This window comes from Micromonospora chokoriensis, from assembly GCF_900091505.1.
Classification (GTDB): domain Bacteria; phylum Actinomycetota; class Actinomycetes; order Mycobacteriales; family Micromonosporaceae; genus Micromonospora; species Micromonospora chokoriensis.
The window spans coordinates 1,539,554-1,595,309 of the sequence record NZ_LT607409.1; the positions used below are offsets into that span (position 1 = coordinate 1,539,554).

Consider the following 55,756-nt stretch of genomic DNA (forward strand, 5'->3'; position numbering starts at 1 on the left):
CGTAGATGGAGGCCGACGGCATGCCCATGCCGGAGCCCTGGACGGAAACCTCGACGCCGTTCCAGCGGCCGGTGAAACCCAGCATGCCCCGAACCGTCGAGTAGCAGGTGGCGCCCTCGAGGTAGGTCTCCGCGATCCACTTGGCCCGCAGGGGGTCACCCGGCATCAGGACCCGCTCGGCGATCTCGCCCGGCTTCGCGCCGATGTGCGTACTCATGGCAAAGATCCTGCCAGGCCGGCCGGGGCGATACCGGTTCGGCGTCCGAACCAACGGTCCTGTACCCTCGTCGGCGGTGGCGTGTCCGAGCGGCCTAAGGAGCACGCCTCGAAAGCGTGTGAGGGTTAACGCCCTCCGAGGGTTCAAATCCCTCCGCCACCGCTCTGTAGTGCGGGAAAGCCCGGTCGATCCGCGAGGATCGGCCGGGCTTTCCCGTTTCGGAGTTACGCCACACGCCCGGCGAAACGGGATACGGGGTACGCAAGGCGTTATTTCCCCCAACCGGCCCAGGTGTGAGGTGGTCGTCGGTGCCGGCGGGTGCGACTGCCCGCCGACCTCACGTCGGGCTGATCGATCCGGGCCGCTCAGCAGGGGCCGGTGCCTTCGTCGAAGAGGCGGCGGGCCCAGTCCGCGTACCCGGCGATGGTTTTTCGGACCGTGCGCCCGTCGTGCAGGAACAGGTACGCGCGGTCGCCGCTGCGGGCGAGCAGCCCGTCCAGGCGATGTGTCCCCTGTGGAGCAGCGAGCCGGGTCACCTCCGGGTAGCGCGCCCAGACCTGGTCGACGGGCGAGCCCGCGGTGATGCCCTCGGGTGTCCGCATTGGATCCCCGACCCAGAGCAGCACCAGTCTGTCCTCCATGAAGACCGGGCTGACCGTGTCGTGGCCGACGAGCATCGGCCCGCAGGAATCCAGGCTGGTACGCAGGATGCCGCGTCGGGTCAGCTCGTCCTCGGTGTCGCCGAACTCGATGTTGCGCAGGCCGTTCAGGTCGATGATCTCCACGCTGCCGGCGGGCCGACCGTCCGGGATGGACCCGGTCGGCGGTACGCCACTGCCTGCGATCGAGGCAGCCGTCATCAGCGTGGCGATAAAGGCAAATTGTCGCAATTTCATGGAATCCCCCAGTCCCCAACGGAACGGGGGCGCTCAGGTTGCTGGCGGCAGCCGGATTACTGGTTTTCCCACTGTTCGACCAGCTCATCCCAGTAGTCGGCGCTGAGCCGACGACGCCCGTGCGCCAGCCAACCCTCGGTGTTGCGCTCCACGTGCAACCCCAGTTCGGCGAACGGGTCGATCCAATCGCCGGGCTCGGCGCCGAGGCGGGCCAGCGCGCCGTTGATCGGCCACTGTTCGCGCGACGTGTCCAACTCGTCGTCGAAGCGTGGCCCCCAGGTCAGCGCCCCGCCCAGCCACACCGCCGCCGACTGGTAACCGGCGCCACCGCCGAACTCCGCCTCCAGGTAGGCCACCGGCCCCGACTCCGACCACCGGGCCAGCGACTCGACGAGCGCCGGCGACAACACCAGGCCGAACGGATGCTCGGCGCTGCGGTCGTCCGTCGCGAAATCCGGCAGCGACCCGGTCAGCTCCACCACCAACTGCGGGGTGACCGGCAGCAGCCCGAAATCCTGGCGCAGCTCCCCGAGGACCGCGTGATCCAGCTCGGCGGTCTGCTCGCGGAGCAGTTCGACGTCCGCGACCACCGCGCTGAGCTGGTATGCCATCGAGTCCCTCCGCCGTCCACAGCCTGTGGATAGAACATGTGTACGACGGGTTCCGGGCTGGACCGGCGTCGATCCCCGGACCGTACCCGCCCGGCGGCGGCAGATTTCCTGCCGGGACCCGTTGTACGGTCCTGGTCATGGCTGACCAGTTGATCGTCCCCGGTATGCCGTCCCCGCTCGTGCCGTCGCCCGAAGGGCTCTGGCGGGTGGACGAGGCGGCCGGTGCGGTGACGGTGTCGGCGCAGCCGCGCACTGACATCTTCATCGACCCGAGTGGCGGCGCGGGCCAGGATGCCCCGGCGCCCGTCCTCAACGCGGCGACGCTGCTCGGCGACCTGCCGCCAGAGGGGGACTTCCAGTTCAGTGCCCGGGTCACCGTGGCCTTCGCCGCGACCTTCGACGCCGGGGTGCTCCTGATCTGGCGGGACGAGCGGTGCTGGGGCAAGTTGTGCTTCGAGTTCTCACCCGAGGCCGAGCCCATGATCGTGTCCGTCATCTGCCGGGGTGTCGCCGACGACGCGAACGCCTTCGTCGTGGCCGACCGGTCGGTGTGGTTGCGGGTCTCGCGAATCGGCCGCGTCTACGCCTACCACGCCTCGCTCGACGGCAGGACCTGGCAGTTGATCCGCGTGTTCAGCTTCGACGGCGACACGGCACACGACCGGATCGGCTTCGCCGGTCAGTCACCGACCGGCGAGGGGTGCGACGTGAGCTTCGACGACATCAGCTTCCGGCCCGGGCGCCTGGCCGACCTCCGCGACGGCTCCTGAGGATCGAGCCGCCGTCCACGGCCTGTGGATAGAACATGTGTACGACCGCCGGGTGTCGGCGTCTCAGTTGGCGTGGGTCACACGGTCGGCGATGTCCGCGTGCGTCTCGGTGTCACGATGCTCGAATCGCAGGCGCAAGGCCCCTCCACCGCGTGCCAGTGGGCTCCCGAGCGTGTCCTGGTCAGGCGCGCGGAGCCAGCCCGGTGACGAACGCGCGCCACGCCGTCGGCGTGAAGGTGAGCGCCGGGCCGGCCGGGTCCTTGGAATCGCGTACGCCGACGACGCCGGGCAGGTTGTCGGCGACCTCGACGCATGCGCCGCCGTTGCCGCTGCTGCGGCTGCTCTTGCGCCATCGGGCGCCGCCCAGCTCCATGACGCCGTTGAACCCCATGACTCCGCTCAGCTCCATGACTCCGCCACCTCCGAGATGAGATCGACCGACTGCCGGTGGGACAGCGCCTCCCCGCGCACGTTCTCCCACGCCGCCATCATGGCCGCGATGTCGTCCGGGTCGCTAGCCACTTGCCCCTGGAGTTGGTTGTCCAGGTAACCGGCGACCCGGTGGTCGTCGCTGTGCGCGATCACGAACGGCCCGTTCAGCCCGGCGTACGCGCCGACCGTGCTGGGCACGACGTGCACCCGGATGTGCGGCTCGGCACACGCCGCCGCCACTGCCAACAACTGCTCGCGCATCGTCGACCCGCCGCCCACCGGGCGACGGATGACCGCCTCGTCGACGACCGCCGTGAACTGCGGTGGGTCGTCCCGCCTGAGGACACCCTGGCGACCGAGTCGGACGGCGAGGTGCCGCTCGACGTCACCCCGGGGGATCAGGCCCGCGCCGACCAACACCGCACGGGCGTACGCCTCGGTCTGGAGCAAGCCCGGCAGGACCGTCGACTCGAACCAGCGAAGCGACACCGCCTCGCGCTCGATCTCCTGCCACGGACGAAACCAAATGGGGTCACGACGTCTTGAAGTGTCCGGCCAGATGTCCGACACGTCCTTGTGGAGGGCTTCCGCTGCCGCCAAGCGGTGCCGAGGATGCGGGATGCGGCCCTCGGTCAACCAACGCCCCACGGTCTTCGGGTCGACGCCGACGGTCTCGGCGAGGGATTCGATGCTGTACCCGGTGTCGCTGAGCGCCACCCGAAGTGCGTCGTTCACGGTCCCTCCATCGGATGTCTCGAATATCTGAAAACCATATCGTTACGGGGTGTGCTTGTCCGGTGACGCGCCAGAGGGTGGTTCGCAGAAGACGGCGTGGCCGGTGGAGGCGCAGGAGCCCGGCGGTCGGCGTCAGTCCGGGTGCCGCCCCACCTCCCGGTCAGGGCGACGGGGCGGCACCTGTCCAGCGCCGAAGGAGGCCCCGCCCATGCCCCGCCGCCGGTACCGCAACCACCTACCGACCCGCCCCACCTGGCGCTGCGCGGCGTGCGGCATCGCCTGGCCCTGCTCGGCGGCGAAGCTCCGACTGCTCGGCGAGTACCGGCGTGACCGACTCGCGTTGACCATCTACCTTGCGACGCTCCAGGCCGAGGCCAGCGCGCAGCTCGCCGAGGTCGACCCGGCCCGCCTGACCGAACGCTTCCTCTCCTGGACGCGCGCCCGCGGCTGAAGGCTGTCGGGGGCCCGGGCGCGCTGGAGCGATTCGGGCGCCTGGGCGCGCTGGAGGGGTGTCGGGGGCCGGGGCGCGCCGCGGCCGAAAGGGGTGTCGGGGTGCCCGCTCCCGGTGTCTCACCTGGACTGTCGTGAGGGTGGCTCGTGTTAATCTCCCACGCTGAACATGATCACCTTGAGCGACCGAGGGGACACATGATGGCCGAGGTTCCCAACACGGCGGGGCTGCTGGACCCGGACGGCGCGATGGACCGGCTCGCGGAGTGGAAAGGTCGCCTCGACCAGCTCGCGACCGCCACCGACGCGATGAGTGACCGCATCCAGGCGTTACGGGTGACGGTTGCCGACGGCAACGGGCTGGTGGAGGTCACCGTCGACTCGGTGGGCGCGTTGGTCGACCTGCAACTGGGTCAGCGGATCCAGCGGGTCGCACCGGACGTCGTCGCCAGGACGATCATGAACACGATCGGTGTGGCCAAGCGGCAGCTGGCCGACCGGGCGCAGGAGATCATCGGCGAAACCCTGGGCACCGATTCACCCGCCGCACGGGCGATCGCCGAACGTGTCGGGCAGCAACTGCGCGCCGCCGACCCCGCCGTGGACGGGGCGGACGACCAGCACGGCCGGTGAGCAGATATCGACGGACCAGCGACGACGTGATCCGCTGGCCGGACAGCCCGGACGCTCGGGCCGCACTTGAGGAGTGGCTCGCGGCGTCGTCCGCGTACCTCTCTGGTGATTTTCTCGATTTTCTTGGGGCGGACACCTGCGCGACGCCGACCTGGAGTTGGCCAGCATGCGGTGGTGCACGCTGGGCAGTACGAGCATGCCGACGGTGTTGAGCGGCGCGCGGATGTTCGGCTGCCAACTCGACGGCGCGAAGGGTGCTGTCGTCGGCCCGGTCCTCGTCGACGAGGGGACGTCGCGGTCACTCGGCGGTGTCGAGCTCGCGGCGTGGTTCTCCGGGCAGGGCGCGGAGGGCGTCCAGGTGGTGGGCTGACGCCCGTGCAGACGACTCAGGGCCGGTCCCCGTTTTGGGGCCGGCCCTGACGTTGGTGCTGCTCAGGCGAGCGGAGGATACGAGATTCGAACTCGTGAGGGTGTTAACCCAACACGCTTTCCAAGCGTGCGCCCTAGGCCTCTAGGCGAATCCTCCGCGAGCCAGGATACAGGCCCCCGTCGGGCGGGCCACCCCACCACCCCCTGAAGATCGACGGGCGGTCGGGTAGGCTGGGCGGCACCTCCCGTGCGGCGGTATCTCGTGAACCTCCCCAGGGCCGGAAGGCAGCAAGGATAAGCGAGCTCTGCCGGGTGCACGGGAGGCCTTTTCGTCTGTGGATCGGTTGATCCACACGCGTTTCGTGAAGTCGGGGCATCCCAGGCACGCGGACACCGCGGTTTCCAGGAAACCGAGTCGATCAAGCCCTGGCCGGGTCGATCGGGCGCTGGCCGAGTCGATCAAGCCCTGGCCGGGTCGATCAAGCCCTGGCCGGGTCGATCAAGCCCTGGCCGGGTCGATCGGGTGCTGGCCGGGTCGATCGGGTGCGGCGCGACCCGCGGCAGCCTCGGGCGTTCGGCGGGGTGGGTGGTCGTCCGCGCCCGACCGGCGCAGAATGGCTCGGTCGAGAGGAGGCGGGACGAGTGACGCTGGCGCTCTACCGCAAGTACCGGCCGCGGACCTTCGCTGAGGTCATCGGCCAGGAGCACGTGACCGAGCCGTTGTCGCAGGCGCTGCGGAGCGGCCGGCTCAACCACGCCTACCTCTTCTCCGGCCCTCGTGGCTGCGGCAAGACCACCAGCGCCCGGATCATGGCCCGCTCGCTCAACTGTGAGCAGGGCCCCACTCCCGAACCGTGCGGCAAGTGCGCGTCCTGCCGCTCGTTGGCCGCCGACGGTGCCGGCTCGATTGACGTGATCGAGATCGACGCGGCCAGCCACGGTGGTGTCGACGACGCCCGTGAGCTGCGTGAGCGTGCCTTCTTCGCACCGGCCAGCAGCCGCTTCAAGATCTACATCATCGACGAGGCGCACATGGTCTCGACCCAGGGCTTCAACGCCCTGCTCAAGCTGGTCGAGGAGCCCCCGGAGTACGTCAAGTTCATCTTCGCCACCACCGAGCCGGAGAAGGTCCTCGGCACGATCCGGTCGCGGACCCACCACTACCCGTTCCGGCTCTTCCCGCCGAAGGTGGTCCGCCCGTACCTGGAGCAGCTCACCCAGGCCGAGGGCGTCGCCGTCGAGCCGGCGGTCTTCCCGCTCGTGGTGCGCGCCGGTGGCGGCAGCATGCGGGACAGCCTCTCCGTACTCGACCAGCTCATCGCCGGCGCTGGCCCGGAGGGGGTCAGCTACGCCCGGGCCGTGTCGCTGCTCGGGGTCACCGACTCCGCGCTGATCGACGAGATGTGCGACGCGCTGGCCGCCGGTGACGGCGCGGCCGCGTACGCCACCGTCGACCGGGTCGCCGAGGCCGGGCACGACATGCGCCGGTTCGCCGCCGACCTGCTGGAGCGGCTCCGCGACCTGATCGTCATCCAGCAGGTGCCGGACGCCGCCGCGAAGGGCCTCATCGACGGTCCCGCCGACCAGATCGAGCGGATGGCCGCCCAGGCCTCGCAACTCGGCACGGCCACGCTCTCCCGCTGCGCCGACATCGTGCACGACGGCCTGGTGGAGATGCGTGGCACCACAGCGCCCCGCCTGCTGCTGGAGTTGATCTGCGCCCGGATGCTGCTCCCCGGCGTGGACGACTCCACCGGCGGCCTGCTCCAGCGCCTGGAGCGGATGGAACGTCGGCTCACCCTGAGCGGCACCGACGCGCCGTCGGCCGCCGCCGGCTTCGCGCCGGCCACCACCCCAGGGGTACGCCCACAGCAGGCCCCTCCGGTTCCGGCTGCCGCCAACCCCGTACCCGCCAACGCCCCGACCTCCGCACCGCCGTGGGATGTCGACCCGGCCGCGTCCCCGACCCGGAGCGCCGCTGCCCAGGGCGCTCCGGTCTCGGGCGCCCCGACCACGGGCGCTCCGGTCTCGGGCGCTCCGACCGCCGATTCGCCGAACCCGGCGTCGCCCGGTGCGTCGGCGGCGACCGCCGGTCTCGGGCCGGTCTCCCCGGCCGGCCACGGCTCTGCTGCCCACGGTCCAGCCGGCTCTGGTTCGGCTGGCCACGGCTCTGCTGCCCACGGTCCAGCCGGCTCCGGTCCAGCCGGCTCCGGTGCGGCGGGCACCGGTGCGGCGGGCTCTGGTTCGGCTGGCTCTGCCTCCGGTGGGGGCTCGTCGGCACCGCGCCGTGTGGTGCCGCCGTCGGCGGTGCTACCCGACCCGGCCACCCCCGTGCCGCCCCGTCCGGGTGCGCCGGCTGCCGCACTGGACGCGGTCGCGGTCCGCCGGGCCTGGCCTGACGTGGTCGGCAAGGTCAACCGGACCAACAAGCGGATCGCCGCCCTGATGCGCGACGCTGTGGTCCGCGAACTCGACGGCGACATGCTGGTACTGACGGTGAAGTCCACAGTGCTGGCCAAGATGATGGCCGACCACTCGGCGGTGCTGACCGACGCGCTCTACGAGGAGTTGGGCGGGCGCTGGCAGATCCGGTGCGAGGTGGCCGGTGAGCGCGGCGGCGTGTCGTTGTCCAGCCCGCAGCGCTCACAGCCTGCCGCTCCGGCCCGACCCGCCGCGCCGAACGCGACCGCTGCCGCCGGCCCGCCGAGCATGCCACCCGCCGCGCCGAACGCGACCGCTGCCGCCGGCCCGACGAGTGCACCGCCTGCCGGGCTCAACCCGTCCGCCGCGCCGAATCCGAGCACCGGGCCGAACCTGAATACCGGACCGCACTCGACCGCCGCGTCTGGTCCGACCGGCACGCCTGGTCTGAGCGCCGCAGCTGGTCCGACCGGCGCGTCTGGTCCGAGCGGCGCGTCTGGTCCGACCGGCACGCCTGGTCCGAGCGGCGCGTCTGGTCCGAGCGGCGCGTCTGGTCCGAATGCCGCGTCGAGCCCGAGCGCCGCGCCGAACCGTGAGGCTGCTGGCCGACCGGCGAGTGCGCCGACGTCGCCGGTTTCCACCGGCCCGACCGGCGCGCCGCCCGGCGCAACGAGTTCGGCCGTTACCGGTGGTCAGCCCGCAGGCGCGGTTGTGCGTGGCGGGCAGGGCGGCCACGGCGCGGGCCAGCAGGGTGGCGCGCAGGCCACGGCGGCGGTCGACGACGAGGACGACTGGCCGGAGGCGGCGCTCCCCGGCGGCGGTGCCCCCGTCGCCGAGGCGAAGGACGACGAGGACTGGCCGGAAGCCGCCCGCCCCGGCGGCGCGTCGGCCGGAAACGCCTCCGGACTCGATGCTGGGTCCACCGCAGCGAGCAGCGGTAGCGCTCATGGCATCGGGGCGAACGGCTCCGGCGGGGCCACCGGTGGTGGTCCGGCGGGCGGGCGGGGCAACCCGACGCCGGCGGCCCGGCAGCCGGCGTCAGCCGGTGCCGCACCGGTGAGCAGCGCCATCGCCGCAGCGCGCGCGGCGGCGGCGGGGCGCGGTACGCGTACCCCCGCGGTGTCCCGGCCCATCGCGGACGCCGAATGGGCGGGCGAGCCGCCCTACGACCCGGACTTCGACGGTCCGGCGGCGCGCGGTGGTCGGCCAGGTGGGGCGGCCCCGGCGGCGACCCCGGTCTACGAGGGCTTCGACCCGGGCGACGAGCCGTTGGACGAGGTCATCGACGAGAAGACCGCGCGGGAGTCCAGTGAAGAGCAGGCGGTACGGCTGCTCCGCGAGACCTTCGGCGCCGAGAAGATCGACGAGGTCGACGCCCGCTAACCCCCGTCGATCATGGAGTTGTGGTGGGGACAAACCACCATGCTGCCCTCTATTCGGGCACCACAACTCCATGATCGACGCGAGTGAGGGCCGGGGCCGGGGCTGGGGTGCGGGTTGGGGTTTCGGCTAGGAGGACTCCCAGGCAGCAGGTCCAGAGGGGGAGGGGCAGGACGGCTGCTCGTTCCATGCCGCCCACGCCGATCCCGGCGCCCTGCTGGGCGAAGAACAGCACCGTTGCGGCCAGGGCGATGATCCCGGCGGCGAGGGTGAGGCGTCGCCACCGGCCGAGCGTCGTGGTGCCCGGAGCGAAGCCGGCGAGGAGCAGACCGACGTTGCCCAGGCCCATGATCAGGAATGCGCCGAGGACGTGCAGGTTCTCGTCGACGTCGGCCGGGTGGAGGGCGGCCAGGGCATACCCGCCGGCGGCCAGCAGCAGGAGCGTCTGGGCCGCGCGCACCACGCCACCGCGGCCGAGGAGCCGCCAGGTCAGCAGGATTCCGACGGCGAGCAGCGCGGCGGTGGTGAGTGTCGCGGCGTTCATGAGCGGATGCCAGGGGGAGCACACGTAGCGGGGTCGGCTGGTGTCCCAGATGCCGCAGTGCGCGTTGCCGAGGTCGCTGATGTTGTGGGTGGCCCAGCTGTAGGTCGGGTCGCGCCACCGCAGACCGGTGACCAGATTGGCGACGAGGAAGAGCGGGGCGGCCGCGACCCAGCACAGCGCGCCGATCCGGCCGGAGCGACTGAGATTCATACCTGTGAGCAGACCAGGTGGGTGGTTCGCGGCGCACTACGGGCAGATGGCCGGTTCGGGGTAGTGCCAGCCGTACCCCCGGCGAAGGCCCGGCGTGGGCGGACGCACCGGGCGGGGAAGGGTCGGTCCCAGCGGATAGGCTGGGCGGCGGCCGAGCAGACGAGTGCGAGAAGGAGCCATCCGTGCGCCCAGGTGGACAGCCGAACATGCAGCAGATGCTGAAGCAGGCGCAGAAGATGCAGCAGCAGATCGCCGCCGCCCAGGCCGAGCTGGCCGAGGCCGAGCTGACCGGCACCGCCGGTGGTGGGCTGGTCACGGCGACCGTCTCCGGCTCCGGTGAGCTGAAGGCCATCAAGATCGACCCGAAGGCTGTCGACGCGGACGACGTGGAGACCCTTGAGGACCTGGTCGTCGCCGCTGTGCACAACGCCGCCGAGGCGGCCCGCGAGCTGACCGAGCGCAAGATGGGCCCGGTCGCCGGTGGCATGGGCGGCCTCGGCCTGCCCGGTTTCTGAGCCGGCAGATGTACGAAGGTGCCATCCAGGACCTGATCGACGAGCTGGGTCGGTTGCCGGGCGTGGGCCCGAAGAGCGCTCAGCGGATCGCGTTCCACGTCCTGTCGGCGGACCCTGCCGACGTCAACCGGCTGGCCGGCGCCCTGCGCAAGGTCAAGGAGCTGGTGCGGTTCTGCACGATCTGCTACAACGTGGCCGAGTCCGAGCAGTGCCGGATCTGCCGCGACCCGCGCCGCACCGACGAGGTGCTGTGCGTGGTGGAGGAGCCCAAGGACGTGGTGGCCATCGAGCGGACCGGTGAGTTTCGCGGTCGCTACCACGTGTTGGGCGGTGCGATCAATCCGCTGGAGGGGATCGGTCCGGACAATCTGCGCATCCGGGAGCTGCTGATCCGGCTCGGCGGAGGCGCGGTGCGGGAGTTGATCCTGGCCACCGACCCGAACACCGAGGGCGAGGCGACCGCCACCTACCTGGCGCTGATGGTGAAGCCGATGGGCATCTCGGTGACCCGGCTGGCCAGTGGGCTGCCGGTCGGCGGCGACCTGGAGTACGCCGACGAGATCACCCTCGGTCGGGCCTTCGAGGGCCGCCGCGCGGTCTGAATCCCTTACTCACCGCCGATGGCCGGCACCCTTCGGGGTGTCGGCCATCGCTTCGTCACTGCCCGGAATTGATCTGACACTTGATCCCTCATCGGGGCTGTTCGACGTAACAGTTTGGCATCGCGGGTGCGGATTGATCGGTTTGAAGGGCTGTTTACCTTCGAATCGAAAGTCAACCGGCGTTTGAGGCACGATCCGATACCAACCGTCCACCCGGCAGTTTCCGGGTGGACGTAACGAGAGCTATGGTCACCGCCATCGGTGACCCCTGTCACCACGTTGTCCGTACCCCCAAGGACGAGGTGAAGCACACATGCGTGCACCCAGGCCGAAGGTCGCGATCGCGGCCGTCGCGGTCGCGGCCCTCGCGGTAGCAGGCTGCGCCGAGAGCAACCGCGACGACAAATCCGGCGGTAGCAAGAAGGACACCCTCGTCTTCGGCGTCGCCGGAGACCCGAAGGTGCTCGACCCGAGCTTCGCCAGCGACGGTGAGTCGCTGCGCGTGGCGCGTCAGGTCTTCGAGACCCTGGTCCGGCCGGAGGAGGGTGGCACGAAGGTCACCCCCGGTCTGGCCGAGTCCTGGACCCCGGACGCCGCGGGCACCACCTGGACCTTCAAGCTCCGCTCGGGCGTGAAGTTCCACGACGGCACCGACTTCAACGCCGAGGCCGTCTGCGTCAACTTCAACCGCTGGTACAACGCCAAGGGCCTCATGCAGAGCCCGGACGTGACCGCGTACTGGCAGGACGTCATGGGCGGCTTCGCCAAGAACGAGGACGCGGAGCTGCCGCCGAGCCTCTTCAAGTCCTGCGCCGCCAAGGACGCCACCACTGTGGACCTGTCCTTCACGCGGGTCTCCAGCAAGATCCCGGCCGCGCTGATGCTCCCCTCGTTCTCCATCCACAGCCCGAAGGCGCTGCAGGAGTTCGACGCCAGCAACGTGGGCGGCACCGCCGAGGACATCAAGTACCCGGCGTACGCGACGGCGCACCCGACCGGCACCGGCCCGTTCAAGTTCAAGGCCTGGGACGTCGCCAACAAGACGCTCACCCTGGAGCGCAACGACGACTACGCCGGCCCGAAGGCCAAGCTGAAGAGCCTCATCTTCAAGACGATCTCGGACGAGAACGCCCGCAAGCAGGCGCTGCGCTCCGGTGACATCCAGGGCTACGACCTGGTCGGCCCGGCCGACGTCGAGCCGCTGAAGTCCGAGGGCTTCAACATGCTCACCCGGCCGGCGTTCAACGTGCTCTACCTGGCGATGAACCAGAAGGGCAACCCGAAGCTCGCCGACATCCGCGTCCGGCAGGCCATCGCGTACGCCCTGAACCGTCAGCAGCTGGTCACCTCCAAGCTGCCGCCGGGCGCCAAGGTCGCCGACAACTTCATGCCGGACACCGTCGAGGGTTGGAACGGCGACGTCACGAAGTACACCTACGACCCGGCCAAGGCGAAGGCGCTGCTGGCCGAGGCGGGCGCGTCGAACCTGACGCTGAAGTTCCACTACCCCACCGAGGTCACCCGGCCGTACATGCCGAACCCGAAGGACATCTTCGAGCTGCTCTCGGCGGACCTGAAGGCCGTCGGCATCACCATCGAGGCGATCCCGCTCAAGTGGAGCCCGGACTACCTCAACGCCACCACCTCGGGCAACAAGCACGACATCCACTTCCTGGGCTGGACCGGTGACTACGGCGACGCCTACAACTTCATCGGCACCTTCTTCGACCGGCCGAAGGACGAGTGGGGCTTCAACAACAAGGCCCTGTTCGACCAGTTCAAGGACGCGGACACCACCGCTGACATCGCGGCCCGGACCGAGAAGTACAAGGCCCTGAACAAGTCCGTCATGGACTTCCTGCCCGGTGTGCCGATCTCGCACTCGCCGCCGGCGATCGTGTTCGGCAAGGACGTGACCGGCGTCAAGGCCAGCCCGCTCACCGACGAGCGGTTCTCGACCGCCGAGTACAAGTAAGTCCTGATCTGACGCAGCAAGGAACGCGGGCGGGCGCTGTCCACAGCGCCCGCCCGTAACCCTCCGCACCCCTTCGAGGCCGCCGTGTTCCGGTTCATCGTCAGACGCCTGCTCCAGCTGATACCCACGCTGTTCGGGCTCTCCCTCCTGCTCTTCATCTGGCTCCGCCGGCTCCCCGGCGGTCCCGAGACCGCCATCCTCGGCGAGCGCGGTACGCCCGAGATGCGTGCCGCCATCCGGCGCAACATGGGGCTCGACGAGCCCATCCTGGTGCAGTACGGCCGCTTCGTACGGCGGATGATCAAGCTCGACCTGGGCACCTCGACCTCCACCAAGCGGGCGGTCACCACGGAGTTCATCGAGCGCTTCCCCGGCACCGTCGAGCTGACCATCACCGCGATGATCATCGCGATCGGTGTCGGCATCCCGCTGGGTTACCTGGCCGCCCGTCGTCGCGGCCGCTTCCTGGACCACGCGTCCGTGGGCGGCTCGCTGATCGGCATCTGCATCCCGGTCTTCTTCCTGGGCTACGTGCTCAAGGCGATCTTCTCGGAGAACCTGCACTGGTTCCCGTCCAGCGGCCGGCAGGACCCGACGCTCGGGGCGACCCGGATCACCAACTTCTTCGTCCTCGACGGCTTGATGACCCGTGAGTGGGACGCCGCGGCCGACGCCCTGTGGCATCTGGTGCTGCCGGCCATCGCGCTGGCCAGCATCCCGCTGGCGATCATCGTCCGGATCACCCGGGCCAGTGTGCTGGAGGTCCTCAACGAGGACTTCGTCCGCACCGCCGAGGCGAAGGGCCTGACCGAGCAGACGGTCCGTCGCCGGCACGTCCTGCGCAACGCGATGCTGCCGGTGGCCACCTCGATCGGTCTGCTCGCGGGCGGCCTGCTCTCCGGTGCCGTGCTGACCGAGACCGTCTTCGCCTTCAGTGGCATCGGAGCGTTCGTCGCCGAGGCCATCGGCCAGCGCGACTATCCGGTGCTGATGGGCTTCATTCTGATCATCGCGGTGGTGTACGTGCTGGTGAACCTGCTGGTCGACCTCTCCTACAGCTTCATCGACCCGAGGGTGAGGGTGCGATGACCCTCAGCCCGGGCAAGAAGCGCGAAAAGATCGACCGGCTCTCCGAGCTGGCCGCCCGTGACGACGAGCGCGGCGTCAGCCTGTGGCAGGAGGCGTTCCGACGACTCCGGAGCAACCCGGCCGCGATCGTCGGCGCGGTCATCCTGGCGATCTTCGTGTTGGTAGCGGTGCTCGGCCCGTTCCTCGTGCCGTACGCGCCGACCGACACGATCGGCATCCGGGAAGGGCTGATCAAGCCGGGTGTCATCCCCGGCCCGGACGGTGACCACTGGTTCGGGTACGACCACCAGGGCCGCGACGAGTTCAGCCGGATGATCGTGGGGGCCCGGCAGACCCTGCTGGTCGGTGTGGTGTCCACCCTCATCGGTCTAGCTATCGGCGCGTTGATCGGTGGCATCTCGGGTGCGGCGGCCGGCCTCGGTGGTCGGTGGGGGCGGTGGGTCGACACCACCCTGATGCGGTTCATCGACATGCTGCTGGCGATGCCGAGCCTGCTGCTGGCGGTGAGCATCGCCGCCCTGCTCGGTGCCAGCCTGACCACCGTGATGATCGCGGTCGGCGTGGTCTCGGTGCCGGTGTTCGCCCGGCTGCTGCGCGGCTCGATGATCTCCCAGGCCAACAGCGACTACGTGCTGGCGGCCACCTCGCTCGGCGTGAAGAAGTCGAAGATCGCGCTGACCCACGTGGTGCCGAACTCGCTCGCGCCGGTGATCGTGCAGGCCACGCTGACCCTGGCCACCGCGATCATCGAGGCCGCGGCGCTGTCCTTCCTCGGCCTGGGCAACCCGGACACCGCCGTACCGGAGTGGGGCGTCATGCTCGCCGACGCGCAGCAGTACCTCGGCATCCGGCCGTCGTTGGCGATCTACCCGGCCGTCGCGATCATCATCACCGCGCTCGGCTTCACCCTGCTCGGTGAGGCGATGCGTGAGGCCCTCGACCCGAAGCTGCGGAAGTAGGCCCGTCATGTGTGAAGCGCGAGGAGTGAGCTTGCGAGCCCCGCAGTCGCGAACAGCCGACTGCATGTGTGAAGCGCGAGGAGTGAGCTTGCGAGCCCCGCAGTCGCGAACGGAGGGCCGGTAATGGCACTGCTCGAAGTTGATGATCTCTCCGTCACGTTCGCGCGGCGCGGCCAGCGGGCCGTGCACGCCGTCGACGGGGTGTCCTTCTCGGTCGACGCCGGTGAGGTGGTCGGCCTGGTCGGCGAGTCCGGCTGTGGCAAGAGCGTCACCTCGCTCGCGATCATGGGGTTGCTGCCGAAGCAGCCGGGCCTGCGCGTCGGCGGCAAGGCCGTCTTCGACGGCACCGACCTGCTCCAGCTCGACGACCGGTCGCGGCGGGACATCCGTGGCCGGGACATCGCGATGATCTTCCAGGACCCGCTGTCCTCGCTGAACCCGGTGATCCCGATCGGGCTGCAGGTGACCGAGGTGCTGACCCGGCACCGGGGGATGAAGGGCGCTGCCGCGTCCAAGGAGGCGGCGGAGCTGCTGGACCGGGTCGGCATCCCCGACCCGAAGCGGCGGCTGAAGGAGTACCCGCACCAGCTCTCCGGTGGGATGCGGCAGCGTGCGCTCATCGCGATGGCGGTGGCCTGTCAGCCTCGGCTGCTGATCGCCGACGAGCCGACCACCGCGCTGGACGTCACCATCCAGGCCCAGATCCTGGAACTGCTCAAGGAACTGGTCCGGGACTCCGGCACCGCCCTGCTGATGATCACCCACGACCTTGGTGTGGTGGCCGGCATGTGCGACACCGTCAACGTGCTCTACGGCGGTCGGGTGGTGGAGACGGCCCGCCGCCGTCCACTGTTCCGTCAGCCGCGGCACCCGTACACGGTGGGTCTGCTCGGCTCGGTGCCCCGCCTGGACGCCGGGCGGGGCGAGAAGCTCAGCCCGATCCCCGGCTCGGTCCGCGACCTGCTGCCCTGGCCGGAAGGCTGTGCCTTCGCCCCGCGCTGCGCCCGGCGGACCGACGAGTGCGTGGGTGAGCCGCCGGAGTTGGTGCAGGCACACGACGGACGTAGCTACCGGTGCGTGAACCCGGAACCGGTGCCCGGCACGGTGCCCGCCCCGCGCGAGGAGGAACAAGCGTGAGTGACAACGACACTCTCGTCGAGGTACGCGACCTGAAGGTGCACTTCCCGATCAAGCGGGGTGTGCTGTTCGACCGCGTGGTCGGCCACGTGAAGGCCGTCGACGGGGTGGACCTCAGCATTCCTCGGAGCAAGACGTACGGCCTGGTCGGCGAGTCCGGCTGTGGCAAGTCCACGCTGGGTCGGGCGCTGCTCCAGCTCACCCCGCCGACGGCCGGCGAGGTGGAGTTCGACGGCGTCGAGCTGACCACGTTGCCGCCGGGGAAACTGCGCAGCATGCGTCGCCGGATGCAGATGATCTTCCAGGACCCGATGTCCAGCCTCGACCCCCGGCAGAACGTCGAGTCGATCCTGACCGAGGGCATGCAGACCCACGGGATCGGTGCCGACCGCACCGACCGTCGCCGGATCATCGGCGAGACCCTGGACGCGGTGGGGTTGCCCCGGTGGGCGCTGTCCCGCTACCCGCACGAGTTCTCCGGCGGCCAGCGGCAGCGCATCGGCATCGCCCGCGCGTTGGTGCTCGGGCCGGAGCTGATCGTCGCCGACGAGCCGGTCTCGGCGCTCGACGTCTCGATCCAGGCCCAGGTGGTCAACCTGCTCGACGAACTCCAGGACAGCCTCGGGCTGACCTACCTGGTGATCGCGCACGACCTCGCCGTGGTCCGGCACATCTCCGACACCGTCGGCGTCATGTACCTGGGCGCGCTGGTCGAGGAGGCGCCGAGCGACCGGCTCTACACCGAGCCGCTGCACCCGTACACCCGGGCGTTGATGTCCGCGGTGCCGGTGCCGGACCCGGACGTGGAGGACCGTCGGGAGCGGATCCTTCTCGCCGGTGACCTGCCGTCGCCGGCCAACCCCCCGTCCGGCTGCCGTTTCCACACGCGCTGCCCCTGGGCGCAGCCCACCCGCTGCTCGGACGAGCGACCCGTGCTGCGGGAGATCGGCGTCAGTCGGGTGGCCTGCCACTGGGCCGAGCAGATCGCCAGCGGTGAGCTACGCCCGCACCAGGTCAGCGCGCAGATCGTCCGCCCCGCGGACGAGGGGGAAGCCCCGGCGGTGGTCTCCGCGCCCACCGAGCCCGGCTCGTACGTCTGACGAGGCCCGCTCGCCCCGATCAACGGTCGGGGCGAGCGCGGCTCAGCCCTCGGGTCGGTGCAGCAGGCCCACGGCGACGCCGTGCACCGCGTCCAGCCCCGCCGGGTCGGCGAGCGCCACCGACGTGCCGGTGACGCCGTACCACTCGTCCGCGTCCTTGTACTGCACCCGCAGGGTGACCTTGCCGTCGGCGTACTCGGTGCGCAGGGTCAGGTCGCCGGTGACGACGCCGACCTCGTCGGTCATCACCCCGCCCGGGCCGGGCACGATGTCCGAGGTGCGGCTCTGCGGGCCGACCGCGCCACCGGAATCGGCCACCATGCCGGCACCCGGCACGGCGGCCGAGGTCTCGGCGGTGCCGTCCGCGGTCATGCCGGCGGCGGCCGGACCGCTCTCCTCGTTGGCCGGGCCGCTCGACTCGGCGGCCGTCACGACGCGTTCCCCACTGTGCAGCCCTCCAGCATGTCGGTCAGGGCGGTCTTCTCGGCGCTGGTCACCGTCAACCGCCAGTGGTGCTTGACCGTCACCCAGCTTTCGGCGTACTTGCACCAGTACTCGCGGTTCGCCGGCTTCCACTGGGACGGGTCCTGGTCACCCTTTGCCCGGTTGGAGGACGCGGAAACCGCGAGGAGCTGCGGACGTGTGGTGTCGTTCGCGAAGTCGCCGCGCTTCTGGTCGTCCCACTCGTCGGCGCCCGAACGCCACGCGTTGGCCAGCGGCACCATGTGGTCGATGTCCACGTCGGAAGGGTCGGCGGCGCTACGGCCGTCGTACACGCTCTCCCAACGACCGCCGACCACGTTGCAGCCGGAGAGTTTCACGTCCTTACCGTCGCGCTGGAGAATCGTGTCCCGCACGTCGCAGTTCTTGCCGGTGTTGCGCCAGTGCGGGAAGTGGTCTCTGCTGTAGCCCTTCATCGAGCCGGCAGTGGCCACGGTGAGCTGGCCGAGCTGCTGAACGGCGTTGCCGCCGCCGCTCGGCGACTCGGTGCCCGGCTCGTCGGGCGGGACGCAACCGGCAACGCCGAACGCCAGCGCCGCGGCGAGCGCGACCACCGCCGCTCGCGGTCCTGATGTGGTACGCACAGACGACACCTCTCCAGCTTGCGGTCTCCCGGCGACTGCGCACAGTACCCGGGCCAGGTTTTGGCAATTCGTGGCGTCTCCCACTTGTTACAAGGCACATTGGTGGGATGACCGAACCCGTACCGGCGCCTGCCCTCCGGATGGGCACCGCCGCCGGCCGGGGCACGCTGCTCGCCGCCGTACTCGCCTCTGGCATGGTCTTCCTCGACACGACGGTCGTCAACGTGGCGCTGCCGAAGCTCGGGCAGGACCTCGGCGCGAGCGTGTCCGATCTCCAGTGGACCGTCAACGGCTATCTGCTGATGCTGGCGGCGTTCGTGCTGCTCGGCGGTGCACTCGGGGACCGCTTCGGCCGACGACGCGTCTTCCTGATCGGCGTCCTCTGGTTCACCGTCGCATCCGTACTCTGCGGGCTGGCCCAGGGCACCGGCTGGCTGATCGCGGCCCGTTTCCTCCAGGGCGCCGGCGGCGCGCTCCTCACGCCCGGATCGCTGTCGGTGCTCCAGGCGAGCTTCCACCCGGACGACCGGGGTCGGGCGATCGGCGCCTGGGCCGGACTCTCCGGGGTGTCCACCGCGCTCGGCCCGTTCATCGGGGGCTGGCTGATCGACGCGCTCTCCTGGCGGTGGATCTTCTTCCTCAACCTGCCGATCGCCGTCCTGGTGGTGCTGGCCACGACGCGCTGGGTGCCGGAGAGCCGCGACGAGAGCGCCTCCCGCACCGCCGGGCCCGGGCGGACCCGACGCCGGTTCGACGTCGCCGGAGCCCTGCTCGGAGCACTGGCGCTCGCCGGTGTCACGTACGCCCTGATCGACGTGCCGGCACGCGGCTACGACTCGGCGCCGGTGCTGATCGCGGCGCTGGTCGGGGTGCTGTCGGCGGTGGTCTTCGTGGTGCTCGAACGGCGGCGCGGCGACGCCGCGATGCTGCCCACCGGCCTGTTCTCCAGCCGGCTCTTCTCGGTGCTGAACATCTTCACCGTCGTCGTCTACGCGGCGCTCACCGGCTTCACCTTCTTCTTCGCCGTCTACCTGCAGAACGTGGTGGAGTGGTCGGCCTTCCGCACCGGCATCGCGCTACTGCCGATGACAGTGCTGCTGTTGGTCGGGTCGGCCCGCTCGGGAGCGTTGTCGGCGCGGATCGGCCCCCGACTCCAGTTGACCGTCGGGCCGGTGGTGGCCGCGGTCGGTCTGCTGTTGCTGCGCGGCGTCGGACCGGGCGCGTCGTACTGGACGGACGTGCTGCCCGGGGTGCTGCTCTTCGGGATCGGGCTGACCCTGGTCGTGGCACCGCTGACCGCATCGGTGCTGGCCGCCGTGCAGGACCGCTTCTCCGGCGTGGCCAGCGGCTTCAACAACGCCGCGTCCCGGGCCGGTGGGTTGCTCGCGGTGGCGGCGCTGCCGCTGCTGGTCGGTCTGTCCGGCGGCGGGTACGAGCAGAAGGACGAGTTGACCGACGCGTTCCGCGGCGCGATGGAGTGGTGCGCCGGCCTACTCGTGGCCGGCGCGGTGCTGGCCCTCGTGCTGGTTCACCGACCGCCCCGGGCGGCCCCGCCGTCGCAGCCCTGCCACTCGTTGCCCGCCGCCACACCCCCGAAGTAGGCAGAACCTCCGGGGGCGCGGCGCGTGGGTCAGCGGCGGGCGCGGTTGACGGCGCTGGTGACCGCCTTGATCGAGGCGGTGACGATGTTGGCGTCGGTGCCGACACCCCAGACCGTCCGGCCGTCGACCTCGCACTCCACGTACGCGGCGGCCTGCGCGTCCCCACCGGAGGAGAGCGCGTGCTCGTGGTAGTCGAGCACCCGCACACCCACTCCGACCGTGTGCAGCGCGTTGACGTACGCGTCGATCGGACCGTTGCCGACGGCGGCGAGTGAGCGCTGCTCGGCGCCCACACCGACCTGGGCCTCGATCTCGACCTTGCCGTCGATGGTGCCGATCGTGTAGCCGGCCAACCGGATGGCCGGGTCGGGCTGGTGGTCGAGCAGGTAGTGCGTCGCGAAGATCTCCCACATGGCGGCCGGGTCGACCTCGCCACCGTCGTGGTCGGTGACCTGCTGCACCACCCCGGAGAACTCGATCTGGAGCCGCCGGGGCAGGTCCAGCTGGTGCTCGCTCTTCATGATGTACGCGACGCCGCCCTTGCCGGACTGCGAGTTGACCCGGATGACCGCCTCGTAGGTGCGGCCCAGGTCCTTCGGGTCGATCGGCAGGTACGGCACCGCCCAGGTGTGCTCGTCCACCGGTACGCCGGCGGCCTTCGCGTCGGCGGCCAGGGCGTCGAAGCCCTTCTTGATCGCGTCCTGGTGGGAGCCGGAGAAGGCGGTGTAGACCAGGTCGCCCGCGTACGGGTGGCGCTCGTGCACCGGCAGCTGGTTGCAGTATTCGACCGCTCGCCGGATCTCGTCGATGTTCGAGAAGTCGATCATCGGGTCGATGCCCTGGGAGAAGAGGTTGAGCCCCAACGTCACCAGGTCCACGTTGCCGGTGCGCTCGCCGTTGCCGAACAGGCAACCCTCGATGCGGTCCGCGCCGGCGAGCAGACCCAGCTCGGCGGCGGCCACTCCGGTGCCCCGGTCGTTGTGCGGGTGCAGGCTCAGCACCACGCTGTCGCGGCGCGGCAGGTGCCGGTGCATCCACTCGATCGAGTCGGCGTACACGTTGGGGGTGGCCATCTCGACGGTGGCCGGCAGGTTGATGATCAGCGGGCGGTCGGGTGTCGGGTCGATCACGTCGATGACCCGGGAGCAGACCTCCAGCGCGTACTCCAGCTCGGTGCCCGTGTACGACTCCGGCGAGTACTCGTAGAAGATGTCGGTGTCCGGGGTGTGGATCTCCGCGTACTTCTGGCAGAGCCGCGCACCGGTCGTGGCGATGTCGGCGATGCCGTCCTTGTCCAGGCCGAAGACCACCCGACGTTGGAGGGTGGAGGTCGAGTTGTAGAAGTGCACGATGGCCCGCTTGGCGCCGCGCAGCGACTCGAACGTCCGCTCGATCAGGTGCTCCCGGCACTGGGTGAGCACCTGGATGGTGACGTCCTCGGGGATCATGTCCTGTTCGATGAGCTGGCGGACGAAGTCGAAGTCGGTCTGACTGGCCGACGGGAAGCCGACCTCGATCTCCTTGTAGCCCATCTGGACCAGCAGTTGGAACATCCGGCGCTTGCGCTCCGGCGACATCGGGTCGATCAGGGCCTGGTTGCCGTCGCGGAGATCGACCGCGCACCACCGTGGGGCCGCGTCGACCTGGCGGGTGGGCCAGGTGCGGTCCGGCAGCTCGACCCGGAACTGCTCCCGGTAGGGCTGGTAGCGGTGGTAGGGCATCCGGCTCGGGCGCTGCCGAGCGAACGGATCGGTCTCGGCGTCGATGACAGGTTGAGCCATTTCAGAGTGCTCCCCGGAACATGTGGCGTCAGCAGATCGGAAGGTGTCGGCGATCGCCGGGCGACGATGCGCGGCGGTGCCGAGAGAAGGTTCGGATGTGCTGGACGGCGCGATGCAACTCCGCGACGAGGTGCCGGCCGGTCAGGCCTCGTCGCGGCGGCTAAGGAGGAGAAGCGCCCGCCACATGACCACGTCACCCTACGTGATGGCAGGGGCGGTGGGAAGGTAGGTCCGGACTATGGGACCAGCGTCATGGTCCGTGCCGGGTCGCCCGGGAGCGGACGGTCAGCGGAGCAGCAGGTCGGCGAGGGGTCGACGGTGGCGCAGGCTGGTCTCCTCGGCGACCAGGTCGGCCGGGAGACTGAGCGGGTCGCCGAGACGCCCGACGGCGACCACCGCGTACGGCCGTACGTCGGCGGGAAGGTGCAGGTCAGCGACGAGTCCGGCGCGGTCGACGGTGAGGACCTGGCGTACGTGCAGTCCGAGCGCGGTGGCCTGCACGGTGAGGTGGGCGACGGCCTGGCCCAGGTCGTAGGCGATCCCGTCGGCCGGCGCGGCGTCCGATGCCGTGTCGGCGTCGACGTGTGCGGCGAGCAGCAGAGCGGCGGCGCGGTGCGCCCACCGCTGCTCACGCTCGGGCAGGTTGACCAGAATCCGCTTCCAGGTCTCGTCGTCGCGGTGGCCGAGGGTGAACCTCCAGGGCTGGCGGTTGCCCAGCGACGGCGCCCATCGGGCCGCCTCGAGCAGGGAGGCCGCGTCCGCCGCACTCAGCTCGTCGGTGGGGTGGAACGCCAGCGGGCTCCAACGGAAGGCGAGCAGCGGGGTCAGGTCAGCCATGCCGGTAATCGTCCTGTATGGGTGATTCGCCGATCAGGCGGGGTCGGCAAAATGTGGGCAAACGCACCCGTAACGGGATGAAGATCAGGACGTTCCCGCGCTCGGGCTGTCCGACGGGTCAGGGGTCGGCGGCGCGGCGGTGTCCAGCGGATCCCGGTCGATCACCACCGGCCCGGCCAACTGCACGGTGGCCGGCGCCGGGCCGGGCGGTGCGGCCAGCCGCAACGTCCCGACCCCGGTCCGGACGCCGGTCGGTGTGCCGTCCCGGTCGTAGCAGTAGAAGCCCACGTCCAGCGGGGCGTTCAGCGACGCCGAGGTGGAGTCCACCGAGTAGCACGTACCGGTCAGGCCCTCGGGCGTGTCGGCCGGGGCCACCGCCAACGGCGCGCGTCGGTCGGTGAGCACGTCCAGCCAGTCGGTCAGCGGATGCTGGACGCGGGGGTCCGATCGGCGCGGGATCGCGTCGTCAGGCTCGCCGAGGCGTACGCAGCTCGCCGGCTCCGGTCGACCGGCTGACGGCAGGGCGCACTGGAACAGCCCGTCGGCCGTGGCCGCCATCGAGACGTCGGCGGTGCCACCCAACGCGCCCCCCGGCACGTCGACCCGCCAACTGCCGTCGTTCGCGCTGGTGAACGCGATCGTGCGGTCCGGCTGACCCGGCCGGCTGTAGACGTACTGCGCCACCATGTGGCGGTCCTGCGCGGCTGCCGCCAGGGCGGCCAGCTCGTCCCGTGCGGCGTCCACGGCTACCGGCCCGGGATCGGTCGGCGTCGGGGCGGGCGGCTGTGTGCTGGTGCAGGCGACCAGGAGCGCGGGCAGAGCGAACACGAGCGGCCCGAGCACACGGCCGGTCGAGCGGATGAGGACGGGCACCGGCCCATTCTGGTGGCTGCGGGCGGTCCGCGGGTGCCGGCGCGTACCGGGCTCGTTCCGGCGTGTCGGACGCGCTCGTGGTCGCGTAGCTCCCGCCCTGGTGGGAGCGGCCCGGCGGCACCCGGGCGGGCCGGATGGTGGGATCACCTGACCCGCCGTCGTTACCCGCCGGATACCCTCAAGGGGTTTGACACGCGCCGCCGGCCCCGGTTCCGGCGGCGTCGGCACGCTCAGGGTCACTGGGAGGGAGTGCACGTCGTGGCACTCGTGGTGCAGAAGTACGGCGGGTCGTCCGTCGCCAACGCCGAGCGGATCAAGCGGGTGGCCGAGCGCATCGTCGCAGCCCGCAAGGCCGGCGACGACGTGGTGGTGGTGGTCTCCGCGATGGGAGACACCACCGACGAGCTGCTCGACTTGGCCAACCAGGTCAGCCCGCTGCCGCCGGGCCGCGAGCTGGACATGCTGCTCACCGCAGGCGAGCGGATCTCCATGGCGCTGCTCGCCATGGCGATCCACAACCTGGGGTACGAAGCGCGCTCGTTCACCGGCTCGCAGGCTGGCGTGATCACCACCTCGGTGCACGGCCGCGCGCGGATCATCGACGTCACCCCCGGGCGGCTCAAGGGCGCGCTCGACGAGGGATCGGTGGTCATCGTGGCCGGCTTCCAGGGCGTCTCGCAGGACACCAAGGACGTCACCACCCTGGGCCGGGGCGGGTCGGACACCACCGCCGTGGCGCTCGCCGCCGCCCTGCACGCCGACGTCTGCGAGATCTACACCGACGTGGACGGCATCTTCACCGCCGACCCCCGGATCGTGCCCAACGCCCGGCACATCCAGCACATCACCTACGAGGAGACGCTGGAGCTGGCCGCCTGCGGCGCGAAGGTTCTGCACCTACGCAGCGTGGAATACGCCCGCCGGGCGGGGTTGCCGATCCACGTCCGTTCGTCATACTCGACCAACACCGGCACGATGGTCACCGGATCGATGGAGGACCTTTCCGTGGAGCAGGCACTGATCACCGGGGTCGCGCACGACCGCAGCGAAGCCAAGATCACGATCGTCGGGGTGCCCGACGAGCCGGGTGCCGCCGCGCGGATCTTCGACACCGTCGCCGGCGCTGAGATCAACATCGACATGATCGTGCAGAACGTCTCCACCGAGGGCACCGGTCGGACGGACATCTCGTTCACCCTGCCCAAGGCCGACGGCCCGACCGCGATGGCAGCGCTCAGCAAGATCCAGGAGCCGGTCAAGTTCAAGGGCCTGCTCTACGACGACCACGTCGGCAAGGTCTCGCTGATCGGTGCCGGCATGCGCTCGCACCCCGGTGTGGCAGCCGGCTTCTTCGCCGCGCTCGGCGCAGCCGGCGTCAACATCGAGATGATCTCCACCTCCGAGATCCGGGTCTCCGTGGTCTGCCGGGACACCGACCTCGACGCCGCCGTCCGCGCCATCCACGACGCGTTCGAGTTGGGCGGCGACACCGAAGCCGTGGTCTACGCGGGGACGGGTAGGTAGCGCCCGATGACGGCGCTGCCCACCCTCGCCGTGGTCGGAGCGACAGGTGCCGTCGGCACCGTGATGTGCGAGCTGCTCACCGGGCGACGCAACGTCTGGGGTGAGATCCGGCTGATCGCCTCCGAGCGTTCGGTCGGCCGTCGGGTGCGCTGCCGAGGCGAGGAGATGATCGTCCAGGCGCTGACCCCCGAGGCGTTCGACGGGGTCGACGTGGCGATGTTCGACGTCCCCGACGAGGTCTCCGCCGAGTGGGCACCGATCGCCGTCTCCCGGGGCGCGATCGCTGTCGACAACTCCGGCGCGTTCCGGATGGACCGGGACGTCCCGCTGGTCGTTCCGGAGATCAACCCCGAGCAGGTCCGCAACCGGCCCCGGGGCATCATCGCCAACGCGAACTGCACCACCCTCGCGATGATCGTCGCGGTCGCGCCACTGCACCGCGAGTACGGCCTGCGGGAGCTGGTCCTCGCCTCCTACCAGGCGGTCTCCGGGGCGGGGAAGTCCGGCGTCGACATTCTGCACGACCAGCTCACCAAGGTCGCCGGTGATCGGGCACTCGGTTCCCGCACCGGTGACGTCCGGCAGGCGGTCGGCGACGACCTCGGCCCGTTCCCGGCACCCCTCGCGCTCAACGTGGTGCCCTGGGCCGGCTCCCTGGCCGACGCCGGCTGGTCGTCGGAGGAAATGAAGATCCGCAACGAGTCGCGGAAGATCCTCGGCCTGCCCGACCTCAAGGTGTCCGCCACCTGCGTCCGGGTGCCGGTGGTCACCGCGCACTCGGTGGCCGTGCACGCGGTCTTCGCCAGCGAGGTGGACGCCGAGGGCGCCCGCGAGGCGCTGCGCAACGCGCCCGGCGTGATCCTGGTCGACGACCCCGCCGCCGGAGAGTTCCCCATGCCGATCGACGCGGTCGGCACCGACCCGTCCTGGGTCGGCCGGATCCGCCGCGCCCTGGACGACCCCCGCGCCCTCGACTTCTTCGTCACCGGCGACAACCTCCGCAAGGGGGCGGCCCTCAACACGGCCCAGATCGCCGAACTCCTCGCCAAGGAGCTCCGCGCCTGATCGCGGTCGATCATGGACTTGTGGTGGGTGTTTTCGCCCCGGAAGGGGTGAACGTTCCCGCCACAACTCCATGATCGACGGTGGTTGTGGGCGGGGCGGGGCGGGGCGGGGCGGCGGGTGGGGGTGGTGGTGGTGGCTAGGCGGCGGACAGGTGGACGCCGTCGCGGCCCTGGCGCTTCACCGCGTACAGCGCCTGGTCGGCCCTGCGCAGGGTGCGGTCGGGGGTCTCGCCGGGGCGGGGCAGGGCCACGCCCACACTGATCGTGCGGCCCACGCGTCGGGCCGCCTCGGTCAATCGTTCGGCGATCCGGACCGCCTCCTCGGGGCGGCTCACCTCGATCACCGCGACGAACTCGTCGCCGCCGATCCGGTACAGCTCGTCGCCGTGACGTAACGCCCCCTCCAGCGCCCGGGCCAACCCGACCAGCACCCGGTCACCGGCCTGGTGGCCGTACGTGTCGTTGACGGTCTTGAAGCCGTCCACGTCGATCGCCAGCAGGGCCGTACGCCCCGGGGTGGCCGTCGCGATCCGCTGCCCGAACGGGCCGGTGTGCCGCAGCCCGGTCAGCGGGTCGGAGCTGGCCTGTTCCCGCAGTCGGGCCAGCGTGCGCAGCCGGTCCACGCTCGTCCAGGCCTGCCCGGCGAGCAGTTCCATCAGGCTGACGGTGGTCGGGTCCGGGCGCAGCGCGCGTTCGTCAGCGACCAGCAGCACCCCGCCGACCTCGGGTGGCCCCACCGGCACGGCGACCAGCGTGCGTACCCCGGCCCGGATCAACGGCCGGTAGTCCTCGGTCGGGAGATGCCCCGTCTCGCCCAGCGTGTAGCCAGCCCCGTACCGGTGTGCCCGGTCGACCATCCGGTCCAGCGCGGCCGGACCCGCCTCGGTCAACTCGGCCCGAATCCGGATCTCCAGGTCGCTCGGCGTCGTCGGCGACGGACCGAGCTGACCCGCCAGCAGCAGCACCGCTGTGGAGAGGGCGGAGACCTCGCGTGCCGCGCACGCAGTCACGCCCGACACGTCTGCCTCGGTGGGCGCGGCGGAGAGCGCGGCCGCGTGCCGGAGCAGTTTCTCGCTGCGGCTCTCCTCCGGCGGACCTCCGAGGGCGGCGATCCGCGCGCCGAGTCGGTCGGCCACCCGCTGCGCGGTCTCCCGCCACGGCTCCAGGGCGACCGGCTCACTCCACTGCAGGTCGAGGACGCCGATCGCCCGACCCGTCGGGTCCAGCACCGGTACGCACAGCTCGGCTGTCACGTCCGGGCGTACCGGAAGGTAGTCCGGATCGACGCTCACGTCCGGGACGGCGGCGGGGGATCCGGTGTCGTACACCCGGCCGACGATGCCGGTGCGTGCGGGCACCGTGGCGAAGACCTGCCAGGCCCCGGTCGCCGCGACGCAGCGCAGACGGTCATGGGCCGCGAGCAGCACGGAGATGGTCGCCGGGGTGTGGCGGGACAGCGCGGTGACCGTCCACCGACAGGCCTCCGGCGTGCTCGACGCCATCGGCAGGTGGACGGTGACGTCACGGATGACTCGCTGATGATCCACTCGCACGTCGTTCCAGGTAGGGGAGGAGCCCGGCCGGCGCCGAGCCGCGCGATCAAGCGTACTCACGACTGTGCGAAACCGACCGTACTCGTACACATGTGCTATCCACAGGCTGTGGACGCAGCCTGTGGGCAGCGGGCACCGCGAACCGGCGACCGGCGATAGCGTGGGAACCCCGGCACCGAGGAGACGATCCATGATCATCGCTCAGCTCAGTGACCCGCACCTGACCACCGGCCTGCTCGCCCCCGCGCCGGCCGCGGGTTTGCACCGCGCGCTCGGCCGGGTGCTCGCGCTGCGCCCCCGCCCCGACTGTGTGGTGATCACCGGCGACCTGGTCGACCACGGGCGACCCGACGAGTACGCGGCGCTGCGCGAACTGATCGGCCGCTTCCCGCTGCCGGTGCACCTGGTCCCCGGCAACCACGACGACCGGGAGTCGCTGCTCGACGCGTTCGGGGGCACCCAGTGGCTCGGCGGCGGCTTCTCCGCCTACTACCACGTCGACCACGAGGCGGCGTCGATCGTGGTGCTCGACTCGCTCGTCCCGGGCAGTGACGGTGGCCGCCTCGGCGAGGAGCAGCTCGGCTGGCTCGACGGGGTGCTGGCCGGGCGGCCCGAGGTGCCCGCGGTGATCTGCCTGCACCATCCGCCGGTGGCGGTCGGCATCCCCGCGGCCGACTCCATCCGGCTCGCCGACGGCGACGCGCTCGCCGAGGTGATCGGCCGGCACCGGCACGTCGTCCGGGTCGCGGCCGGCCACCTGCACCGCCCGGTCACCACGGCGTACGCGGGCACCGTGCTCACCGTGGCACCCAGCACCTGGAAGCAGAGCACCCTCACGATGAGCCCCGACGAGCAGATCGGTTGGGTCGACGAGCCGACCTCGTTCCTGCTGCACCTCGTGGAGGCGGGCGGCTGCGTGACGCACACCGTGCAGGTGAGCCACTCCGCCGGTCAGACCTGCGGCTTCTGAGGGTGCCCGTCGTGCGGGTCTGGTACGTCGCGTACGGCTCGAACATGCACGCGGCCCGGCTGGCCTGGTACATCGGCGGCGGCTGTCCACCCGGCGGAATGCGGACGTACCCGGGGTGCCGGGACCGACGCCCACCGAGCCGGTCGGCACCGGTGTCGCTGCCCGGCGGCATCTACTTCGCCGGCGAGTCCCGCGCCTGGACCGGAGGGATGGCCTTCTACGACCCGCACCTGCCGGGCGAGGCCGCCGCCCGCGCCTACCTGGTGACAGTGGACCAGTTCACCGACATCGCGGCCCAGGAGATGTACCGCCCAGCCGGCGAAACCGCCCACCTCACCGAGACGACAACTGCGGCCGTCGAGGCCGCCATCGCGGGCGGGCGGGCCACACTCGGCCCCGGACGGTACGAGACGCTCGTCTGCCCGGGCAGCCGCAGCGGCGTTCCGATGCTCACCTTCACCGCACCGGAGGGTGCGTCCGCCGTGCGGTGCCGGCCACCCGCGCCGACGTACCTCCGCATGATCGCCCGTGGTTTGCGTGAGTCGCACGGCTGGCCGGCCGAACGCATCGCCAGCTATCTGGACGACCGGCCCGGTGTGGCGGACGCCTGGCTGCCGGACGCCGTCGCCGCCCTGGTCAGCGAGGCGCTGGCCGAGCCCTGACCGCCGCCATCCCACCCGGCGACAGCTGTTCCTTCACGTCGGCCTGGCGGGGGTGCTTGGTCACTGTGGCTCGGCGGGGCCGCTGTGTCCCGTCGGCCCGGCACCGGACCGCTCGAACGCGATCGGTGTGCCGTCCGCCGATCGCACCTGCTCCACCGTCGGTGTGCGGGCCGACCCGCAGCTCCGGCGTGCTGCCTGGGTCGCCCGGTCGCCGTCCGGATGAGAGGCTGTCGGAGCGGGCGGCCGTCCCCAACCGCCGCCAACCACGACCCTTCCGACGGCGTCGGGTCGGCGGCCCGGTCGACCCAGAGGCCGGGCACCGCACAGGCCGATTCTCACGAGGAGATCCATGTCCATAACCAGGACGCGTCGGGCCGCTGTCGGCCTGACCGTGCTCGCGGTGGCCGCGTTCGGTGCGGTCGCCACCAGCCCTGAGGAAGCCGACGCGCGGCCGAAGCCGGTCGACGTCACCCTGCTGGCCCTCAACGACTTCCACGGCAACCTCGAACCGCCGAGCGGGTCCAGCGGCACCATCGCCGGGCAGGCCGCGGGCGGTGTCGAGTACCTGGCCACCCACCTGGCCGAGCTGCGCGCCGCCGCCAAGAAGAAGAACACCATCACCGTCGCCGCCGGTGACCTGATCGGCGCGTCCCCGCTGCTCTCCGCCGCGTTCCACGACGAGCCGACCATCGAAGCGCTCAGCATGGCCGGTCTGGACTACGCGAGCGTCGGCAACCACGAGTTCGACGAGGGCGCGGCCGAGTTGCTGCGAATCCAGAACGGCGGCTGCCATCCGGTCGACGGATGCGCCGACGGCACCCCGTACCGGGGCGCCGGCTTCACGTACCTGTCCGCGAACGCCTTCAAGACCGCGACCGGCAAGCCGCTGATGGCCCCCTACGCGATCCACAGGGTGCAGGGCGTCAAGGTCGGCTTCATCGGGATGACCCTGGAGGGCACCCCGCAGATCGTCAGCCAGCAGGGCGTCGCCGGCCTGTCCTTCGCCGACGAGGCCGACACCGCCAACCGGTACGCCCGTGAGCTGCGCCGCAAGGGCGTGGAGGCGATCGTCGTGCTGTTGCACGAGGGCGGCACCCAGGCGGCGACCGGCGGCATCAACGACTGCGTCGGCATGACCGGGCCCATCGTGGACATCGCCAACCGCATGGACCCGTCGATCGACGTGGTCGTCAGCGGCCACACCCACCAGGCGTACAACTGCAACATCAACGACAAGCTGGTCACCAGCGCCAGCTCGTTCGGGCGCCTCGTCACCGACATCGACCTCACGATCGACCGTCGGAGTGGTGACATCCTGACCGCCTCCGCCAACAACGTCGTGGTCACCCGGGACGTCGCCAAGGACCCGAAGCAGACCGCGCTGATCAACCGGTACAAGACCGTGCTCGGCCCGGTCGCCGGCCGCCAGGTCGGCGTGACCACCACCGCGATCACCCGGAGCCAGGAAACCCTCTTCGGTACGAGCCTGGGCGAATCGCCGCTGGGCAACCTGATCGCCGACGCGCAACTCGCCGCCACCGACGACGAAGAGGGCGCTGTCGCCGCGTTCATGAACCCGGGCGGGGTCCGGGCCGACCTCGACGCCGGCCCGGTCACCTACGAGGAGGCGTTCACGGTGCAGCCGTTCGCCAACAACCTGGTGACCCTGGACCTGACCGGCGCGCAGCTCTACTGCGTACTGGAGCAGCAGTTCGTCACCGCCCGGACGCTGTACCCGTCGGCCACCGTCGGTTACGTGGTCGACCCGAACGGCACCACCGGCACGACGGCCGACCCGTGCGCCGGCACCCGGGTGGTCCGGGGCAGCCTCACCATCGGCGGCACCGCCGTCGACACCGCCGCCACGTACCGGGTCACCGTGAACAACTTCCTGGCCGGCGGCGGTGACGGGTTCAGCGCCCTCACCGGCGGCACGAACCAGGTCACCGGCCAGATCGACCTGGACGCCTTCGTGGACTACCTGACCGCCCAGTCGCCGGTCTCCGCGCCGACGCTGGACCGGATCCGCACCACCGCCGAGGTACCCGCCACCTGACGGTCGACCCCGCGACGTCGGGCCCCGGAGTGAATGCTCCGGGGCCCGACCCGTTCGCCGGCCGCGTCCGGTCCGGTCTTCCGCCACGTTCTGACCTGACCGCCGCCCGTCTCGCTCCGCGGTGTCCCGGTCGGGCGGTGCCGTGGTCAAGGCGGTGCCGTGGTTGGGGGGCGGTGCCTGGGTCAGGCGGTGCGCCGGGTCAGGCGGGGGCGGGGGTCGGTTCGGGGGAGGTGGACGTTGGCGTCATCCTGCCGTCCTGGTCCGCGCTGAGCAGTCGGCGCAGGGAGAGCGCGACCAGGGAGGCGACCAGGCATCCGCCGACCACTGTGGCGACCCAGACCTTGCCGTCGGCGGCGCCGATGAGCGGACCGGCGGTCACCGGACCGATCACCCCGCTGATCCCGAAGATCATCGAGCTCATCGCGTTGTACCGGCCGCGCAGTTCGTCGGTGGCCAGCGCGTTGGTGATCGCGGGCATGACCGGTGACAGCATCGTCTCGCCGAAGCCGAAGATCGCCGAGCAGGCCACCACGCAGAGGGCTGCCAGCAGGGCGTTCTCGCCGCTGACCAGACCGGCCGCGCCGAGGACCAGCCAGGCGGTCGCGAACACCGCACCGACCACCGCGAGCGCCCGGGTCCGGCTCCGCCCCTCGATGCGGCGGATTACCACTAGTTGGGCGAGCACGATCATCACCGTGTTGGCGGCGAGCGCCCACGCGACGACGCGGGTCTCCACCTGGGCCACCCGCACCGCGTACGCGGCGAAGCCCACCTCGATCTGGGCGTACCCGCAGGTGGTGAGAATCAGCCCGAAGATCACCAGCCGTCGGAACGGGCGGTCGCGGAGCACGGTCAGGTAGCCGCCGGGCGACGGCCCGCCGACGCCGGTACGGCTGCCGAGTCGGTGGCCGACCCCGGGCAGGGTCAGCAGGATGATCGCCGGCATCAGGTAGGTCACCGCATCCAGCAGGTAGATCGTCTGGAAGGTGCCGGGCCGGGCGGTGTCGACGATCGCGCCGGAGGTCATGCCACCGATGCCGATGCCCAGGTTGAGCAGGGCGAAGTTCAGCCCGAAGACGCGTTGCCGCTCACCGTCGTCGGTCAACGAGGCGAGGATCGTGTTCTGCCCGGACCAGATCGCCGAGCTGCCGACGGCGACCACCGTCATCACCAGCAGGGCCGACCCGGTCGAGTTGACCAGCGCCAGCGAGCCGGTGCCGATCGCCTCGATCAGCAGGCAGGGCACCACCACCCGGCGCGCGCCGAACCTGTCGATCAGCGTCCCGCCCAACGGCGAGAGGGCGAGGGTGACCACGCCGTACCACCCGATCACGAGCCCGGCGCGAGCGTCGGTGAGCCCGCGTACGTCGGTGAGGTAGATGAACAGGAACGGCAGGGTCAGGCCGCGCCCGATCGCCGACAGGAGGGTGCCGACGAGGATCCGGCGGGCTTCCGGGCGGCGGGGCAGAGCACGACGCAGCATGACCGGCATTCTGTTCGCCGGGTGCGACAGCACGCGACTCGTTTTGAGCGCACCACGCTGTCGCCGGGGCCGCCGGGTGATCAATCGCACGGTGTCCGACGGGTCTGCCATGCTGGCCCGATGACCGGCACCTGGCGACATCTGCCCGCTACCGCCCGCGCCATCGCGGTGACCGCCACCGCGGCCGTGGCCGCCGCCCAGGAACGGGACGGGCAGGCGTACGAGGAGTCGGTCAGCGGACTCGCCGCGGACGACCGTTCCGGCCTGGTGCTCGGCGGGGTGGTCCGGCTGCTGCTGGAAGAGAGCCACCCGGAGGGGTTGACCGGCGACGACATCCGACAGGTGTTGACCCGCTGCGTCCAGGGTGCGACGCGGTGGCGTTCGGACGTCGACCCGCACGTGGTGCTCGTCCTGCTGGCCGGAGCGCTGGGGGTGTACGACCCCGAGGGCGACGAGTCGCCACCGGACGCGTCCGCCCTGGCCCGGCACGCCCCACTGCTGGTGGCGGATCTGCTGGTGGCGACCGGTGCGACGCTGGACGGCTACCTGGCGGCCGCGTTCGCCGAGATCGAGCGCACCGAACGACAGGACTGACAGACGGGGTGGCGCTCACACCGGCCGCCACCTCGATCGGCCCGGGAGTCGTCGGAGCTGTCGCGGTAGGCCGCCCAGCCCGGTGCTGGGTAGCGCAACCGTGCGCCCGGGCGGGAGACAGGCGGTGCCGACGGGCACCCGTCGATCAGAGCCGGTCGGCGGTCCGCCGCGCCACGACCTCCAGGTACTCCGCTGGGATCCGTACCGTGCCGTCGTCGGACCGGTTGTGTCGACGGGCCAACTCCACCAGGTCGGCGTGCAGCTCCGGTCGACGCTCCTCAGGCAGCGCCTCGAAAGCCTTCAACGTCGGGCCGTAGTTGGCCCGGAAGAAGAGGGCGAACTCCTCAGCAGTGCCGAAGCGGAAGACGAACTCCCGGCGTACCGCCCGAATGTCGCTCACGGCCTCGCCGAGCAGCTCGCGCACCCGGTCCTCGTCGCCCCACTGCACCGGCGGGCGCAGCCCCGCCGGTGGTGGCACGTGCCGCCCCACGGTCCGGAACAACTCGCCGATGAAACCCTGCGGCGTCCACGACGCCAAGGCCACGGTGCCGCCGGGCCGGCAGACCCGGACCAGCTCGGCCGCCGCCCGCTCCTGGTTCGGGGCGAACATCACGCCGACGACGGAGAGCACCGCGTCGAAGGCGCCGTCGACGTACGCCAGGCGCTCTGCGTCCCCGGCCACGAACGCGACCGGGAGCCGTTCCGCGGAGGCCCGCGCGTGGCCGCGTTCCAACAGTTCGGGTACGTAGTCGACGCCGGTCACGGCGCAGCCGCAGCGGGCGGCGGCGATGGCGGCGTTGCCGGTGCCGGTCGCCACGTCCAGCACCCGAGCGCCCGCCGACAGGTCGGCCGCGGTCACCAGCAACTCGGCGATCGGGTGGATGAGGGCGGCGACAGCGCCGTAGTCGCCGCTGGCCCAGGTCACCTGCTGGCGTGCCTTCACGGCGGTGAGGTCGAGTGCGGTGGTCATCAGTGGTCCCCCTTGGACGGCTCGTCGTGCCACCGACGCTAGGTGGAGCAGCACGTCCAGGGATCGGTAGAAACACCTATATTGGCGGCACAAGGCACGAGCGGGACCTGTGGATCGTCGCCCGTCGTGGCTTTCCAGCGCGTTGTCGCGGCGGCTTGCCGGCGGGGTGTTCGTTGGCGTCCGCGATGTCGACGGCGGCGGAACTGGCCGAACCGCTGCGGGGGGATTGCAGCGTGGGTCGGTCGACAGGCCGACTCGTCATGCGCGGTACGCCTGGTGCGCTCAGCGAGAATGCCGAGAGGGCACATCCATGGATCGGATGTGCCCTCTTACCTCTGGTCGGGGTGGCCGGATTCGAACCGACGACCTCTTCGTCCCGAACGAAGCGCGCTACCAAGCTGCGCCACACCCCGAGGCGTGCCGACAAATAGTAGCCCACCCGGTCCGGTGGTCAAACTCGGTACCCCCGCCGCCCGGCGGCAGTCGCCTCGGGGTGTCAGCGGGGGATGAGGGTCAGGATGCTGGCCTCCGGGGGGCAGGCGAAGCGGACCGGGGCGGTGGGGTGGGTGCCCAGGCCGGCGGAGACGTGCAGCCAGGAGTCCGAGCCCGGCCACCGGTGCAGGCCGCGCGCCATCGAGCGGGGCAGGCCGCAGTTGGTCACCAGTGCCCCGTAGCCCGGTACGCAGACCTGTCCGCCGTGGGTGTGCCCGGCCAGCAGCAGGCCGAAGCCGTCGGCGGCCATCTGGTCCAGCACCCGTGGTTCGGGGGAGTGCGTGACCGCGATGGACAGGTCTGCCGAGGACGAGACCGCGCCGGCCACGGCCGGGTAGTCGTCCCGTTCGATGTGGGGGTCGTCCACGCCGACCAGGTCGAGCTGCCGGCCGCCTGCCTTCAGCATGGTCCGGGCGTTGTTGAGGTCGACCCATCCGGCGCCGGTGAAGACCTGGCGGAGCTCCTCGTAGGGCAGCTCGACGCCCTCGGTGTACTCCCGGTCGGGCAGGAAGTAGGTGAACGGGTTCTTCAGCACCGGGCCGGTGTAGTCGTTGGAGCCGAAGACGAACGCGCCGGGGAAGTCCAGCAGTGGCTGAAGGGCCCGCAGCACCCCGGGGACGGCCCCCGGGTGGGCCATGTTGTCGCCGGTCACCACCACCAGGTCGGGGTCGAGGGCGGCCAGCGACGCCACCCAGCGTTGCTTGCGCGCCTGGTCGGGCATCATGTGCAGGTCGGACAGGTGCAGCACACGCAGCGGCTCCGCGTCGGCCGGGAGCACCGGCACGTCGTACCGCCGCAGGGTGAACATGTTGCGCTCGATGAGCGACGCGTACGCGAGGGTGGCCGCGCCGACCGTGGCGGTTCCGGCGGCAAGCCGGAATAGTGTGCGCTTTCGCATGGCGTTCAGGGTAGTTTGACCGTCCATGAGCACGCTGAAGGACCGCCTCACCGCCGACATGCGTTCCGCGCTGAAGGCGCGCGACGAGCTGACCACCTCGACGTTGCGGATGGCCCTGGCCGCCGTCGGCAATGCCGAGGTCGCCGGCAAGGCCAAGCGCGACCTCACCGATGACGAGGTGCTCGCGGTGCTGACCAAGGAGGCCAAGAAGCGCCGGGAGGCCGCCACCGCGTTCGCCGACGCCGGCCGTGCCGAGCAGGCCGCGAAGGAGACCGCCGAGGGTGAGGTGCTGGACCGCTACCTGCCCAAGCAGCTCCCGGACAGCGAGCTTGCCGAGCTGGTGTCCGGGGCGCTCGCCGAGGGCGGCTTCACCGGTAAGAGTCAGATGGGCCCGGCGATGAAGGCGGCCCAGGCCGCGGTGGCGGGCCGGGCCGAGGGTGGCCGGGTGGCTGCGGAGGTACGCCGACAGCTCGGTCTCTGACCCAGCGGACCAATCGCCGGCGCGTACCTGGGCCGGGCAGACGGAACGGGCGGGCACCCGAGGTGGGTGCCCGCCCGTTCGTGTCTACTCGTCGGCTCAGCCGCCGGGACGACCGCCGGGTCGACCACCGGGCTGGTTGCCGGGCGGATTGCCCGGCGTGCCGTCGGTGTTGCCCGGTGCGCCGCCGCCGCTGCTGACCTGGATGGTGACCAGGCCACCCTTGATCGTGCGACCGTCCGGGCTGGTGCCGGCGGCGTCGCCGGCCTTGCACGAGGAGGGGACCTTCGTGCTGGAGACGACCGGTTCGAAGCCGGCGCCCTTGAGTCGGGACTTCGCCTGGTCCACCGAGACGCACTTCACGTCGGGGATGCTGCGCTGGTCACCCTCGGAGATCTTCTGACCCGGCGGCTCAAAGTTGATCTTCGGCTTGCCCTTCATGGCGTCCCGCAGCGTCTCCCACACCGGCGGGTTGATGCCGTCCTTCTCCGCGTGCTTCATCTTGACGTTCGTCTGCGGCCAGTCCGGGTCGGCCATGATGCCGGCCACCGAGTACTGCTTGGTCATCGCGACCAGGGCGGCGGTCTTCTCCGAGTCGGTGGTGCCGGACTTGCCGGCCACCGGGTAACCGACGTCGTCGCGGACGTTGGGGGCGGTGGCACCCGCGCACTTCGAGGACGACGACTTGTCACCGACCGGGCAGCGGGCGGCGTCCACGGCGGCGCGGGCCACGTCGGTGCTGAACCGCTTCTCGCACCGCGGGTTGGCGATGTCGAGCTTGTTGCCCTCCGGGTCGCGGATCTCCTGCACCGGGATCGGCTCGCAGTACTTGCCGTCCGCGGCCAGGGTGGCGTACGCGTTGGCCAGGTCGAGCGGGGTGGTCTGCGAGACGCCCAGGGTGAACGCACCCCACTGGTGCGCACCCTTCTCCAGGTCCAGGTCCTCCTGGGACCGGAAGTTGATGCCCAGCCGCTTCGCGGCCTTGACCACGTTCTCCGCACCGACCTGCTGCTGCAGCGGCACGAAGTAGGTGTTGACCGAGCGGCCGAACGCGCTCCACATGTTGTGCGGGCCGGCCATGCTCTCGACGGAGTTGGTGGGGCAGTAGAAGCTGGTCCCCGCGCAGGCCGCCGGGCCAGGCCGGATGATGTACTCCGACTTGAACTGCTTCGGCGCGTTGATGTTGTAGCTGAGCGGGATGCCCTTCTCCAGCGCCGCGACGATGGTGAACATCTTGAACGTCGACCCGGCCTGGTAGCCGGTGATGCCGTCGCCGCCGGTGAGCAGCGGGTTCACCGTGGCCGGGTAGTTGCCCCGGATCTTCTTCTTGCTCTTCGCCGGGTCGCTGGAGATCTTGTTCTTCGGGTTCTTCGGGTCGTCCAGCTTGAACTGCCTGTTCACCGCGAGCGCCCGGACCCGGCCGGTGCCGGGCTCGACCACCGCGACCATGGCGGCTTCCTTGCTGTTCTCGCTCTTGGCCTTGCGGACCGCCTTGTCCGCGGCCCTCTGCGCCTGGACGTCGATCGAGGTGACGACGGTGTAGCCGCCGCTCTTCAGGCGCCGCTCGCGGTCGTACGTGGTGGAGCCGAACGTCTCCTGCTGCATCCACCAGCGGTAGAAGTAGTCGCAGAAGAAGCCCCAGCTGTTGACGTTGGCGGAGACGCAGCCGTTCGGGGTGCGCTTGTCCTTCACCTCGAGCTTGACGGCCTTGGCCGCGTCGGCCTCCTGCTGGGTGATGGCCTTGATCTCGACCATGTTGTCGATGACGTAGTCGCGACGGTCCAGAGCGAGCGGGTAGCCGGCCTTGGTGGTCGGGTCGTTCGTCGTCGGTGCCTTGACCATGCCGGCCAGCAGCGCCGCTTCCTCGATCTTGAGCTTGCTCGGCGGCTTGCCGAAGTAGACCTGGCTGGCGGCGAAGATGCCGTACGCGCCGTTGCCGAACGAGGCGAGGTTGAGGTAGCGGGTGAGGATCTCGTCCTTGGAGAATTCCTTGTCGACCTGGAGGGCCAGTCGCATCTCGCGGAGCTTGCGGGCGCTGGTGTCCTCGGTCGCCGCGACCACGTCCGCCGGGTGGGTGGCCGAGTAGGCGATGGCCAGCCGGACGTACTGCATGGTCAGCGTCGACGCGCCCTGCCGGCCGGAGCCTTCGCTCTGGTTGTTGACGAACGCGCGGGCGACACCGTTGATGTCGACGCCGTTGTGCTTGTAGAAGTCGTGATCCTCGGCCGCGATGATCGCATTCCGCATGTACGGCGAGATGTCGTCGAACTTCACGTCGCGACGGTTCTCGTCGTACATGGTCGCGAGTGGTGTCTTGCCGTCCGAGGCCAACAGGTAGCTGATCTGGGGCGCGCGGGCCACCGTCAGCTCCGTGGGCAGGGCGCCGAATGTCTCGGCGCCGGCCTTGGCGGCCAAGCCGGACATCGCCACTGCGGGGAAGGCCGCCGCAGCGACCACCACGCCGGCCAACAGGCCACACACGAGTAGCGATGCGGCGTTGGTCAGCACATTGTGGTCACGTTTCCGCATCCAGGTCACCTCGACAGGGTACGCGAGTAGGGAACGAGGGGCGCTGGGGCGTTCTTTCCCCATTTCCTGCGCGCGCTGCCCTCGTTGTGCTAAACGCACGACCCCCGGTGCTTGGTTGCGCGTGACCTGGCGTGAGTCTCCTCCGATTCAGGGAGGAGGCGCAGCGTTATCGCCGACCTCGGCGGGGTAACCGGCGGTCGAAGGCCCGGGAAGCCGGGAGTGTCCGGAATGATGGATTTCGCCGACAACGTTGCGTAATCGGTCGACTACAGAGCATGATGGGGGCGGCGACAAGGCCACATGTCGTCCGCGCCGCCTTGGGGAAGGCAGGCCGGGCGATCGGGGGGAATTGCCGGCTGACGTGCATCGACGAGGTCGGTAGGTACTGCAAGGGGGGACGAGTACACATGGGCATGATCACTGACTGGCCGTCACTGGCGGCATGTCAGAACGGGGACCCGGACGCGTTGTTCGTACAGGGCGCCGAACAGAACGTGGCGAAGCGGATCTGCCGGAGCTGCCCAGTTCGGTACGAGTGCCTGGCCGACGCGCTGGACAACCGGATCGAGTTCGGTGTGTGGGGTGGCATGACCGAACGCGAACGGCGGGCGCTGCTGCGCCGTCACCCGCAGGTGACGAGCTGGCGCAAGATGTTCGAGGCCGCGATGAAGAAGAACAGCAAGGACAAGAGCGGCAAGGACAAGATCCTGGTCACCGCTACGAACTGACGCCGGTCACGGCCGGCTGATCGCCGCGCCGATCGTCCGCAGCCCGTCGACGTCGTGTACGTCGGCGGGCTGAGCCGTCACCGACACCGCAGGCACCTCCGGGAACGCCTCGGTGAAGCGCGCCGCGACCTGCTGCTCGCGTACCGCCTGACGGGCCAGTGCCGCGTGGGCCCGCAACACGTCGACGGTGGCCTCGTGCCCACCCAGCTCGGTCAGCCGCTCGGCGGCGACCCGGCTCTGTTCGGCGTCCAGCTCCGGCACCGCCGGTCGGTGCACCCGGTTGAGGACCAGGCCGGCGAGCGGCATCCGCTCGTCGCGCAGGCGGCCCGCGAAGTAGGCGGCCTCCCGGACCGCGTCCGGCTCCGGTGCCGCGACCAGCAGGAAGGCCGTCTCCCGGGCCTGGAGGATGCGGTACGTCTGCTCCGAACGCTGCCGGAAACCGCCGAACATCGAATCGAGGGCGGCCACGAAGCCGGACAGGTCGGTGAGCAGTTGTGCGCCGAGGACCTTCTGCACCACCTTCGAGAACATCCCGAACGACGCCGTGACCAGGCTGAACATGCTCCGTCCGCCACTTCGCGCCGGGGCCAGCAACAGGCGCAGCATCCGGCCGTCGAGGAAGCGGGAGAGCCGGGCCGGCGCGTCCAGGAAGTCCAGTGCCGAGCGGGACGGTGGCGTGTCCACCACGATGAGGTCCCACTCGCCGCGGGCGTGCAGCTGGCCCAGCTTCTCCATCGCCATGTACTCCTGCGTGCCGGCGAAGGTCGAGCTCATTGCCTGGTAGAACGGGTTGGCGAAGATCTCCGCGGCCTTCGTCGGATCGGTGTGCTGGAGCACCACGTCGTCGAAGGTGCGCTTCATGTCCAGCATCATGGCGTGCAGCTCGCCGCCGCTGCCCTCGACGTCGATGCCCTTGACCTGGCGAGGGGTGTTGTCCAGCTCGGTCAGCCCCAGCGACTGGGCCAGCCGGCGCGCCGGGTCGATGGTGAGCACCACGGTGCGTCGGCCGTGCTGCTCGGCGGCTCGCAGGGCCAGTGCCGCGGCGGTGGTCGTCTTTCCCACCCCGCCGGCACCGCAGCACACGACGATCCGCACGCCTGGGTCGGCGAGGATCTGGTCGACGTCCAGCTGCGGCGCCGCGTCTTCGGAAGGCACCAATCGAGCGTATCGGTCCGCGTGGGTCGACGCGCCCGTGCTGAGCTCAGGTGTGAGTCAATCGGCGCTGACGAGGGCCCGGGCCAGCGCCGTCAGGCCCGCCCGGTCGACCCCGTCGGGCAGCAGCGGCAGCTCGCGCATCGGCAGCCCCAACTCCACCAGGTCGGCGCGGAGCGAATCCTCCAGTTCACGCCGGATGAGCTGGTCCCGGGCCTCGCCGTGCAGACCGGCCACGGTGTCCCGATCGGCCGGCAGCCCGGCGGCGACCAGCCCGCGCCGCAGCTCCGCGGCGGTGACCGCCGGGCCGGCCGGCAGCCGGGGCCGAGCGCCGTTGACGATCACCTGCCCGATGCCGAAGCCGAGCGAGGTCAGGTCCGCGATGGCGTCCACCGTCTCCTGGACTGGCATCTCCTCCAGCAGCGTGACCACGTGCACCGCTGTCATCGGGGAGCGCAGCAGCGCCGAGACCCCCTCGCTCTGGGTCTTGATCGGGCCGACCTTCGCCAGCCGGGCGGTCTCCGCCGTCACGTTGAGGAAACGGCCGATCCGCCCGGTCGGCGGAGCGTCCAACACCACCGCGTCGTACGCGCGACGCTGCCCGGAGGTGCGGGTGGTCGCCTCCTTGACCTTGCCGGTGAGGAGTACGTCCCGCAGGCCCGGCGCGATGGTGGTGGCGAAGTCGATGGCACCGAGCTTGCGGAGGGCCCGGCCGGCGGCCCCCAGCTTGTAGAACATGTCGAGGTACTCGAGCAGCGCCTCCTCGGCGTCCACCGCGAGAGCGCGTACCTCACCGCCGTCCGGCGCGTCGGCGAGGTGCCGCTCCTCGTACGGCAGCGGGTCGATACCGAACAACTGGGCGATGCCCTGCCGTCCCTCGACCTCGACCAGCAGGGTGCGCCGACCGCCGGCGGCGAGCGCGAGAGCGAGCGCCGCCGCGATGCTGGTCTTGCCGGTGCCGCCCTTGCCGGTCACCACGTGGAGGCGGGCGGACCATCCGGTACCGGCCGGCTCGGTCGGCCACTCAGCTGCAGACACCAGTCGAGCCTATCCAGGCCCGGCGGTCACGCGACCTCGCAGACCCACCAACCCGTCTTCTGCACCACAGTGAAGCGCAGGTCCTGGTCAGCCACCTTCTCGTCGGAGGTGGTCATGGTGACCCGGGTGGAGACGGTGGCGCGGTCGCCGGTCTGGTTGTCCACCTTCGGGGTGGTCCATCGGAAGCGTGGGTTCTGGTGCGTGGAGGCGTACTTCTCCACCTCGGCGATCTTCGCGGCGATCTTCTCGTCGTCGCGGGAGGCGGCGCAGACCCGACCGGCCGCCTTGTCGACGTCGCGGTCCTTGTAGACCGCGGTGAGGAACTCGTCGACGGCGACCGTCGGCTCCTTGGCGCCCTCACCGGTCTCGGCGTTGCGCAGGGTCAGGAACGCCACCGCGCCGCCGCCCACGCAGAGCACCATGATCACCGCCAGGGCGATCACCGCGATCAGCAGTCCACGCTTCTTCTTCGGCTCGGCCGCGCCCTGGTAGGGCGCGTACGCCGGCGGAGGTGGGGGGATCTCCGCGGCGCCCGGCGGTGTCGGGGCGGCAGCCGCCGGGGGGCCGCCCGGCCCCTCCGGTTGGCCGGGACCGCTGACCTGACCGGGTGGCCCGGGGAGTGCGGGCTGGGCGGGGGACGCGGGGAGGGCGAGTCGCCCGGACGGCGCGGCGAGGGCTGGCTGGCCGGGGATGGCCGGAGGGCCCGACTGGCCGGCGGACTCCGGGTGGGCCGAAGGGTGGGCGGTTGGGCCGGCCTGGTCGCCGCTGGGCGGTTGGGTCATCGTCGTTCCCTCGGGGGTGCGACGCTCGCCGCCACCCAGGGCGCCGAGCGTGATCGAGCGGGCGGCCGGGCGCTGCGCGACCGTCCGACCGGAAGGGTAGCGGTCGATGAGCGGATCGGCGTCGCCCTGCCGTGCCGCGCGGGCGTCGGTCGGCCGGGCGGGCACCCGGGCCCGGGTCGACGTCGACGCCCTCGCGCTGGCGATCTGTCGCATATGTGACTGTTGGTGGCTGGTTGTGCGCGTCCTATTGGCGGGACTGGGGGCACCGACCTACCTTCGTCCCGGTGCGGGGGGCGGAACGGATGAACACGTCCGGGCCGGAAGCATGATCCGAGAGGTACGACCGGAGGCAGTGCATGCGCGACGCGGACAACATCCCCCGCACCCAGTTTCCGACCAACGACCGGCCCCGACGGCCCGCGTCCGTGGTCGAGGCCGGCGGGGGGCCCGTCGGTGGCCAGCCGGTCAACGAACGGTCGTACCGTCGGATGCCGGAGCAGGCGGAGGCGGCCCGGACGCCGAGCCGCCCCGCCGAGCGGGCCCGCGACGACGACGAGGCGGGCTACGTCATCCACCTGCCGATCCGGGTGCCGAGCCTGGCGGCGGCGACGGCGCTCGCCGGTCGGGTCGCGGTGTCCCTGGGCTTCCTGCCCGAGCTGGACGCCGGCGAGACCACCGTGTCCAACGCCGACGACCAGAACAACCGGCACCGTGTCTTCTGCGACCTGCTGCTGCCCGACCGGTCCCGCTGCCCCCAGGGGTACGAGCACGAAGGGCTCTGTGGGGAGTTGCCGGCCACGCCGGAGCAGCGTCCCGCGTCCCGCCCGGCCGGCGGACCGTAGGCTGTCCCTCGAACAATTCCGCACCGAGAGGGAGCCCTTCAGCGATGCAGAAGTGGGAATACTCCACGGTCCCGCTGCTGGTCCACGCGACCAAGCAGATCCTCGACAACTGGGGCGAGGACGGGTGGGAGCTCGTCGCAGTGGTCCCCGGGCCCAACCCGGACCAGCTGGTCGCCTACCTGAAGCGGCCCAAGGCGTGAGCAACGGTCCGCACGCGAAGCTCGCCGAGCTGGGGTTCGAACTGCCCGAGGTCGTGCCGCCGGTGGCCAGCTACGTGCCGGCCGTGCAGTCCGGCCAGCACGTGTACGTCTCCGGCCAGTTGCCGATCGCCGAGGGCAAACTGCTCGCGACCGGCAAGGTCGGCGCGGGGATCTCCGCCGAGCAGGCCAAGGATCTGGCCCAGCGCTGCGCGCTCAACGCGCTGGCCGCCGTCGACTCGCTGGTCGGCCTGGAGAACGTGGTCAAGGTGGTCAAGGTGACCGGTTTCGTGGCCTCCGCGCCCGGGTTCACCGGTCAGCCCGCGGTGATCAACGGTGCCTCCGACCTCTTCGGCACCGTCTTCGGCGAGGCCGGTCGCCACGCCCGTAGCGCCGTCGGTGTCGCCGAGCTGCCCCTCGACGCCCCGGTGGAGATCGAGTTGATCGTCGAGGTCGCCTGACGCGTCGGCGTCACCAGCGATCAGTCGGAAGGAAGGGCTCCTATTGCGGCCCTTCCTTCCGGTTCGCTGAACAAGATCGTGGGGTGTGGCGAGCAGGGTCGTACGATCGCAGCCATGAGCGGGCACGTGACGGCGCCGGCGGCGGCCCTCGCCGGCGAGCTGCCGACCTGGGTGACACTGCTGCGCGCACCGAACCCCGGGCCGATGACCCTCGACGGCACCAACACCTGGGTGCTGCGCGCCCCGTCGGCCGACCGGGCCGTGGTGGTCGATCCGGGACCGGCCGACGAGGGGCACCTGAGCCGCATCGCCGCGCACGGGCCTGTCGGTCTGATCCTGATCACCCACGGCCACCCCGACCACACCGAGGGCGCCGCGCGACTGAGCGACCTGCTCGGCGGTGTGCACGTCCTCGCCGTCGACCCGGCGCACACCGTCGGCGGTGAGCCGCTCACCGAACCCGGTGAACACCTCGGCGGCTTCGGCCTGGAGATCCGTCTGCTGAGCACGCCAGGGCACACCGCCGACTCGGTGTGCTTCCTGGTCGAGCACGGCGACGAGCAGGCGGTGCTCACCGGCGACACCATCCTCGGCCGGGGCACCACGGTCGTCGCCCACCCCGACGGGCACCTGGGCGACTACCTGGCCAGCCTGGAGCTGCTGTCCGCGTACCGGGGAATCCGGGCCCTGCCCGGGCACGGCCCGGCGCTGGCCGACTGCGGTGCCGCCGCCGACTTCTACCTCGCGCACCGCCGGGCCCGGCTCGACCAGGTCCGGGCCGCGGTCGCCGCCGGCGCCCGCACGCCCGCCGACGTGGTGGCCGCGGTCTACGCGGACGTGGACCGCTCGCTCTGGTGGGCGGCCGAGTGGTCGGTCCGCGCCCAGCTCGAATATCTGGGTGTCGACTCTGGGGAATCCGCACCCGGGGTCAGTGGGTTGGAGCACATGTGACCTGCCCCGTGTGTGGAACCGTCGCCGTTCCCGGTGCGCGGTTCTGCCACAACTGCGGTGCCGCCCTGCCGGCCGCCGCCACGTTGCCGGCGGCCGAGCGCCGGGTGGTCACCGTGCTCTTCGGTGACCTCTCCGAGTTCACCTCATGGTCGGAGGACCTCGACCCGGAACGCGTCGGCGCGGTCACCGACCGGGTGCTCGCCGCACTCGCCGGTGCGGTGAAGACGTTCGGCGGGCACGTCGACAAGCTGACCGGTGACGGGATCATGGCGGTCTTCGGCGCTCCCGTGGCGCACGAGGACGACGCCGAACGTGCCGTCCGCGCCGCCCTGTCCATGCAGCGGGCCGTCCGCCGGGTGCTCGACGACGAGCGGGGCGGCGGAGCGCCGCTGGGCCTGCGGGTCGGCCTGAACACCGGCGACGTCATCGCGGGCATCCAGGCAGCCATCGAATACACGGTCATCGGCGACACGGTGAACACCGCCGCCCGGCTGGCCGACGCCGCCGCCGTCGGCGCGGTGTACGCCGGCGGGCGCACCGCCGCCGCCACCCGGCACGTCGCCTCCTGGCGGGCACTGCGCCCGCTGCGGCTCAAGGGCAAGCGGGAGCCGGTCGAGGCGTACGAGCTGCTGGGCCTCCTGGACGCGCCGGGCACCCGCTCGGGTCTCGGCGACGAGGCGCCGTACGTCGGACGGGAGACGGAGATCGGCCGGGTCGCCGGTCGACTCGCCGAGGTGATCGACCAGGGGGACCCGCGGGTGCTGCTGATGACCGCCGAGGCGGGCATCGGCAAGTCCCGGTTCGCCGCCGAGGTCGAGCGCCTCGCCGCCGGGTACGACGTGGGCGCCGGCCGCTACGCGGCGCACACGGGAGCCCGGGTGCTCTCGGTGCGGTGCGCCGCGTTCGGTGAACGACGCCGGCTCGCGCCCCTGGCCGACCTGGTCCGTGCCGCCGTCGGCCTGCCCAGCGACGCGGCCACCGCGCTGACCCGACCGGCCGTCGAGGAGAGGCTGCGGCGGCTCGGGCAGCGGCTCGCCCGCTCCGGTGGTGAGACCGCGCCGATCGCCGCCGAGCAACTGCTCGCCCTGCTCGGCTACGGCGAACTCCCCGCGCACGCCGGCACCGACACCGGTGAGTGGGGTGGGTCGGGCGTCCCGGCGGCGGACTCCGAGACGGTGCCGAACGCGGTCGCCGACCTGCTCAGCGGCCTCGCCTCGGAGGCGCCGCTGGTGGTCGTCGTGGACGACCTGCACGACGCCACCGCCGAGACGATCAGCGCGCTCGGCATGACCCTGTCCCGGCTCACCGGCCCGGTGCTGGTGCTGCTGCTCGGCCGACCGGAGCTGGTGCGTACCGCCGGGGCGTTGACCCGGGTCGCGGACGCCGAGGTGCACTCCCTGCCACCACTGCGCGGCGCCGACGCGGCGCGGCTGCTCACCAGCTATCTCGGTGGCGGCAGATTGCCGCAGGCCGACACGGACCGGCTGCTCGCCACCGCGCAGGGCAACCCGTTCTACCTGGCCGAGCTGGTCACCCTGCTGATCGAGCGGGGAGCGCTCACCACCGAGTCCGCGCGGGGGGTCCGCGCACCGGGGGAACGGCCCGGCGACCGCGAGCAGAGCCCGGCGGCCGGGTGGCGGTTGGTGCCCGGCTCGCTGGGCAGCCGACTGCTCTCCCGGGACCTCGCCGCCGTCCTCGCCGCCCGGATCGACGCCCTGCCGCCGGACGCCCGTTCGGTGCTGCGGGACGCCGCGGTGATCGGTGACACGGTGCCGAACGGGGCGTTGGAGGCGATGCGTGAGCAGCGCGCCGGCCGCGACGGCCGGCCGTCGGCCGTGGTCGCCGTGGAACTCGACCGGGCCGTCGAGGAGCTGCTGCAACGGCGGATGCTGCACCGGTCCCGGACCGGATACTCGTTCGCGACCCCGCTGATGCGGGAGGCCGCGTACGCCGGGGTGAGCAAGGCCGAGCTGGCCGAACGGCACGCCGCACTGGCCCGCTGGGCGGCGCCGGCGGAAGAGTCCGCCCCCGCCGCGCCGGGCGGGTTCACCGACGAGGCCCGGGACGACTTCGTGGCGACGCACGTCGAACGAGCCGCGACGCTCGCCGACGCGGTGAAGCTGCGCCCGGACGCGCCGGCCCGCGCTGTGGTACCGCTGGGCGTCGCCGCGCTCGGCCGGGCCGCCCGCCGGTCGCTGTCCGCCGGTGAGCCGGTGCTGGCCGTCGAGTACGCCGAGCGCGCCACCGAACTCGCCCGTGACGGGGTGCCGGCGGCCGATCGGGTGGTGCACGCCCGGGCCCTGCTCCAGGTCGGCCGGGTCGCCGACGCGTTGGCGTACGCCGAGAAGATCGCCGCGAACGCGGGCGACGAGGCCACCCGGGTCGGTGCCCTGCTGCTCGCTGGGCAGGCCCAGGAGACCCTCGGCGATCAGGGCCGGGCGATGACCGCCTGGCAGGAGGCGTTGCAGGTGGCCACGGCGGGCGGCCTGCCCGTGCACCGCGCCACCGCGATGCGCCGGATCGGGATGGCCGACTTCGTGGCCGGCCGGCTGAGCCAGGCGAGCAGCCGGTTGGCTGCCGCGTACCAGGTCAGCCTCGGCGCACAGGACCGGCGTGGGCAGGCGTGGTCGCTGCAGAACCTGGCCTGGGTCACCACCACCCGGGGTGACTTCGCCGGCACCGACGCGGTGCTCGGCCGCGCCGCCCGGCTCTTCGCCGAGCTGAAGGACCCGTACGGGCAGGCCTGGCTGCGCGGCACCACGGCGTTCGCCCGACTGCTCGCCGGGCGGCTGCGCGAGGCGTGTCGGATGGCGCAGGTGTTCCTGCCGTTCGGGGAGCGGGTCGGCGAGGCGTGGGCGGTGGGCACGCTGCGCGCGGTGGCCGCTTTCGCCACCGCCGAGCTGGGTGACCTGGCCGAGGCGGACCGGGAGGCCCGGCGGGCGTACCGGGAGTTCGCGGCCGCCTCCGACGACTGGGGGCGCGGGTTCGCGCTGGTGGTCCGCGCGGTGGTGGCACGAGGGCTGGGCGAGTCGGAGCACGCGGCGGACCTGCTCAGCGACGCCCTGGCGTACGCCGAGCGCACCTCGCACCCGCTGCTGACCGGGATGGCCGGCACGCTGCGCGGTTTCGTGGCGTTGGACCTGGGCGACTGCGAGACCGCCGAGCAGATGGCCCGTTCGGTGCTGACCACGGTGGAGCCGCACAACCCGCAGGCCCCGGCGCAGGTGGCGCCTCGGGTGCTGCTGGCGACGGCGCGTCTGGCCGTCGGCGACTCGGCGACCGCGGTCGGGCTGCTCGCCCCGGTGGCGACGGCCGCCGCGAACGCGCCCTCGCTGCTGTTCTCCCGTCGTCAGACGATGGCTCAGTACGCGTCGGCGCTGCTCGCCCACGGTCAGCGGGAGCAGGCGTTGGACTGGGCCCGGCGGGCGGTCACCGCACCGGCCGAGGACGTGCGCAGTCAGGTGATCGCGGCCAGTGTGCTGGCCGAGGCGCTGGCTGCCTGCGGCCAGCCGACGGAGGCGCTGTCCTACGCGGACGAGGCGGTCCGCCTGGCGTACGCGACCGAGCAGCGCAGCGAACGCGCCGCCGCCGACGCCCTGCACGCCCGCCTGAGCACCTGACTGCGGTGATCAAGAGGTTTGCGTCAGGAAACGGTCGTGCGGTGACCGAAACCTCTTGATCAACCTGAAGGGTCGGGGTTGGGTTTCTGCCGGTTTTGGGGATGTGGTGGTCGGGGGTAGCGGCTAGCGTGTCACCACCGTGTGCTGGTCCACAGTGGTGACCGTCGCCGTGCCTGGGGAGGCCCTTCATGAAGCTGCCGCGTTCCATCGCGGGCTGGACCATCGCGGTCTTCGGCGTGTTGGCGCTGGTGATGGGCGCGGTCGGGCTGCTCTGGCCGGAGGCGCAGTTGCGCATGCTCGGGTTCGAGGTGCCGGAGACGCGTGCCGTCGGTGACCACACCGGCACGTTCCTGCTGGCGTCGTCGATGGCGGCGTTCAACATGGGTGTCTACTACCTGCTGGCCACTGTCACCGAGTGGCGGGCGTTCTACCGGTTCACAGTGGTCTTCCGGTTGGTCACGTTCACCGTCTTCACCATCGCCGTGCTGGCCGACATCGCCCCCGACCGGTTCTTCGGGGTGGCGGCCTGGGAGGGGCTGGGAGCCGTGGCCACCGCCGTCGGCCTGCGCCTGGACGCTCGCCGGGGCGACGTCGTCACGGCCGACGGTGCCACGGCGACTGCGGCCGCCGAGGAGGGTGCCGGTCCCGCCGGAGCCGCTTCGGCGGACGCGGTGCGCTGAGCCATCGGTCGGGTTGGGTATTTTCGAGCGGTGACGGACACCCCGAGCGGCGGCTTGCCGGTTCCGATCGTGCCCGGCCTGACTGATTTGCGGGTTTTTGCCCGGGGTGGATACGCGACGGTCTACCAGGCCACCCAGATCTCGGTGGGTCGCGAGGTCGCCGTCAAGGTGGAGAACCGGACGCTGGACAGCGAGCGGGATCAGGCCCGCTTCCTGCGCGAGGCGCGGGCGGCCGGCCGGATGTCGTCACACCCGCACGTGGTCGACCTCTTCGACGTCGGGGTCACCGTCGACCAGCACCCCTACCTGATCATGGAACTCTGCGACGGCTCGTACGCCGAGCGGATGCGCACCTCGCCGCTGGGCCCGGTCGAGGCTCGTGACCTCGGCATGAAGATCGCCGACGCGCTGGCCCACTCACACGCCGCCGGGGTGCTGCACCGCGACGTCAAGCCGGCCAACATCCTCCACTCACACTTCAACTCGGCGGTGCTCGCGGACTTCGGGCTGGCCGTGGCTCGCCGAGCACCGCGACGCCTCGGTCACGCTGGAGGTGCTCACCCCGGCGTACGCGCCACCGGAGATGTTCAGCCACAGCCCGCCGTCACCGGCCGTCGACGTGTACGCGCTCTGCGCCACCCTCTACGCGGTGATGCACGGCCGACCACCCCGCTGGCAGTCCGAACGCAATCCCAGCCTGGTCACCGTGCTGGAGATGTTCAACCAGCCGCTGCCCTCGTTGCCCGGGGTGCCGGACGAGCTGATCGACGTCCTGCGCCTCGGCATGGCCAACGATCCCGCCGAGCGTCCCTCCGCCCTGGAGTTGCACGACCTCCTCGCCAACCTGCCCCTCGGGCAGCCGTCGGCACCCGTCAGCGGTGCCCCGGTCAGCGGTGGCGGCACCCTCTCCGGCGCCTACCCGGTCAGCCGGCCCGTGCCGCGCCCGGCCATCGAGGACACCCAGCAGGCGGTGCCCAGCGGTCGGCGCTGGCGGCGCTGGTTCCTCGGCGGCGCGGGTGTGGTCGCTCTCGCCGCCTCCGCCACCGCCGGGGCCTGGGTCGCCGACCGGGGGGCGGTGCCCACCCCGAACCCGTCGGTCACCGAGGTCGCCGCGCCGGCGACCGGCCCGCTGCCCGGTTGCGCCACCGGCTCCGGTGCGCCGACCGCCCTGCCCGATGGCGCCCGCTGCCTGCCGGAGCTGGAGTGCTTCGGCCCGGTGCGGATCCGGGGCGACCGCGCGGAGGCGGCTCGGCTGCCCTGCGCCGGTCGGCACACCTGGGAGACGTACGCCGAGGGCATCCTGCCGGTGTCGCTGGTCGGTGCCGCCTACGACGACGTGATCGCCGCCGCCCCGGTGCGACAGGTGTGCAGCGCCACGACGTTCCGGTTGACGACCGGGATCGCCGAGCCGAGCGGCTGGCACCTGGAGGTGCTACCGCCGGTCGACGGCAGCATCGACCGGGCGTACCGGTGTCTCGCCGGGCGGGGCGTGGACGCGCTCGCCGCCCCCACCCTCACCGGCCGCCGCTGAGCCCGTTCGTTCCACGTCGCCGGTCACGCACCGCACGCAACGCGTCCCGACTGTCGAGGGCGTCGAGGGTGTCGGCGTCGATCCCGTAGGGCATCAGCTCGGGCGGCCCGACGGCCGCCGAGCGGTCCACCGGTTCCGGCGCGTCGCCCTGCCGGGCGGCCGAGACGGCGACTCCGGCGACCATGGTCAGCAGGACGCAGAGAAGTGCCAGGGCGACGCCGAGAAGATCCTGTCGACGCCAGATGACCAGCATGGCCAGCGGCGCGAGGGCTCCCAGCGCCGCGAGCACCGCCACCGTCCGCGCATCGGGTCTGGGCAATCGGCTCACCCGTCCAGCATGTCGTGACGAGCCCGGCTGTCAACCGCAGAGCCGACCGGCGCGCCGATCAACATCGATCGGTGGACCCGTCCGACATCGTCGTCGACGTCCACACTCAGTGGACGAGAGCCGCTACTCTCGGTGTCCCGCAGGCTCTTCCGGCAGCGAGGTCGCCCATGAACTCAGGCAGGTCGCAGTCCCGGCTCCGCTCGGTCGCGTCGACGCTGGCCGTCGCCCTCACCCTCGCCCTGGCCGCCGCCGCGGGCTGCGACAGTCGGCAGGAGCCCGACCTGCAATCGGTGCAGGAGAAGATGCGCGAGACGCACATCTACGGCCAGTCGAAGCTGCGGATCGGTGTCGCCACGAACGAGCCGTTGATGGGCGAGTTGCGGAACGGCAAGCACGCCGGTTTCGACGTCGAGATCGCCAAGTACATCGCCGCCTCCCTGGGCTACGAGGGGGACCAGCGGCTGGAGTTCGTGCCGGTGGCCACCGAGGAGCGGATCCCCGCGCTCCAGGGCGGCACTGTGGACCTCGTGGTCTCCAGCTTCTCCATCACCGAGGAGCGCAAGAAGGTGGTGAGCTTCGCCGGGCCGTACTTCGTCACCACCCAGGAGGTGATGGTGCCGACCCGGTTGAAGGGCAAGATCAGCACCATCGAGGACCTCCGTAACCCGGACTACAAGATCTGCACCAGCGGCGGCTCCACCACCGAGGCCGAGCTGGGAAGTCACCAGGTCAAGGCGTTGGTCGTGAAGACCGTGGGTGACTGCGTCAACGGCATCCGGGCCGGCCGCTACGACGCGGTCAGCTCCGACGAGACGATCCTCGCCGGCTTCCTGGCCCGGCACCCGAAGGAGTTCGAGATCGTCGACCTGCCCTTCGGCACCAGCGAGTTGCTGGGCATCGGCGTGCCGATCGGCGACCCGGCACTCCGCGATCTGGTCGCGTTCTTCCTGCAGAAGAGCTACCAGCAGGGCCGCGACGAGCAGGCGAGCCCGTGGCAGACCGCGTACAACCAGACCCTCGGTCCGTGGCTGACGGCCGAGAAGCGCCAGCCGCAACCGCTGGAGGTGCCGAAGCTCGTCGACTTCGACGACAAGGCGCCCGCGAAGTGAGCGCGGCGACCACCGCCGCCGGCGGCGACGGCCCGGTCCCGCCGCCCCGCCGATCCGTGCCGGGTGACGACGCCACCGCACCAGCCGGCGACGGTACGGTGCCCGTGGCCGGTGCTGCGGACACCGTCGACTGGCCGGCCGGAGTTCCGGTCGCCGAACCCGCCGAGCCGGTCGTCGCCGAGGTCGAGCCCGGGCGGGTCCGGTGGGATCCGGCCGAGCGGCGCGCCCGAGCCAGCCAGTCGTTCTGGACCGCGGTGGTGGGCGTACCGGCGATCTTCTCGGTGCTCCGCCTCGGCGTCGAAGCCGGCGGGGAACTCCAGACCACGCTGTTGCTGGTCGCCAACGTCGGGCCGGTCAACCTGCTCGCCGGCTTCCTGACCACGGCGGCCCGGCTGCTCTCGACCGGGATGGTCGCCGTCTTCGCGCTCGGGGCGGTGCTGGCCGTCAGTGCCGACCAGTTGCCGCCGGGCACCCGTCGCCGTCCGCTCTTCGCCCGCTGGGCCGACATCACCCCGGCCTGGGTGGTCCTGGCCAGTTTCCTGCTCGCTCTGATCACCTGGCCGTTGCTCTACCTTCCGTTGCTGCTGCCGGCCTTCGTGGCCGCGTTCCAACTCCGCCCCGCCCGCCTGCACGAGCGGGTGCTGCCACGGCTGCTGATCATCGTCGCGCTGCTCGCCGGGTACGGCTGGCTGATGCTGCCCACACTGCGCGAGGCGGTGAAGCAGGGCGATGAGGGGCTGGTGCTGGCGCTCATCGTGGTGCCTCCGCTGCTCGCCCTGTTCATCGCCGGGCCCCTGCCGGGCCTGGTGATCCGGCCGCTGGCGTCGGTGACCGAGGTGGCGGTGCTGGTCACGCTGGTCTGGGCCGCGGTGCCGGTGATCAGCACTCCGGTGCTGCCGCTGACCGTCACCACCGTGGGCCCGGAGAGCGGGCCGACCGAGGACGTACGCGGGCACGTGGTCACCACCGACGACGTCAACATGGTGATCCTTCAGGAGCAGGGCGGGGTCCGGTACGTCCCGGTCGATCTGGTCCGTGCGCAGGTGCTCTGCCCGAGCGAGGAGGAGCTGCCCCGGCACCAGTTGCGCATCCACGACTTCCATGTCGAGGACTCCCTGTTGGAGGGCATGGGTCGACGGGTCCGCCCGGTGCACCGCATCGACGCCGCCTGCCGCACCGCGCTCTGACCGCTGAGTCAAGAGCCCTGCATATACAGTCGCGCGGTATATGCTGCGGCGATGACGAAGGCTCCCCTGCACGAAGCGACCTACCTGATCCTCACCGCGCTCGTCGAGGCACCACGGCACGGGTACGCCGTCCTCGAAGAGGTCCGCCGAATCTCCGACGGGCGCGTCGACCTGCGCGCCGGCACCCTCTACGCGGCCCTCGACCGGCTGCGGACCGAGGGTCTCGTCGACATCGAGCGGGAGGAGCAGGTGCAGTCCCGGTTGCGGCGGTACTACCGACTCACCGCGTCGGGAGCCCAACGCCTGGCCGAGGAGTCGGCGCGCCTGCGGAGCAACGCCGAAGCGGCCAGCGTACGGCTGCGTCGTGCCGGCTTCATCCTCGACGGCGGTGCGGCATGACACTGGACCAGTCGTACCGGTGGCTGATGGCCTGTTACCCGCGCGCCTACCGGCGGCAGTACGAGGACGAGATGATCGGGGTGTTGCTGGACGACGCCCGGCCGGGTCAGCGCAGGCCCGCGATGCGAGACGCACTCTCCCTGCTCGGCGGGGCGGTCGGTGCGCACGTCCGGCAGGCCGGTGTCCGATTCTCGGGCTATGCGTGGCGGGAGGCGGCGCAGGCAATCGGGCTGATCGCCGCGTTGATGTTGTTCGTGCGGGATGCGCGAGTTCCGGTGCTGCACCTCGCCATGTTCGCGGACAGCTATCCCGAGGGGTTGGGAGAGAGGTTCGTCCTCTGGCCGGTCGGTCTGGTGGCGCTGCTGTGGCTCACCGTGGCGGTGTCGGCCGTGTTCGGGTGGGGCCGGGCGGCAGCCGCGATCGCCGTCTGTTGCGCGGCGTTCGAGGTGGTGCGGGTCGCCGAGGCTTACGGGCAATATTCCACAGTGCGCAATCTCTGGCCCGCCGTGCTCGCCGCGATGGTTCCGCTGATGCTCGCCGTCCGTGCTCCCCGTTCCGCCACGGCTTCCCTCAGGCGCTGGAGGCTCGGCACGCTGGCGGCGGCGACGCTGATGAGCGTCGGTGCTCCGAGCGTCGCCCAGGTGACTGGTGCTGATGACTCGACGACTCCCGTGTACGGCACGTGGATCTTCACCGTCGGCGTCGGCCGCATCGAGGCGATCCTGCTGACCGCGGGATACCTGCTCTTCGCCCTTGTCATCCTGTCGACGCCGGCGGTGTTGCGGCGACGCCTGCTCGCGCTGGTGGTGCCGGTGGGGGTCACGCTGCTGCTCACCCGGGTGGGGCTCGGCGCCACGGGGCCGTTCCTGCAGCGTTCCACCCACGACGGTGTCCTCGCTGCGCTCACCCCGACGCAGTGGCTGGCGTTGGTGCTGACGCCCGCACTGCTCTTCGCGGTGGCCGTGGCCATCCTGCACCGCCGGGAGCGGTCGGGCACACAGGGCGCGTGAGGAGGCCGCACGTCACGTGGCCGAGCGGCTGATCGACTCGGTCTCCTGGAAATCGGGGTGTCACTGGCTTTCGGACACCCCGGAATCAAGGAAGCCGAGTTGATCAACCACCCCCGAATCAAGGAAGCCGAGTTGATCAACCGCCGGGCGGGCCGGCTCGGCCCGCCCGTCGGCGGGGTCAGTAGGACTTCTCCTGACCCAGGACGTGCTGGGCGACGAAGTTGAGGATCATCTCCCGGCTGACCGGGGCGATCCGGCCGGCCCGTACCGCGCCGAGCAGCGTGGCCACCCCGTACTCGGTGGTCATGCCAGCCCCGCCGAGCACCTGGACGGCAGTGTCCACGGCGAGCGCGGCGGCCTCCCCGGCCGCGTACTTGGCCATGTTGCCGGACACCCCAGCCTCCAGGTCGCGGCCCGCGTCGTAGAGGGTGGCCGCCTTCTGGATCATGAGGCGGGCCAGCTCCACCTGCACGGCCGCGTGTGCCAACGGGTGCGAGACGCCCTGGTGGGAACCGATGCTCCGACCACCCCAGACCTTGCGGGTGGCGGTGTACTCGCTGGCCCGTTCGATGGCGTACCGGCCGGTGCCGGCACCCATCGCCGCCACGGTGATCCGCTCCGGGTTGAGCCCGGCGAAGAGCGCCGGCAGCCCGGCGTCCAGCGACTCACCGAGCAGCGCGTCGGCGGGCACCCGCACGTCGTCCAGGTAGAGCAGGAACTGGTTCTCCGGGGACACGATCTCCATGTCCAGCTTGGATCTGGTCAACCCGGCCGCGTCGGTCGGCACCAGGAACAACGCGGGCTTGAGCCGCTGCGGAGACGTATCCCCTGAGCCGGCTGGGCCGTCATCGACGGCGACACGGGCCACCACCAGCACGTGACCGGCCTCGTCGACACCGGAGATGTAGCACTTACGACCGTTGAGCAGCCAGCCGTCGCCGTCGCGGCGGGCCACGGTGCCGAGCCGGTGGAAGTTGGAGCCCGCCTCCGGCTCGGTGATCGCGAAGACGATCTTCTGGGAGCCGTCCGCGAGACCGGGCAGGTGTCGTTTGCGCTGCTCCTCGGTGCCGTGCCGGGTCAGCACCGTCGCCGCGATAGCGGGGGAGACCACCAGCAGCAGCAACGGGCAGCCGGCCGCCGCCAACTCCTCACAGACGATCGCCAGCTCGGTGATGCCGCCGCCCCCACCGCCGTACTCGGTGGGGATGTTGACCCCCAGGTAGCCGAGCCGGCCGGCCTCCGCCCA

General features: G+C 71.3%; 52 protein-coding genes, 3 tRNA genes, 1 other RNA gene and 1 pseudogene (2 of these 57 cut by a window edge). 34 read left to right on the top strand and 23 right to left on the bottom strand.

What is annotated here, in order from left to right; translation table 11 throughout:
- A protein-coding gene (gene deoD, locus GA0070612_RS07250; protein ID WP_030328147.1) for a purine-nucleoside phosphorylase crosses the window boundary here: on the bottom strand, positions 1–217 show its 5' portion. It extends 491 nt beyond the left edge of the window; only the first 217 of its 708 coding nucleotides appear in the window; the start codon lies at positions 215–217; the stop codon falls past the left edge of the window.
- A gap of 75 nt (positions 218–292) precedes the next feature.
- On the opposite strand from deoD, the gene GA0070612_RS07255 reads away from it, so the two are divergent.
- Positions 293–379, top strand: a tRNA-Ser gene (locus tag GA0070612_RS07255).
- A 203-nt stretch (positions 380–582) separates the two neighbouring features.
- Here GA0070612_RS07255 and GA0070612_RS07260 read toward each other — a convergent pair.
- On the bottom strand, positions 583–1,077 hold the full coding sequence (locus tag GA0070612_RS07260; RefSeq protein ID WP_197699327.1) for a thioredoxin domain-containing protein: 495 nt from the start codon (positions 1,075–1,077) through the stop codon (positions 583–585).
- A 92-nt stretch (positions 1,078–1,169) separates the two neighbouring features.
- On the bottom strand, positions 1,170–1,724 hold the full coding sequence (locus tag GA0070612_RS07265) for a hypothetical protein (protein ID WP_088987219.1): 555 nt from the start codon (positions 1,722–1,724) through the stop codon (positions 1,170–1,172).
- 137 nt (positions 1,725–1,861) lie between these two features.
- On the opposite strand from GA0070612_RS07265, the gene GA0070612_RS07270 reads away from it, so the two are divergent.
- Positions 1,862–2,494: a DUF1349 domain-containing protein gene (locus GA0070612_RS07270; RefSeq protein ID WP_088987220.1), complete on the top strand. Its 633-nt coding sequence runs from the start codon at positions 1,862–1,864 to the stop codon at positions 2,492–2,494.
- 181 nt (positions 2,495–2,675) lie between these two features.
- Here GA0070612_RS07270 and GA0070612_RS07275 read toward each other — a convergent pair whose 3' ends face one another.
- Both GA0070612_RS07275 and GA0070612_RS07280 read right to left on the bottom strand, forming a co-directional pair.
- Positions 2,676–2,867, bottom strand: a complete 192-nt coding sequence (locus GA0070612_RS07275) for a DUF397 domain-containing protein (RefSeq protein ID WP_088991331.1) — start codon at positions 2,865–2,867, stop codon at positions 2,676–2,678.
- Between the two features lie 26 nt (positions 2,868–2,893).
- Positions 2,894–3,661: a helix-turn-helix domain-containing protein gene (locus GA0070612_RS07280; protein WP_088987221.1), complete on the bottom strand. Its 768-nt coding sequence runs from the start codon at positions 3,659–3,661 to the stop codon at positions 2,894–2,896.
- Positions 3,662–3,869: 208 nt separating this feature from the next.
- Between GA0070612_RS07280 and GA0070612_RS07285 the strand changes: the two genes are divergently transcribed.
- From GA0070612_RS07285 to GA0070612_RS07295, 3 genes are all read left to right on the top strand, one after another.
- Complete coding sequence (locus GA0070612_RS07285) at positions 3,870–4,112, top strand: flavin reductase (protein ID WP_088987222.1); 243 nt, start codon at positions 3,870–3,872, stop codon at positions 4,110–4,112.
- A gap of 200 nt (positions 4,113–4,312) precedes the next feature.
- Positions 4,313–4,744, top strand: a complete 432-nt coding sequence (locus GA0070612_RS07290; RefSeq protein WP_088991332.1) for a YbaB/EbfC family nucleoid-associated protein — start codon at positions 4,313–4,315, stop codon at positions 4,742–4,744.
- Positions 4,745–4,940: 196 nt separating this feature from the next.
- Positions 4,941–5,114 carry a hypothetical protein gene (locus GA0070612_RS07295; RefSeq protein WP_157742440.1) on the top strand — a complete coding sequence of 58 codons (174 nt, stop codon included), beginning with the start codon at positions 4,941–4,943 and terminating at the stop codon, positions 5,112–5,114.
- 71 nt (positions 5,115–5,185) lie between these two features.
- On the opposite strand, the gene GA0070612_RS07300 is transcribed toward GA0070612_RS07295, so the two are convergent.
- Positions 5,186–5,270, bottom strand: a tRNA-Ser gene (locus GA0070612_RS07300).
- Positions 5,271–5,352: 82 nt separating this feature from the next.
- Between GA0070612_RS07300 and ffs the strand changes: the two genes are divergently transcribed.
- Together ffs and GA0070612_RS07310 are read left to right on the top strand one after the other, a co-directional pair.
- Positions 5,353–5,442, top strand: an RNA gene (ffs, locus tag GA0070612_RS07305) — signal recognition particle sRNA small type.
- 313 nt (positions 5,443–5,755) lie between these two features.
- Positions 5,756–8,917, top strand: coding sequence for a DNA polymerase III subunit gamma and tau (locus GA0070612_RS07310; RefSeq protein WP_088987224.1), 3,162 nt, complete (start codon positions 5,756–5,758; stop codon positions 8,915–8,917).
- Positions 8,918–8,966: 49 nt separating this feature from the next.
- Here the strand turns inward: GA0070612_RS07310 and GA0070612_RS07315 are convergent, their stop codons facing one another.
- Complete coding sequence (locus tag GA0070612_RS07315) at positions 8,967–9,668, bottom strand: DUF998 domain-containing protein (protein WP_088987225.1); 702 nt, start codon at positions 9,666–9,668, stop codon at positions 8,967–8,969.
- 206 nt (positions 9,669–9,874) lie between these two features.
- Here GA0070612_RS07315 and GA0070612_RS07320 point away from each other — a divergent pair, with 206 nt between their 5' ends.
- From GA0070612_RS07320 to GA0070612_RS07350, 7 genes are all read left to right on the top strand, one after another.
- The gene (locus GA0070612_RS07320) at positions 9,875–10,183 is read left to right on the top strand and encodes a YbaB/EbfC family nucleoid-associated protein (protein ID WP_030489880.1); all 309 of its coding nucleotides are present in this window, start codon (positions 9,875–9,877) and stop codon (positions 10,181–10,183) included.
- A gap of 8 nt (positions 10,184–10,191) precedes the next feature.
- Positions 10,192–10,785, top strand: coding sequence for a recombination mediator RecR (gene recR, locus GA0070612_RS07325; protein WP_088987226.1), 594 nt, complete (start codon positions 10,192–10,194; stop codon positions 10,783–10,785).
- A 313-nt stretch (positions 10,786–11,098) separates the two neighbouring features.
- Complete coding sequence (locus tag GA0070612_RS07330) at positions 11,099–12,760, top strand: ABC transporter substrate-binding protein (RefSeq protein WP_088987227.1); 1,662 nt, start codon at positions 11,099–11,101, stop codon at positions 12,758–12,760.
- A gap of 84 nt (positions 12,761–12,844) precedes the next feature.
- Complete coding sequence (locus GA0070612_RS07335; protein ID WP_088987228.1) at positions 12,845–13,849, top strand: ABC transporter permease; 1,005 nt, start codon at positions 12,845–12,847, stop codon at positions 13,847–13,849.
- Positions 13,846–14,808 (top strand): ABC transporter permease, encoded by a 963-nt coding sequence (locus GA0070612_RS07340; RefSeq protein ID WP_088987229.1) that lies wholly within the window; start codon positions 13,846–13,848, stop codon positions 14,806–14,808. Before GA0070612_RS07335 ends, GA0070612_RS07340 begins: the two co-directional genes overlap by 4 nt.
- 123 nt (positions 14,809–14,931) lie before the next feature.
- Positions 14,932–15,945 (top strand): ABC transporter ATP-binding protein, encoded by a 1,014-nt coding sequence (locus tag GA0070612_RS07345; protein WP_088987230.1) that lies wholly within the window; start codon positions 14,932–14,934, stop codon positions 15,943–15,945.
- Entirely contained in the window at positions 15,942–17,045 is a 1,104-nt protein-coding gene (locus tag GA0070612_RS07350; protein ID WP_088987231.1) for an ABC transporter ATP-binding protein, read from the top strand. The genes GA0070612_RS07345 and GA0070612_RS07350 overlap by 4 nt, the downstream gene beginning before the upstream one ends.
- A gap of 42 nt (positions 17,046–17,087) precedes the next feature.
- Here GA0070612_RS07350 and GA0070612_RS07355 read toward each other — a convergent pair whose 3' ends face one another.
- Together GA0070612_RS07355 and GA0070612_RS07360 are read right to left on the bottom strand one after the other, a co-directional pair.
- Positions 17,088–17,477, bottom strand: a complete 390-nt coding sequence (locus tag GA0070612_RS07355; protein WP_231924494.1) for a hypothetical protein — start codon at positions 17,475–17,477, stop codon at positions 17,088–17,090.
- Positions 17,474–18,130: an HNH endonuclease family protein gene (locus tag GA0070612_RS07360; RefSeq protein WP_088987232.1), complete on the bottom strand. Its 657-nt coding sequence runs from the start codon at positions 18,128–18,130 to the stop codon at positions 17,474–17,476. The genes GA0070612_RS07355 and GA0070612_RS07360 overlap by 4 nt, the downstream gene beginning before the upstream one ends.
- Positions 18,131–18,237: 107 nt before the next feature.
- Between GA0070612_RS07360 and GA0070612_RS07365 the strand changes: the two genes are divergently transcribed.
- Positions 18,238–19,731 carry an MFS transporter gene (locus tag GA0070612_RS07365; RefSeq protein ID WP_088987233.1) on the top strand — a complete coding sequence of 498 codons (1,494 nt, stop codon included), beginning with the start codon at positions 18,238–18,240 and terminating at the stop codon, positions 19,729–19,731.
- Between the two features lie 29 nt (positions 19,732–19,760).
- On the opposite strand, the gene leuA is transcribed toward GA0070612_RS07365, so the two are convergent.
- From leuA to GA0070612_RS07380, 3 genes are all read right to left on the bottom strand, one after another.
- The gene (gene leuA, locus GA0070612_RS07370; RefSeq protein WP_088987234.1) at positions 19,761–21,512 is read right to left on the bottom strand and encodes a 2-isopropylmalate synthase; all 1,752 of its coding nucleotides are present in this window, start codon (positions 21,510–21,512) and stop codon (positions 19,761–19,763) included.
- A gap of 285 nt (positions 21,513–21,797) precedes the next feature.
- Positions 21,798–22,349 (bottom strand): nitroreductase family protein, encoded by a 552-nt coding sequence (locus GA0070612_RS07375; protein ID WP_088987235.1) that lies wholly within the window; start codon positions 22,347–22,349, stop codon positions 21,798–21,800.
- An 84-nt stretch (positions 22,350–22,433) separates the two neighbouring features.
- Positions 22,434–23,222, bottom strand: a complete 789-nt coding sequence (locus GA0070612_RS07380) for a hypothetical protein (RefSeq protein ID WP_231924495.1) — start codon at positions 23,220–23,222, stop codon at positions 22,434–22,436.
- 258 nt (positions 23,223–23,480) lie between these two features.
- Between GA0070612_RS07380 and GA0070612_RS07385 the strand changes: the two genes are divergently transcribed.
- Positions 23,481–24,746, top strand: coding sequence for an aspartate kinase (locus GA0070612_RS07385; protein WP_088987236.1), 1,266 nt, complete (start codon positions 23,481–23,483; stop codon positions 24,744–24,746).
- Between the two features lie 6 nt (positions 24,747–24,752).
- Positions 24,753–25,811, top strand: a complete 1,059-nt coding sequence (locus GA0070612_RS07390) for an aspartate-semialdehyde dehydrogenase (protein ID WP_088987237.1) — start codon at positions 24,753–24,755, stop codon at positions 25,809–25,811.
- A gap of 136 nt (positions 25,812–25,947) precedes the next feature.
- Here the strand turns inward: GA0070612_RS07390 and GA0070612_RS07395 are convergent, their stop codons facing one another.
- Positions 25,948–27,357, bottom strand: a complete 1,410-nt coding sequence (locus GA0070612_RS07395) for a sensor domain-containing diguanylate cyclase (protein WP_088987238.1) — start codon at positions 27,355–27,357, stop codon at positions 25,948–25,950.
- Between the two features lie 196 nt (positions 27,358–27,553).
- On the opposite strand from GA0070612_RS07395, the gene GA0070612_RS07400 reads away from it, so the two are divergent.
- The 3 genes from GA0070612_RS07400 (at position 27,554) to GA0070612_RS07410 (ending at position 31,051) form a co-directional block, all read left to right on the top strand.
- Entirely contained in the window at positions 27,554–28,333 is a 780-nt protein-coding gene (locus GA0070612_RS07400; protein ID WP_088987239.1) for a phosphodiesterase, read from the top strand.
- An 11-nt stretch (positions 28,334–28,344) separates the two neighbouring features.
- Complete coding sequence (locus tag GA0070612_RS07405; protein WP_231924496.1) at positions 28,345–28,995, top strand: histone deacetylase; 651 nt, start codon at positions 28,345–28,347, stop codon at positions 28,993–28,995.
- 349 nt (positions 28,996–29,344) lie between these two features.
- Positions 29,345–31,051, top strand: a complete 1,707-nt coding sequence (locus tag GA0070612_RS07410) for a bifunctional metallophosphatase/5'-nucleotidase (protein WP_088987240.1) — start codon at positions 29,345–29,347, stop codon at positions 31,049–31,051.
- Between the two features lie 199 nt (positions 31,052–31,250).
- On the opposite strand, the gene GA0070612_RS07415 is transcribed toward GA0070612_RS07410, so the two are convergent.
- Complete coding sequence (locus GA0070612_RS07415; RefSeq protein WP_088991336.1) at positions 31,251–32,534, bottom strand: MFS transporter; 1,284 nt, start codon at positions 32,532–32,534, stop codon at positions 31,251–31,253.
- A gap of 120 nt (positions 32,535–32,654) precedes the next feature.
- Here GA0070612_RS07415 and GA0070612_RS07420 point away from each other — a divergent pair, with 120 nt between their 5' ends.
- Positions 32,655–33,128 carry a hypothetical protein gene (locus GA0070612_RS07420; protein ID WP_088987241.1) on the top strand — a complete coding sequence of 158 codons (474 nt, stop codon included), beginning with the start codon at positions 32,655–32,657 and terminating at the stop codon, positions 33,126–33,128.
- Positions 33,129–33,273: 145 nt separating this feature from the next.
- Here the strand turns inward: GA0070612_RS07420 and GA0070612_RS07425 are convergent, their stop codons facing one another.
- From GA0070612_RS07425 to GA0070612_RS07435, 3 genes are all read right to left on the bottom strand, one after another.
- The gene (locus tag GA0070612_RS07425; RefSeq protein ID WP_088987242.1) at positions 33,274–34,098 is read right to left on the bottom strand and encodes a class I SAM-dependent methyltransferase; all 825 of its coding nucleotides are present in this window, start codon (positions 34,096–34,098) and stop codon (positions 33,274–33,276) included.
- A 336-nt stretch (positions 34,099–34,434) separates the two neighbouring features.
- Positions 34,435–34,511: transfer RNA gene (locus tag GA0070612_RS07430), tRNA-Pro, on the bottom strand.
- An 83-nt stretch (positions 34,512–34,594) separates the two neighbouring features.
- Entirely contained in the window at positions 34,595–35,488 is an 894-nt protein-coding gene (locus tag GA0070612_RS07435) for a metallophosphoesterase (protein WP_088987243.1), read from the bottom strand.
- A 25-nt stretch (positions 35,489–35,513) separates the two neighbouring features.
- On the opposite strand from GA0070612_RS07435, the gene GA0070612_RS07440 reads away from it, so the two are divergent.
- The gene (locus tag GA0070612_RS07440; RefSeq protein WP_088987244.1) at positions 35,514–35,969 is read left to right on the top strand and encodes a GatB/YqeY domain-containing protein; all 456 of its coding nucleotides are present in this window, start codon (positions 35,514–35,516) and stop codon (positions 35,967–35,969) included.
- A 96-nt stretch (positions 35,970–36,065) separates the two neighbouring features.
- Here GA0070612_RS07440 and GA0070612_RS07445 read toward each other — a convergent pair whose 3' ends face one another.
- On the bottom strand, positions 36,066–38,495 hold the full coding sequence (locus tag GA0070612_RS07445; protein WP_088991337.1) for a penicillin-binding protein: 2,430 nt from the start codon (positions 38,493–38,495) through the stop codon (positions 36,066–36,068).
- A gap of 407 nt (positions 38,496–38,902) precedes the next feature.
- Between GA0070612_RS07445 and GA0070612_RS07450 the strand changes: the two genes are divergently transcribed.
- Positions 38,903–39,223: a WhiB family transcriptional regulator gene (locus tag GA0070612_RS07450; RefSeq protein WP_088987245.1), complete on the top strand. Its 321-nt coding sequence runs from the start codon at positions 38,903–38,905 to the stop codon at positions 39,221–39,223.
- A 6-nt stretch (positions 39,224–39,229) separates the two neighbouring features.
- Here GA0070612_RS07450 and GA0070612_RS07455 read toward each other — a convergent pair whose 3' ends face one another.
- Genes GA0070612_RS07455 through GA0070612_RS32430 form a run of 3 tightly spaced genes read right to left on the bottom strand, consistent with a single transcriptional unit; the run spans position 39,230 to position 42,105 of the window.
- Positions 39,230–40,381, bottom strand: a complete 1,152-nt coding sequence (locus tag GA0070612_RS07455; RefSeq protein ID WP_197699328.1) for an ArsA family ATPase — start codon at positions 40,379–40,381, stop codon at positions 39,230–39,232.
- Between the two features lie 54 nt (positions 40,382–40,435).
- Positions 40,436–41,413 (bottom strand): ArsA-related P-loop ATPase, encoded by a 978-nt coding sequence (locus GA0070612_RS07460; RefSeq protein WP_088987247.1) that lies wholly within the window; start codon positions 41,411–41,413, stop codon positions 40,436–40,438.
- Between the two features lie 26 nt (positions 41,414–41,439).
- Positions 41,440–42,105 carry an Rv0361 family membrane protein gene (locus tag GA0070612_RS32430; RefSeq protein ID WP_408630558.1) on the bottom strand — a complete coding sequence of 222 codons (666 nt, stop codon included), beginning with the start codon at positions 42,103–42,105 and terminating at the stop codon, positions 41,440–41,442.
- A 446-nt stretch (positions 42,106–42,551) separates the two neighbouring features.
- On the opposite strand from GA0070612_RS32430, the gene GA0070612_RS07470 reads away from it, so the two are divergent.
- The 7 genes and pseudogenes from GA0070612_RS07470 (at position 42,552) to GA0070612_RS07500 (ending at position 50,477) form a co-directional block, all read left to right on the top strand.
- A complete protein-coding gene (locus GA0070612_RS07470; RefSeq protein ID WP_088987248.1) occupies positions 42,552–43,037 on the top strand; it encodes a hypothetical protein in 486 nt (161 codons plus the stop codon).
- A 44-nt stretch (positions 43,038–43,081) separates the two neighbouring features.
- Positions 43,082–43,237 (top strand): DUF4177 domain-containing protein, encoded by a 156-nt coding sequence (locus GA0070612_RS31795; protein ID WP_007466198.1) that lies wholly within the window; start codon positions 43,082–43,084, stop codon positions 43,235–43,237.
- Positions 43,234–43,695, top strand: a complete 462-nt coding sequence (locus tag GA0070612_RS07480) for a RidA family protein (protein ID WP_088950573.1) — start codon at positions 43,234–43,236, stop codon at positions 43,693–43,695. The genes GA0070612_RS31795 and GA0070612_RS07480 overlap by 4 nt, the downstream gene beginning before the upstream one ends.
- 114 nt (positions 43,696–43,809) lie before the next feature.
- A complete protein-coding gene (locus GA0070612_RS07485; protein WP_088987249.1) occupies positions 43,810–44,646 on the top strand; it encodes an MBL fold metallo-hydrolase in 837 nt (278 codons plus the stop codon).
- Positions 44,643–48,266, top strand: coding sequence for an adenylate/guanylate cyclase domain-containing protein (locus GA0070612_RS07490; RefSeq protein ID WP_088987250.1), 3,624 nt, complete (start codon positions 44,643–44,645; stop codon positions 48,264–48,266). Before GA0070612_RS07485 ends, GA0070612_RS07490 begins: the two co-directional genes overlap by 4 nt.
- A gap of 188 nt (positions 48,267–48,454) precedes the next feature.
- On the top strand, positions 48,455–48,946 hold the full coding sequence (locus GA0070612_RS07495) for a hypothetical protein (RefSeq protein ID WP_088987251.1): 492 nt from the start codon (positions 48,455–48,457) through the stop codon (positions 48,944–48,946).
- A 69-nt stretch (positions 48,947–49,015) separates the two neighbouring features.
- A pseudogene (locus GA0070612_RS07500) lies at positions 49,016–50,477 on the top strand (serine/threonine-protein kinase).
- On the opposite strand, the gene GA0070612_RS07505 reads toward GA0070612_RS07500, so the two are convergent.
- Positions 50,461–50,805, bottom strand: a complete 345-nt coding sequence (locus GA0070612_RS07505) for a hypothetical protein (RefSeq protein WP_157742441.1) — start codon at positions 50,803–50,805, stop codon at positions 50,461–50,463. The pseudogene GA0070612_RS07500 and the gene GA0070612_RS07505 overlap by 17 nt on opposite strands.
- Positions 50,806–50,972: 167 nt before the next feature.
- Between GA0070612_RS07505 and GA0070612_RS07510 the strand changes: the two genes are divergently transcribed.
- From GA0070612_RS07510 to GA0070612_RS07525, 4 genes are read left to right on the top strand one after another with little or no spacing between them, the layout of a single operon-like run.
- Positions 50,973–51,914 carry a transporter substrate-binding domain-containing protein gene (locus tag GA0070612_RS07510; RefSeq protein ID WP_088987253.1) on the top strand — a complete coding sequence of 314 codons (942 nt, stop codon included), beginning with the start codon at positions 50,973–50,975 and terminating at the stop codon, positions 51,912–51,914.
- Positions 51,911–53,101 carry a hypothetical protein gene (locus GA0070612_RS07515; RefSeq protein WP_088987254.1) on the top strand — a complete coding sequence of 397 codons (1,191 nt, stop codon included), beginning with the start codon at positions 51,911–51,913 and terminating at the stop codon, positions 53,099–53,101. Before GA0070612_RS07510 ends, GA0070612_RS07515 begins: the two co-directional genes overlap by 4 nt.
- A 51-nt stretch (positions 53,102–53,152) precedes the next feature.
- Positions 53,153–53,500, top strand: a complete 348-nt coding sequence (locus GA0070612_RS07520; protein WP_088987255.1) for a PadR family transcriptional regulator — start codon at positions 53,153–53,155, stop codon at positions 53,498–53,500.
- On the top strand, positions 53,497–54,510 hold the full coding sequence (locus GA0070612_RS07525; RefSeq protein WP_088987256.1) for a hypothetical protein: 1,014 nt from the start codon (positions 53,497–53,499) through the stop codon (positions 54,508–54,510). Before GA0070612_RS07520 ends, GA0070612_RS07525 begins: the two co-directional genes overlap by 4 nt.
- A gap of 178 nt (positions 54,511–54,688) precedes the next feature.
- Here the strand turns inward: GA0070612_RS07525 and GA0070612_RS07530 are convergent, their stop codons facing one another.
- Positions 54,689–55,756 carry the 3' portion of an acyl-CoA dehydrogenase family protein gene (locus GA0070612_RS07530; protein ID WP_088987257.1) on the bottom strand. Its footprint extends 123 nt past the window's final position, so only the last 1,068 of its 1,191 coding nucleotides appear in the window; its start codon lies beyond the right edge, outside the window — the gene reads right to left on this strand; its stop codon occupies positions 54,689–54,691.

Bases quoted from the DNA above. Each gene is read 5' to 3' on its own strand.
- GA0070612_RS07260 (WP_197699327.1), bottom strand. From the start codon at position 1,077: ATGACGGCTGCCTCGATCGCAGGCAGTGGCGTACCGCCGACCGGGTCC.
- GA0070612_RS07265 (WP_088987219.1), bottom strand. From the start codon at position 1,724: ATGGCATACCAGCTCAGCGCGGTGGTCGCGGACGTCGAACTGCTCCGC.
- GA0070612_RS07270 (WP_088987220.1), top strand. From the start codon at position 1,862: ATGGCTGACCAGTTGATCGTCCCCGGTATGCCGTCCCCGCTCGTGCCG.
- GA0070612_RS07275 (WP_088991331.1), bottom strand. From the start codon at position 2,867: ATGGAGCTGGGCGGCGCCCGATGGCGCAAGAGCAGCCGCAGCAGCGGC.
- GA0070612_RS07285 (WP_088987222.1), top strand. From the start codon at position 3,870: ATGCCCCGCCGCCGGTACCGCAACCACCTACCGACCCGCCCCACCTGG.
- GA0070612_RS07290 (WP_088991332.1), top strand. From the start codon at position 4,313: ATGGCCGAGGTTCCCAACACGGCGGGGCTGCTGGACCCGGACGGCGCG.
- GA0070612_RS07295 (WP_157742440.1), top strand. From the start codon at position 4,941: ATGCCGACGGTGTTGAGCGGCGCGCGGATGTTCGGCTGCCAACTCGAC.
- GA0070612_RS07315 (WP_088987225.1), bottom strand. From the start codon at position 9,668: ATGAATCTCAGTCGCTCCGGCCGGATCGGCGCGCTGTGCTGGGTCGCG.
- GA0070612_RS07320 (WP_030489880.1), top strand. From the start codon at position 9,875: ATGCAGCAGATGCTGAAGCAGGCGCAGAAGATGCAGCAGCAGATCGCC.
- recR (WP_088987226.1), top strand. From the start codon at position 10,192: ATGTACGAAGGTGCCATCCAGGACCTGATCGACGAGCTGGGTCGGTTG.
- GA0070612_RS07330 (WP_088987227.1), top strand. From the start codon at position 11,099: ATGCGTGCACCCAGGCCGAAGGTCGCGATCGCGGCCGTCGCGGTCGCG.
- GA0070612_RS07340 (WP_088987229.1), top strand. From the start codon at position 13,846: ATGACCCTCAGCCCGGGCAAGAAGCGCGAAAAGATCGACCGGCTCTCC.
- GA0070612_RS07345 (WP_088987230.1), top strand. From the start codon at position 14,932: ATGGCACTGCTCGAAGTTGATGATCTCTCCGTCACGTTCGCGCGGCGC.
- GA0070612_RS07365 (WP_088987233.1), top strand. From the start codon at position 18,238: ATGACCGAACCCGTACCGGCGCCTGCCCTCCGGATGGGCACCGCCGCC.
- leuA (WP_088987234.1), bottom strand. From the start codon at position 21,512: ATGGCTCAACCTGTCATCGACGCCGAGACCGATCCGTTCGCTCGGCAG.
- GA0070612_RS07375 (WP_088987235.1), bottom strand. From the start codon at position 22,349: ATGGCTGACCTGACCCCGCTGCTCGCCTTCCGTTGGAGCCCGCTGGCG.
- GA0070612_RS07390 (WP_088987237.1), top strand. From the start codon at position 24,753: ATGACGGCGCTGCCCACCCTCGCCGTGGTCGGAGCGACAGGTGCCGTC.
- GA0070612_RS07400 (WP_088987239.1), top strand. From the start codon at position 27,554: ATGATCATCGCTCAGCTCAGTGACCCGCACCTGACCACCGGCCTGCTC.
- GA0070612_RS07410 (WP_088987240.1), top strand. From the start codon at position 29,345: ATGTCCATAACCAGGACGCGTCGGGCCGCTGTCGGCCTGACCGTGCTC.
- GA0070612_RS07415 (WP_088991336.1), bottom strand. From the start codon at position 32,534: ATGCTGCGTCGTGCTCTGCCCCGCCGCCCGGAAGCCCGCCGGATCCTC.
- GA0070612_RS07420 (WP_088987241.1), top strand. From the start codon at position 32,655: ATGACCGGCACCTGGCGACATCTGCCCGCTACCGCCCGCGCCATCGCG.
- GA0070612_RS07425 (WP_088987242.1), bottom strand. From the start codon at position 34,098: ATGACCACCGCACTCGACCTCACCGCCGTGAAGGCACGCCAGCAGGTG.
- GA0070612_RS07435 (WP_088987243.1), bottom strand. From the start codon at position 35,488: ATGCGAAAGCGCACACTATTCCGGCTTGCCGCCGGAACCGCCACGGTC.
- GA0070612_RS07440 (WP_088987244.1), top strand. From the start codon at position 35,514: ATGAGCACGCTGAAGGACCGCCTCACCGCCGACATGCGTTCCGCGCTG.
- GA0070612_RS07445 (WP_088991337.1), bottom strand. From the start codon at position 38,495: ATGCGGAAACGTGACCACAATGTGCTGACCAACGCCGCATCGCTACTC.
- GA0070612_RS07450 (WP_088987245.1), top strand. From the start codon at position 38,903: ATGGGCATGATCACTGACTGGCCGTCACTGGCGGCATGTCAGAACGGG.
- GA0070612_RS07470 (WP_088987248.1), top strand. From the start codon at position 42,552: ATGCGCGACGCGGACAACATCCCCCGCACCCAGTTTCCGACCAACGAC.
- GA0070612_RS31795 (WP_007466198.1), top strand. From the start codon at position 43,082: ATGCAGAAGTGGGAATACTCCACGGTCCCGCTGCTGGTCCACGCGACC.
- GA0070612_RS07485 (WP_088987249.1), top strand. From the start codon at position 43,810: ATGAGCGGGCACGTGACGGCGCCGGCGGCGGCCCTCGCCGGCGAGCTG.
- GA0070612_RS07495 (WP_088987251.1), top strand. From the start codon at position 48,455: ATGAAGCTGCCGCGTTCCATCGCGGGCTGGACCATCGCGGTCTTCGGC.
- GA0070612_RS07510 (WP_088987253.1), top strand. From the start codon at position 50,973: ATGAACTCAGGCAGGTCGCAGTCCCGGCTCCGCTCGGTCGCGTCGACG.
- GA0070612_RS07520 (WP_088987255.1), top strand. From the start codon at position 53,153: ATGACGAAGGCTCCCCTGCACGAAGCGACCTACCTGATCCTCACCGCG.
- GA0070612_RS07525 (WP_088987256.1), top strand. From the start codon at position 53,497: ATGACACTGGACCAGTCGTACCGGTGGCTGATGGCCTGTTACCCGCGC.